Origin of the sequence: Aeromonas sp. ASNIH2, from assembly GCF_002934795.1 — a bacterium.
GTDB lineage: Bacteria > Pseudomonadota > Gammaproteobacteria > Enterobacterales > Aeromonadaceae > Aeromonas > Aeromonas caviae.
Map to the genome: position 1 here is coordinate 1655994 of NZ_CP026406.1, position 57671 is coordinate 1713664.

At 61.7% G+C, this 57671-nt stretch carries 47 protein-coding genes (2 of these 47 cut by a window edge); 14 read left to right on the forward strand and 33 right to left on the reverse strand.

Going from position 1 to position 57671, the window contains the following annotated elements; genetic code table 11:
• Positions 1-1058, reverse strand: partial view of a multidrug transporter subunit MdtD gene (gene mdtD, locus C3F36_RS07660; protein WP_104454834.1) — the 5' portion only. The gene continues 331 nt to the left of window position 1, outside the view; 1058 of the gene's 1389 nt are visible here — the first part of the coding sequence; it begins with the start codon at positions 1056-1058; the stop codon falls past the left edge of the window.
• 166 nt (positions 1059-1224) lie between these two features.
• Here mdtD and C3F36_RS07665 point away from each other — a divergent pair, with 166 nt between their 5' ends.
• A complete protein-coding gene (locus C3F36_RS07665) occupies positions 1225-2175 on the forward strand; it encodes an IS1595-like element ISKpn3 family transposase (protein ID WP_043851557.1) in 951 nt (316 codons plus the stop codon).
• 205 nt (positions 2176-2380) lie between these two features.
• Here the strand turns inward: C3F36_RS07665 and C3F36_RS07675 are convergent, their stop codons facing one another.
• The 4 genes from C3F36_RS07675 to C3F36_RS07690 all read right to left on the reverse strand — a co-directional run bounded on the left by C3F36_RS07675 (position 2381) and on the right by C3F36_RS07690 (position 6834).
• Positions 2381-3394: an IS110-like element ISAeca3 family transposase gene (locus tag C3F36_RS07675; RefSeq protein ID WP_104454836.1), complete on the reverse strand. Its 1014-nt coding sequence runs from the start codon at positions 3392-3394 to the stop codon at positions 2381-2383.
• Between the two features lie 101 nt (positions 3395-3495).
• Positions 3496-4623 (reverse strand): CobW family GTP-binding protein, encoded by a 1128-nt coding sequence (locus C3F36_RS07680; RefSeq protein WP_029314837.1) that lies wholly within the window; start codon positions 4621-4623, stop codon positions 3496-3498.
• A gap of 71 nt (positions 4624-4694) precedes the next feature.
• Positions 4695-6101, reverse strand: coding sequence for a D-arabinono-1,4-lactone oxidase (locus tag C3F36_RS07685; RefSeq protein ID WP_104454837.1), 1407 nt, complete (start codon positions 6099-6101; stop codon positions 4695-4697).
• Between the two features lie 115 nt (positions 6102-6216).
• The gene (locus tag C3F36_RS07690) at positions 6217-6834 is read right to left on the reverse strand and encodes a LysE family transporter (protein ID WP_103255174.1); all 618 of its coding nucleotides are present in this window, start codon (positions 6832-6834) and stop codon (positions 6217-6219) included.
• A gap of 76 nt (positions 6835-6910) precedes the next feature.
• Between C3F36_RS07690 and C3F36_RS07695 the strand changes: the two genes are divergently transcribed.
• The gene (locus C3F36_RS07695; RefSeq protein WP_104454838.1) at positions 6911-7828 is read left to right on the forward strand and encodes a LysR family transcriptional regulator; all 918 of its coding nucleotides are present in this window, start codon (positions 6911-6913) and stop codon (positions 7826-7828) included.
• Here the strand turns inward: C3F36_RS07695 and C3F36_RS07700 are convergent.
• The 3 genes from C3F36_RS07700 to C3F36_RS07710 form a co-directional block, all read right to left on the reverse strand.
• Positions 7825-9396, reverse strand: coding sequence for an EAL domain-containing protein (locus C3F36_RS07700; protein ID WP_104454839.1), 1572 nt, complete (start codon positions 9394-9396; stop codon positions 7825-7827). The genes C3F36_RS07695 and C3F36_RS07700 overlap by 4 nt on opposite strands.
• A gap of 231 nt (positions 9397-9627) precedes the next feature.
• Positions 9628-12225: a bifunctional aconitate hydratase 2/2-methylisocitrate dehydratase gene (acnB, locus tag C3F36_RS07705; protein WP_104454840.1), complete on the reverse strand. Its 2598-nt coding sequence runs from the start codon at positions 12223-12225 to the stop codon at positions 9628-9630.
• A 229-nt stretch (positions 12226-12454) separates the two neighbouring features.
• On the reverse strand, positions 12455-14758 hold the full coding sequence (locus C3F36_RS07710; protein WP_104454841.1) for a patatin-like phospholipase family protein: 2304 nt from the start codon (positions 14756-14758) through the stop codon (positions 12455-12457).
• Positions 14759-15031: 273 nt separating this feature from the next.
• Here C3F36_RS07710 and C3F36_RS07715 point away from each other — a divergent pair, with 273 nt between their 5' ends.
• The 3 genes from C3F36_RS07715 to C3F36_RS07725 all read left to right on the forward strand — a co-directional run bounded on the left by C3F36_RS07715 (position 15032) and on the right by C3F36_RS07725 (position 19038).
• A complete protein-coding gene (locus C3F36_RS07715; RefSeq protein ID WP_104454842.1) occupies positions 15032-16942 on the forward strand; it encodes a methyl-accepting chemotaxis protein in 1911 nt (636 codons plus the stop codon).
• A 122-nt stretch (positions 16943-17064) separates the two neighbouring features.
• The gene (locus C3F36_RS07720) at positions 17065-18711 is read left to right on the forward strand and encodes a methyl-accepting chemotaxis protein (protein WP_104454843.1); all 1647 of its coding nucleotides are present in this window, start codon (positions 17065-17067) and stop codon (positions 18709-18711) included.
• A gap of 144 nt (positions 18712-18855) precedes the next feature.
• Positions 18856-19038 carry a hypothetical protein gene (locus C3F36_RS07725; protein WP_017779057.1) on the forward strand — a complete coding sequence of 61 codons (183 nt, stop codon included), beginning with the start codon at positions 18856-18858 and terminating at the stop codon, positions 19036-19038.
• Positions 19039-19111: 73 nt separating this feature from the next.
• Here the strand turns inward: C3F36_RS07725 and lpdA are convergent, their stop codons facing one another.
• From lpdA to ampD, 5 genes are all read right to left on the reverse strand, one after another.
• The gene (gene lpdA, locus C3F36_RS07730) at positions 19112-20539 is read right to left on the reverse strand and encodes a dihydrolipoyl dehydrogenase (RefSeq protein ID WP_010675812.1); all 1428 of its coding nucleotides are present in this window, start codon (positions 20537-20539) and stop codon (positions 19112-19114) included.
• Between the two features lie 148 nt (positions 20540-20687).
• Positions 20688-22595, reverse strand: coding sequence for a pyruvate dehydrogenase complex dihydrolipoyllysine-residue acetyltransferase (gene aceF, locus C3F36_RS07735; RefSeq protein WP_104454844.1), 1908 nt, complete (start codon positions 22593-22595; stop codon positions 20688-20690).
• 120 nt (positions 22596-22715) lie between these two features.
• Positions 22716-25376, reverse strand: coding sequence for a pyruvate dehydrogenase (acetyl-transferring), homodimeric type (gene aceE, locus C3F36_RS07740; RefSeq protein WP_039040509.1), 2661 nt, complete (start codon positions 25374-25376; stop codon positions 22716-22718).
• An 83-nt stretch (positions 25377-25459) separates the two neighbouring features.
• On the reverse strand, positions 25460-26224 hold the full coding sequence (pdhR, locus tag C3F36_RS07745; RefSeq protein WP_010675815.1) for a pyruvate dehydrogenase complex transcriptional repressor PdhR: 765 nt from the start codon (positions 26222-26224) through the stop codon (positions 25460-25462).
• 276 nt (positions 26225-26500) lie between these two features.
• A complete protein-coding gene (gene ampD / locus C3F36_RS07755) occupies positions 26501-27073 on the reverse strand; it encodes a 1,6-anhydro-N-acetylmuramyl-L-alanine amidase AmpD (protein WP_104454845.1) in 573 nt (190 codons plus the stop codon).
• A gap of 128 nt (positions 27074-27201) precedes the next feature.
• Between ampD and C3F36_RS07760 the strand changes: the two genes are divergently transcribed.
• The 9 genes from C3F36_RS07760 to yacG all read left to right on the forward strand — a co-directional run bounded on the left by C3F36_RS07760 (position 27202) and on the right by yacG (position 34929).
• The gene (locus tag C3F36_RS07760) at positions 27202-27672 is read left to right on the forward strand and encodes a retropepsin-like aspartic protease family protein (RefSeq protein ID WP_104454846.1); all 471 of its coding nucleotides are present in this window, start codon (positions 27202-27204) and stop codon (positions 27670-27672) included.
• Positions 27673-27675: 3 nt separating this feature from the next.
• Positions 27676-28539, forward strand: a complete 864-nt coding sequence (nadC, locus tag C3F36_RS07765) for a carboxylating nicotinate-nucleotide diphosphorylase (RefSeq protein ID WP_041213995.1) — start codon at positions 27676-27678, stop codon at positions 28537-28539.
• 322 nt (positions 28540-28861) lie between these two features.
• Positions 28862-29299 (forward strand): type IVa pilus major pilin TapA, encoded by a 438-nt coding sequence (gene tapA / locus C3F36_RS07770; protein WP_104456018.1) that lies wholly within the window; start codon positions 28862-28864, stop codon positions 29297-29299.
• A 3-nt stretch (positions 29300-29302) separates the two neighbouring features.
• Positions 29303-31009, forward strand: coding sequence for a PilB family type IVa pilus assembly ATPase TapB (tapB, locus tag C3F36_RS07775; RefSeq protein WP_104454847.1), 1707 nt, complete (start codon positions 29303-29305; stop codon positions 31007-31009).
• A 127-nt stretch (positions 31010-31136) separates the two neighbouring features.
• Complete coding sequence (locus tag C3F36_RS07780; protein ID WP_010675822.1) at positions 31137-32378, forward strand: type II secretion system F family protein; 1242 nt, start codon at positions 31137-31139, stop codon at positions 32376-32378.
• 77 nt (positions 32379-32455) lie between these two features.
• Entirely contained in the window at positions 32456-33331 is an 876-nt protein-coding gene (locus tag C3F36_RS07785; RefSeq protein WP_104454848.1) for a prepilin peptidase, read from the forward strand.
• 18 nt (positions 33332-33349) lie between these two features.
• The gene (coaE, locus tag C3F36_RS07790; protein ID WP_104454849.1) at positions 33350-33964 is read left to right on the forward strand and encodes a dephospho-CoA kinase; all 615 of its coding nucleotides are present in this window, start codon (positions 33350-33352) and stop codon (positions 33962-33964) included.
• Positions 33965-34001: 37 nt separating this feature from the next.
• Entirely contained in the window at positions 34002-34724 is a 723-nt protein-coding gene (gene zapD / locus C3F36_RS07795; RefSeq protein ID WP_010675825.1) for a cell division protein ZapD, read from the forward strand.
• Positions 34725-34734: 10 nt separating this feature from the next.
• On the forward strand, positions 34735-34929 hold the full coding sequence (gene yacG, locus C3F36_RS07800) for a DNA gyrase inhibitor YacG (protein ID WP_039040499.1): 195 nt from the start codon (positions 34735-34737) through the stop codon (positions 34927-34929).
• A 57-nt stretch (positions 34930-34986) separates the two neighbouring features.
• Here yacG and mutT read toward each other — a convergent pair whose 3' ends face one another.
• From mutT to C3F36_RS07900, 20 genes are all read right to left on the reverse strand, one after another.
• Positions 34987-35391, reverse strand: coding sequence for an 8-oxo-dGTP diphosphatase MutT (gene mutT / locus C3F36_RS07805; RefSeq protein ID WP_174213873.1), 405 nt, complete (start codon positions 35389-35391; stop codon positions 34987-34989).
• Positions 35392-35399: 8 nt separating this feature from the next.
• Positions 35400-36584, reverse strand: a complete 1185-nt coding sequence (locus tag C3F36_RS07810) for a tetratricopeptide repeat protein (RefSeq protein ID WP_104454850.1) — start codon at positions 36582-36584, stop codon at positions 35400-35402.
• 65 nt (positions 36585-36649) lie between these two features.
• On the reverse strand, positions 36650-39370 hold the full coding sequence (gene secA / locus C3F36_RS07815; protein ID WP_039040496.1) for a preprotein translocase subunit SecA: 2721 nt from the start codon (positions 39368-39370) through the stop codon (positions 36650-36652).
• 57 nt (positions 39371-39427) lie between these two features.
• Positions 39428-40333 carry a M23 family metallopeptidase gene (locus C3F36_RS07820; RefSeq protein ID WP_039040495.1) on the reverse strand — a complete coding sequence of 302 codons (906 nt, stop codon included), beginning with the start codon at positions 40331-40333 and terminating at the stop codon, positions 39428-39430.
• Positions 40334-40473: 140 nt separating this feature from the next.
• Positions 40474-41397 (reverse strand): UDP-3-O-acyl-N-acetylglucosamine deacetylase, encoded by a 924-nt coding sequence (lpxC, locus tag C3F36_RS07825; RefSeq protein ID WP_010675831.1) that lies wholly within the window; start codon positions 41395-41397, stop codon positions 40474-40476.
• A gap of 102 nt (positions 41398-41499) precedes the next feature.
• Positions 41500-42651 (reverse strand): cell division protein FtsZ, encoded by a 1152-nt coding sequence (gene ftsZ, locus C3F36_RS07830; protein ID WP_005305686.1) that lies wholly within the window; start codon positions 42649-42651, stop codon positions 41500-41502.
• A 39-nt stretch (positions 42652-42690) separates the two neighbouring features.
• Positions 42691-43950 carry a cell division protein FtsA gene (ftsA, locus tag C3F36_RS07835; protein WP_010675832.1) on the reverse strand — a complete coding sequence of 420 codons (1260 nt, stop codon included), beginning with the start codon at positions 43948-43950 and terminating at the stop codon, positions 42691-42693.
• Complete coding sequence (locus tag C3F36_RS07840) at positions 43931-44683, reverse strand: cell division protein FtsQ/DivIB (protein WP_199769710.1); 753 nt, start codon at positions 44681-44683, stop codon at positions 43931-43933. The genes ftsA and C3F36_RS07840 overlap by 20 nt, the downstream gene beginning before the upstream one ends.
• A 97-nt stretch (positions 44684-44780) precedes the next feature.
• On the reverse strand, positions 44781-46235 hold the full coding sequence (murC, locus tag C3F36_RS07845) for a UDP-N-acetylmuramate--L-alanine ligase (protein ID WP_041211792.1): 1455 nt from the start codon (positions 46233-46235) through the stop codon (positions 44781-44783).
• Positions 46236-46345: 110 nt separating this feature from the next.
• A complete protein-coding gene (gene murG / locus C3F36_RS07850) occupies positions 46346-47413 on the reverse strand; it encodes an undecaprenyldiphospho-muramoylpentapeptide beta-N-acetylglucosaminyltransferase (RefSeq protein ID WP_010675835.1) in 1068 nt (355 codons plus the stop codon).
• Positions 47410-48594 (reverse strand): cell division protein FtsW, encoded by a 1185-nt coding sequence (gene ftsW, locus C3F36_RS07855; RefSeq protein ID WP_042015093.1) that lies wholly within the window; start codon positions 48592-48594, stop codon positions 47410-47412. The genes murG and ftsW overlap by 4 nt, the downstream gene beginning before the upstream one ends.
• Positions 48591-49874, reverse strand: coding sequence for a UDP-N-acetylmuramoyl-L-alanine--D-glutamate ligase (gene murD, locus C3F36_RS07860; protein ID WP_042015091.1), 1284 nt, complete (start codon positions 49872-49874; stop codon positions 48591-48593). The genes ftsW and murD overlap by 4 nt, the downstream gene beginning before the upstream one ends.
• A gap of 3 nt (positions 49875-49877) precedes the next feature.
• Positions 49878-50960: a phospho-N-acetylmuramoyl-pentapeptide-transferase gene (gene mraY / locus C3F36_RS07865; protein ID WP_010675838.1), complete on the reverse strand. Its 1083-nt coding sequence runs from the start codon at positions 50958-50960 to the stop codon at positions 49878-49880.
• Positions 50954-52309, reverse strand: a complete 1356-nt coding sequence (gene murF, locus C3F36_RS07870) for a UDP-N-acetylmuramoyl-tripeptide--D-alanyl-D-alanine ligase (RefSeq protein ID WP_104454851.1) — start codon at positions 52307-52309, stop codon at positions 50954-50956. Before murF ends, mraY begins: the two co-directional genes overlap by 7 nt.
• Positions 52306-53790 (reverse strand): UDP-N-acetylmuramoyl-L-alanyl-D-glutamate--2,6-diaminopimelate ligase, encoded by a 1485-nt coding sequence (gene murE, locus C3F36_RS07875; RefSeq protein ID WP_104454852.1) that lies wholly within the window; start codon positions 53788-53790, stop codon positions 52306-52308. Before murE ends, murF begins: the two co-directional genes overlap by 4 nt.
• Positions 53791-53885: 95 nt before the next feature.
• Positions 53886-55652: a peptidoglycan glycosyltransferase FtsI gene (locus C3F36_RS07880; RefSeq protein WP_010675841.1), complete on the reverse strand. Its 1767-nt coding sequence runs from the start codon at positions 55650-55652 to the stop codon at positions 53886-53888.
• Entirely contained in the window at positions 55649-55963 is a 315-nt protein-coding gene (gene ftsL, locus C3F36_RS07885; protein ID WP_010675842.1) for a cell division protein FtsL, read from the reverse strand. The genes C3F36_RS07880 and ftsL overlap by 4 nt, the downstream gene beginning before the upstream one ends.
• Before the next feature lie 3 nt (positions 55964-55966).
• Positions 55967-56905 (reverse strand): 16S rRNA (cytosine(1402)-N(4))-methyltransferase RsmH, encoded by a 939-nt coding sequence (gene rsmH / locus C3F36_RS07890; protein WP_104454853.1) that lies wholly within the window; start codon positions 56903-56905, stop codon positions 55967-55969.
• Positions 56906-57364: a division/cell wall cluster transcriptional repressor MraZ gene (gene mraZ / locus C3F36_RS07895; protein ID WP_039040489.1), complete on the reverse strand. Its 459-nt coding sequence runs from the start codon at positions 57362-57364 to the stop codon at positions 56906-56908. It abuts the gene before it with no gap.
• Positions 57365-57603: 239 nt separating this feature from the next.
• Positions 57604-57671 carry the final stretch of a hypothetical protein gene (locus C3F36_RS07900; RefSeq protein ID WP_041211797.1) on the reverse strand. The gene runs 229 nt beyond the window's last position, so the window shows 68 of its 297 coding nt (coding positions 230-297); its start codon lies beyond the right edge, outside the window; the stop codon is at positions 57604-57606.

A 57671-nucleotide genomic window follows, 5' to 3' on the forward strand; every position in this document is an offset into this window, starting at 1 on the left:
TCGATGAAATAGAAGCTCGCGATCATGGCCCCGAGCGCCAGGGTGTTGCCGATCAGGATGCGGCGATAACCGATGCGCGGAATGAGCTTGTTCACCAGCGTCTTGGTCAGCATGGCGCCGATCACCGTGGGGATCATGGTCATCCCCGCCTTGCTCGGGGAGAAGCCGAGCCCCAGTTGCAGGAAGAGCGGGGTGAGAAACGGCATGGCGCCGCTGCCGAGGCGGGCAAACAGATTGCCCCAGATACCGATGGAGAAGGTGGACGTCTTGAACAGCGCCAGACTGAACAGGGGCTGCTCCGCCGTGGCGGCATAGAGCCAGTAGCTCGCCATGGCGGCCAGACCGAACAATACCGCAAACAGGGCCCAGCCGGTTGAGATGCTGTGCTCCCCCAGGCCTTGCAGACCGACGGATACCAGCACCATGCCGACACTGAACAGCACAAACCCCTGCCAGTCAAACCTGGCGGTGTGCTGGCGAAGGTCGGGCATGAAGTGCCAGCTCGCCACGAAGCCGAGCAGGCCCACCGGCAGGTTGATGAGGAAGACCCAGTGCCAGCTCGCCACCTCCACCAGCCAGCCCCCCAGAGCCGGGCCGATGAGGGGGCCGAGCAGACCGGGGATGGTGACGAACGACATCACCCTCAGCAGCTCATGCTTGCTGTAGACCCGCAGCACCGCCAGACGCCCGATGGGCATCAGCAAGGCCCCCCCGACCCCTTGCAACACCCGGGCGATCACCAGCATGGGCAGGGTGTTGGCGATGGCACAGGCCAGGGAACCCAGGGTAAACAGCAGGATGGCGACCAGATAGACCCGGCGGGTGCCGAATCTGTCCGCCAGCCAGCCGGAGGCGGGAATGAGCAGGGCCACCGTCAGCATGTAGGCGATGATGACGGACTGCATCTGCAGCGGACTCTCGCCCAGGGCCTCGGCCATGCTGGGCAGGGCAGTGTTGAGGATGGTGCCATCCAGGGTCTGCATGAAAAAACCGACCGCTGTCAGCCAGGGCAGCCATTTGCGCTGGGCGGGCGTCACCATCGGGGAGCTGTCAGGCATGGTTCTGTCTCTCCTCATCACATAAGAATCTATGGTCACCCCTTTTTTGCAACCTTGATTTCGGGTGTTGTGGTTGGCTTGCTTAAATCTACCTGATTACCCATGATTAGCAGTCAGTTACCACGAACTATACTGATCTTACGTACAGTTATCGAGGTGCGAGATCATGGCCAAAAGCAAAATCCAATTCCAGAAAGGCTACAGCCTGTTTGAGTTTCTCAAGGACTATGGCACTGAGGCTCAGTGCGAAAACGCGCTGTTCACTTGGCGTTTTCCTAACGGCTTTGTCTGCCCTGAATGTGCCAACAAGACCTGTTGTCGCCTGAGAAGGCGGCCACGTGTGTGGCAATGCAATCACTGCCGTCACCAGATGTCATTGACTGGAAACACGATTTTCGCAAACACCAAGCTCCCACTGACCAAGTGGTTTCTGGCAATGCACCTGTTGTCACAAACCAAAACAGGCTTGTCAGCGATGGAGCTAAAGCGCCAGTTGGGCGTCAAATATGACACCGCCTGGATGCTCAAGCACAAGCTGCTGCAAGCCATGAAAGAGTCCGATGACAAGCAGCCCATCAGCGGCATCATTCAGCTCGATGATGTCTACTGGGGTGGCGAGCGCCGTGGTGGCAAACGGGGTCGGGGCGCGGCAGGCAAGACGCCGTTTGTGGCAGCAGTGGCCCTGAACAAGGAAGGACATCCAATCAAGATGCGGATGACGGTGGTCGATGGTTTCAAAACCAAGTCCGTTGCTGATTGGGCAAAACGGCATATTGCCAGTGGTAGCGCGGTGATATCCGATGGATTGGCCTGTTTCAAAGCGGTCAAGGAGGCCAATTGTGAGCACCTGGGAGTTGTCACCGGGGGCAACCTGGACTGGCTGGATCATCCGGCATTCAACTGGGTAAACACGATGATAGGAAATGTGAAAAACTCGCTGCGGGGCAGTTGCCATACGCTCGGAGCGAAGCATTTACCAAGGCATCTTGCGGAATACTGCTTCCGGTTTAATCATCGTTTTGACCTCAATAGCATGTTGGTAGAATTGGGGCATGCAGTCGTGGCAAGCCCTCCGATGCCATATCGGCTCTTGAAGCTGGCTGAGGGTCATGGGTAATCAGGTAAATCTATCCGGCGTCTTGATGGAGAATGTTCTCCGCGCCACGATGAGAATCGCGCCTGACTGTCCTAAAAAGACCCTCGGCCTAGAAAGCCTATTCTTTTGCCAGGTTATCAGTCAGGCCGGTATGCCGTTCACGTCATCCAATATCACAGTCGCAAAACCAGGTGGGTGTGTCAGTACAAAAGTAAATAGGGGCGCGTCAGGTTGGCATTGCCCGAAATTCGGTATGCCGTGCCGCCAGCGCCCAAGCCGTGCGGGCCAACTTGTTGGCTAGTGCACAAGCCACAACATTCGAATGTCGCCGAGTCAACATAGACCTGACCCAATCAGCCAATCGTCCCGTTTGCCGCTCTAGCCGTTGCATATAGGCTCGTGCATATTGCACCAACAATCGTCTAAGATTTTTGTCGCCACGCTTGCTGATACCCTTCAGGTTTGCCCGGCCCCCAGTACTGTACTGGCGTGGCACCAATCCGACTGACGCCGCGAAATCACGACTACATCGATAGTGTTTTCCGTCACCGAGCTCGGCGGCCAACACGCTGGCAGTGATCGGGCCGACACCAGGGATTGTCATCAGATGCTGACCAAGATCGTCATCGCCAAGCTGGCTGGCCAGTTCCTTGTCGATCTCGGCAATTTGCTGCTCCAGATACTTGAAATGGGCATGCAGCCTCTCCAACATGGTAATCAGTCGCGCTGGTAACTCGTGTTCAGCCATCACAGAAGGCAGGCGCTTGATGGCGGCATGACCGACGGGCAGACTGATGCCAAATTCGAGTAAAAAGCCGTGTATCTGGTTCGATGCCTTAACCCGATCGCGCACAAACGATTCGCGCACACGATGCAGTGCTCCCAACGTTTGCTGGCTTTCGGTCTTGGGCGTTACAAACCGCATGGAGGGACGGCAGGCGGCCTCGCAAATAGCTTCAGCATCGATGAAGTCGTTCTTGTTGCTCTTGACGAATGGGCGCACGAATTGAGGCGAAATGAGCTTACTCTCATGCCCAAATTCAGCCAGCCGACGAGCCATGTAATGGGCTCCGGCACATGCCTCCATGACGATGGTGCATACAGGAAAAGTTGCGAGGGATTCGATGAGCTTTGTCCGGTTGAACTTCTTGCGAAGAAGAGCCTTGCCGAACCGGTCTTGACAGTGAATGTGAAAAGAGTGTTTACCGAGATCAATACCAATAAGCGCAACGTTTTCCATGATGGTCTCTCCTGAAAGAAAAACACCCTGTCAGCGTACCGCTCACAGGGTGGGGGTGACCATCTCATTAGACCCGCACGAGCGCGGGTCATATCAGCATATCAGGCATCCGGCTGGCCGAGCATGGCCTTGAGGTGCTCTTCCAGGCTGGGTTCGGGGGCCTTGAGGGTTGAGAGGAACAACTGCTCTATGCCTACCCTGTCCTGGCTCTTCACGATGAACACCAGCCGGGACTGGGCCTTGCCTTCGGGCCACTCCCCCAGCGCCTGCAACGGATAGAGCTGGCCGTGCACGCCGTGGATCACCACGGGCTGGCTCTCCCCTTCCAGTTGCAATATCCCCTTGAGACGCAGCAGGGCATCACCGTATTGCGCCTGCACCGCATCGATGGCGGCCAGCAGGCGGGAGGGCTTGAGCGGCTCGCCGATGCGCAGGGAGAAACTTTCGATATTGCCGTGCTCGAAGCGGGTGGGCGCGGCCGTCCCCACCTTGGCGGCAAACGGCGTCATCTTCGGCTGCATGGGCGAAGCCAGCCCCTGTTTCGGGGATTCGGTACGCAGCCAGGCCAGCAACTGGCGCACGTCGCGCCCCGCTGCCTCGTTGTAGGCGCCGAGTTTCTCCAGCACCGCAGGTGAGAGCACCCCATTGCTGACCCGCTGGATGGGGGCTGCCGGATTGAGGGCCGCCAGTTGGGCTTCCACCCGAGCAAGGGTCTCTTCATCCACCAGATCGCCCTTGCTCACCACCAGCAGATCCGCCAGCGCCACCTGTTTGACCGCCTCATATTGAGCGGCCAGCTGCTGCTCGATATGACCGGCATCCACCACGGTGACGGTGCCGTCGAAGCGGTAGCGCTGGGCGATAAAGCCCTCTTCCCTCAACGTGAACAGCACGGGGGCCGGATCGGCCAGACCAGTGGTTTCGATGATCAGCCGTTTGAAGGGTTTGATTTTGCGCTGGATGGCCTTCATGAAAAGCCCCTGCAGCGCCTCCACCAGGGAGCCCTGCACCGAGCAGCAGATGCAGCCGGAATCGAGCAGCACCACCTGCTCGTCCACCTGCTGTACCAGATGGTGATCCAGCCCCACGGAGCCGAACTCGTTGATGAGCACGGCGCACTCCCCGAGCTCGGGCTGCTTGACCCAGTGGTTGAGCAAGGTGGTCTTGCCGCTGCCGAGAAAACCGGTCAGCAGGGTCACGGGGATGCGGGTGTCTTGCATGTCTGTCATCGGGTTGCCCCCCCTCTGATCGGCAGGAGGATGAGTAAGCGAGTGTCTTGCATATCGGTCATGTCAGATCCTTACCGGTTGGCGAACAGGTCGCCGAGCCAGCTGTTTTCGAAACGGCCATGGGGGTCAAGCTCCCGCTTCAGGGCCAGGAAGTCGTGCCAGCGCGGCAACAGGGCCGGGAAGTCGTAGAGGTCCATCGCCAGGTGCTTGCCGAAATGGGGAATACCGCCGAGCGGCACCAGCAGTTGCTGCAACTCGCGCATCTGCTCCATGGAGCCCCCGACGAAGGTCCCGTCTGCCGCCAGATAGACCAGAAAACCTATCCAGCACACCGACTTGTCATGGGCGGCACTGAGCCAGGCCACGGAGGGACCGGTGCAGCGCAGGATGAAGGGGTAGTGCAGCACGCCGGGGTTCGCCTCCTGCCATGCCTGCAGGACTGCAAGGGCCTCCCCCATGCGTTCGAGGGGCACGGCCACCTCGCAGTTGATCTGGGGCGCCGGGATCCCCTTGCAGAGGATCTGGTAGACGTTGCCCACCAGATCCGAGGCGTCCTTGAAGCGGCGCACCGTCTCGAAGTGCTCGCCTGCCCTGGCCTCGTCCTTGGTGTCTCTGGCCATCTTCTGCAGGGTCGCGTCTATGGTGGCATTGAGCGCCAGGTTCATGCGCTCGTCCATGTCTCCCTCCAGCACCAGCGGCTCGCTGCCCCCGGCCCGGTAGCGGGCCACCTCGTCATCGGAGGCGGGATCCACCAGCCAGATGTGGCTCTCGCCGGTCCAGGCGAACCACCAGCTCTTCACGAAGGCGTGCTCCCGGTTGAGGCGCTCGTTGTGTTCCAGCAGGAAGGGGTAGTCGGTGGTGAACTTGGTGCAGCGCATGATGCGGTTGGGCACAGTGTTGAGGGTCACATCCAGCAGGATGCCGAGCATCCCCATGCCCATCACGAAGGCGCCGAAGCGCGGATCGGTGCGATCCACACGGATGATGTCGCCGCTCGCCAGCATCACGGTCAGGGCAGCCACCGCATCGCACAGGGCGGACTGGTGCAATCCCTGCCCATGGGTGCCGGTGCTGAGCGCACCGCCCAGGGTCTGGATGCCGATGACGCCGGGGGACGCCGGCAGCATGCGATCCATGGCGATGAGGTCGGCATAGACGGTATCAAGCGGCGTCCCCGCCAGGTAGGTCACCGTATCGGTAGTCTTGTCCAGCTGGCCGCGCAGGTGGTGCAGGTCCACCAGCAGCGCCTGGCTGCCTTCGGCGTAGACGCTGTGGATGGGTTCGAAAGAGAGGCCGGAGCCGATGAGCCGCAGCTTGCGCTCGGGATATTCCCGCAGCAGTTGCTGCAGCTCGTCACGGGTCGTCGGGCGCCATACCTGATCAAGGGCGCCGAGGGGGTTGGTTCTGGACCAGTTGAACAGCACCTCCCGATTGCCAATCGCCTTGATGCTGTGAAATGCCTGGAACCTGACCGTCATACCGCGCCTCATCTGACTTCAAAATGAGCGCCAATTCTACCGAAAAGTGGCTGCCAAGGCATGAAAAACAAGACCCTACAGTCGGGGGTGGATAGGGGGAGCGCCCCTCCCCGCCTCAGCGCGTCTGCTGGGTCAATGCCAGCAACATGCCGAATCCCACCAGCAGGCCCCCGAATACCCGATCGATCCAGTGGCGTACCGCCAGCAGTCGGTCGCGCACCGCAGGGGTAGAGAAGAAGAGCGCCACCGCACCAAACCAGAGGGCGTGCGCCAGCGCGATGAAGGCGCCATAGCCGATCTGGACCGCCAGCGGCGTCTGCGGCTGCACCACCTGCATGAAGAGGCTGACGATGAAGATGGTCGTCTTGGGATTGAGCACATTGGTCAGAAATCCGGTGCGCAGCGCACCCAGACTGGAGAGGGCAGGCTGACAGATGCTCTCTTCATCGGCAGCCGGTCTGGCCCGCAGCATCTTGATGCCGAGGAAGATGAGATAGGCGGCCCCTGCCAGCTTGATGAGGTTGAACAGCCAGAGGGATTGCTGGATCAGCAGGCCCACCCCCAGCAGGGTGTAGGTCACGTGCACGCAGACCCCGGCCGCGATGCCGATCGCCGTCAGCACGCCGGTGCGGCGCGAGAGCAGCAGGCTGTTGCGCGACACCATGGCAAAGTCGGGCCCGGGGCTGATGACGGCAAAGAGAGTAATGGCGACAACGGCTAACAGTTCAGTCATGAAAAGAGTCCTGATTAGAGGGGATATCGGCTATTTTATTTGCCAATAACACCAATAACGAACGATGATTTCTGACATGAATGGTGAAAAAAACTCACAAAAAGCCCTCTCACTTCCCTCCCTTACCGCCCTGCGCTGTTTCGAGGTGGCTGCCCGCACCGAGCATTTCGGCCGCGCCGCCGACGAACTGCATCTCACCCATGGCGCCATCAGCCGGGCGGTACGTCTGCTCGAGGAGGATCTGGGGGTCATGCTGTTCGAGCGGCGCCAGCGCCGGGTCTTTCTGACCGACGCGGGTGAACGGTTCTATCAGGCGGTCAGAGAGGGGCTAGGCAGCATCCGCCAGACGGCGCAGGCCCTGCGCCAGCAGAGCCGCCCCCAATCACTGGTGCTCTCCTGCGAACCCACCCTCCTGATGCGCTGGCTGATCCCGCGCTGGCCCGCCTTCCAGGCTCTGCACCCGGAGCTGGACGTACACCTGATGGCGGGCGGCGGCGCCCTCAGCTTTGGCAGCGGCATCGATCTCGCCATCCGGCGCAACGACTTTCACTGGCCTGCCGAGCTCTACAACCAGTTGCTGTTCGAAGAGCGGACCGGCCCTGTCTGCCCGCCGGGCAAGGTGGCGCACTTCTTTGAATCCAGGGGGGATGTGCAGGCCCTCAGGCCAACGGCACCCCGTCTGCACACCAAGACCCGTCCGGGCGCCTGGCTGGAGTGGCAGCAGCACGCAGGCATGTCCGCCGACGAGGAGGTGCCGGGTCAGACCTTCGAACACTTCTATTTCAGCCTGCAGGCGGCAGTCGCCGGGCTGGGAGTCGCCATCGGCCCTTACCGGCAGGTGTGCGACGATATCGAGGCCGGTCTGCTGGTGGCACCGCTCGGCTTCGTCCCCGACGGCACCGGCTATCACCTGCTCGCCCCCGCCCCTCCCGAACCCGGCAGCCCCCACGACATCCTGGTGAACTGGCTGCACAGCCTGGTGGGCCCGGCCTAGCCCTGGGCGGTGCGCCCGGCAGCGACCTGTATCTCTCCCGCCGTCAGCTCCCGGCAGAACTGGCGTATCGGCATGGGGCGGGCAAACAGGTATCCCTGCAGATACTGGACCCCCTTGCCCCTCAGATAGGCGGCCTGCTGCTCCGTCTCCACCCCTTCGGCCACCAGGGACAACCCCAGCCGTCCCCCAAGGTCGATGACGTTGTCCACGATGTGCTCGGAGAGGGACTCCGTCCCGATACGGCCGATGAAGGAGCGGTCGATCTTGAGATAGTCCACGTGGAATTGCTGCAGATAGATGAGGCTGGAGTGGCCGGTGCCAAAATCATCGATGGCGAGCTGCACTCCCATCTCGTCGAGCTGGCGAAACAGGGAGAGGGTCTGCGGGCTGGTCACCAGCAGCTCCCGCTCCGTGAGCTCCAGCACCAGCACCACCCGTCCCGGCACGAAGTGGCCGAGGAAGTCGCGGCACTCCGCCACCAGGGAGAGGTCCCGGCAGTGGATGGCACTGATGTTGAAGCTGATGTGAAATGCCTCGGGCAACTGCTCCTGCACCGGGTGGAGTGTCTTGGCCACCGTTTTCATCAGGTTGACCGTCATGGGCACGATCAGGCCAGACTCTTCCGCCTGGGGGATGAAGAGATCGGGGCGGATCAGCCCCTCGGTGGCATGTTGCCAGCGCATCAGTACCTCGGCTCCCACCATCTTGCCGCCCTTGCTGGCGATCAGCGGTTGCAGATAGGGGACAAATTCCCTGGCTCGCAGCCCGCGTCTCAGCTCGTCCGTCAGGGCCCCAGGCCGCCCAAGCAGCCACCACACCAGCAGTGAGAGCACCAGCGAACTGGCTCCCAGCCAGATCAGTTGCAGATGGCGAGCCTCCCACAGGGCACGCCAGTAGATCGGCATGGCATAACCGGCGTGGATGGTGAAGGGGTAACGCTGGGAGGCGAGTATCAGGGCAAACTTGCTGTGCAGTTTCGGCGGATCGCTTTGGAAGTGGCCGGACTCATCGAGCCAGGCGGACCCCACCTGCAAGAACAGCTCGCTGGGATCGCTGCTCAGGGTGAGCATGAAACTGAGCTGGCTGCTGTCAATGGCGCTCAGTGCCGCATCACGCCCCCGCTCCTGACGCACCACCAGCAAGGGGTGATTCTTGCGCACCAGGTTGCCGCTCATCAGCAGCAACTTGCGATCCGTGTAGCGGGAGCCGTCATCCACTTCCCTGGCAGGCCCGAACAGCGAGGTGCAGTTGATGATCCCCTGTCGCACCAGATTGATGGAGCGCAGGAACGGCTCCAGCGCCACTCGCTTGCGCAGCAGCAGCAGGTTGTCGCTGCAAGGTCGACCGGCCAGCGGCAATACCTCGAGGTTGGCCCGTTCGGCCTGATCCAGCATGCGCTCCAGCAAGGTTCTGGCCTTGCTGGCTGACGCGCTGGCATCGTTCTTCAGCTCCTGCTCGTAGCTGTCGTGCACTATCCACCCTCCCACCACCAGGGGCAGGGCCAACATCAGCAGGGCACAACCAAGGCGCCACTTCATGCGGGCCAGATCAATCCGGAACAGAAACATAGCAACCACGCCGCAATGCGCGGGCCCGCTTCGCAGGTACCGCGGTATAAAAATGCCCACCAGGAAACGGTGGGGCCATCATGGCCAGACAACGAAAGCGCAACGCGCGTACCAGGCAAATCGACGACGCCGTTGCTGGGCATGGCGGGTCATTATCGCGCAGCCCCCTGAAATGGAAAATGCCGCGTCGAGACGCGGCATTGTTATTTTCAGTGGTCAGACCGGCGAGTCTCAGACCGCTTGCTGCAGGATCACCGCATCGGCCTTCTTGGTGTAGGAGGCGATCTCGTTGAAGTTGAGGTAGCGATAGGTGTCGGCAGCAGTGGCGTCCAGGGTCTTGGCATACTGCAGATACTCTTCCACGGTCGGGATCTTGCCGATGATGGCGGCAACCGCAGCCAGCTCGGCAGAGGCCAGATAGACGTTGGCACCCTTGCCCAGGCGGTTCGGGAAGTTGCGGGTGGAGGTGGAGACCACGGAGGCCCCTTCCGCTACCCGCGCCTGGTTGCCCATGCACAGGGAGCAGCCCGGAATCTCGATGCGGGCACCGACGCGACCAAAGATGCCGTAGTAGCCCTCTTCGGTCAGCTGATCCTTGTCCATCTTGGTGGGCGGCGCGATCCACATGCGGGTCGGCAGCTCGCCCTGGTACTTCTCGAGCAGTTTGCCGGCGGCGCGGAAGTGGCCGATGTTGGTCATGCAGGAACCGATGAACACCTCGTCGATCTTGTCACCAGCCACGTCGCTCAGCAGACGGGCATCGTCCGGATCGTTCGGCGCGCACAGGATCGGCTCCTTGATGGTGGCCAGATCGATCTCGATGATTTCGGCGTACTCGGCGTCCTTGTCCGCTTCCATCAGTACCGGGTTGGCCAGCCACTCTTCCATCCCCTTGATGCGGCGGGTGATGGTGCGCACGTCGCCGTAGCCTTCGGAGAGCATCCACTTCAGCATCACGATGTTGGACTTCAGATACTCGATGATCGGCTCTTTATCCAGCTTGATGGTGCAACCAGCGGCAGAGCGCTCGGCGCTGGCGTCCGCCAGTTCGAACGCCTGCTCCACTTTCAGGGTCGGCAGACCTTCGATCTCGAGGATGCGGCCGGAGAAGATGTTCTTCTTGCCCGCTTTCTCGACGGTCAGCAGCCCTTTCTGGATGGCGGCGTAGGGGATGGCATGGACCAGGTCACGCAGGGTGATGCCCGGCTGCAGCTCGCCCTTGAAGCGCACCAGCACGGATTCCGGCATGTCCAGCGGCATCACGCCGGTGGCGGCGGCGAAGGCCACCAGACCAGAGCCAGCCGGGAAGGAGATACCGATGGGGAAACGGGTGTGGGAGTCACCACCGGTACCCACGGTATCCGGCAGCAGCATGCGGTTCAGCCAGGAGTGGATGACGCCGTCGCCCGGACGCAGAGAAACACCGCCGCGGTTCATGATGAAGTCCGGCAGGGTGTGGTGGGTCTGCACGTCGATGGGCTTGGGATAAGCGGCGGTGTGGCAGAAGGACTGCATGGTCAGATCGGCAGAGAAACCGAGGCAGGCCAGGTCTTTCAGCTCGTCGCGGGTCATGGGGCCCGTGGTGTCCTGGGAGCCGACCGTGGTCATCTTGGGTTCGCAGTAGGTGCCCGGGCGAATGCCCTTCACGCCACATGCCTTGCCCACCATCTTCTGGGCCAGGGTGAAGCCCTTGCCGGTGTCGGCGACAGGCTGCGGACGACGGAACACGGTGGAGAACGGCAGACCCAGCGCTTCGCGGGCCTTGTCGGTCAGGCCGCGGCCGATGATCAGCGGAATGCGGCCACCGGCGCGCACTTCGTCGATCAGCACCTCGGTCTTCAGTTCGAACCGGGCCAGCACCTCGTCGGTGCCGTGGCGGGTGATCTTGCCCTCATAGGGGAAGATGTCGATGACATCGCCCATCTCCAGTTTGGAGACGTCCACTTCGATGGGCAGGGCGCCGGCATCTTCCATGGTGTTGAAGAAGATGGGGGCAATCTTGCCGCCGAGGCAGACGCCGCCGGCACGCTTGTTCGGCACGAACGGAATGTCGTCGCCCATGAACCAGAGCACGGAGTTGGTGGCGGATTTACGGGAAGAGCCGGTACCGACCACGTCACCCACGTAAGCCAGCGGGAAACCTTTCTCTTTCAGGGCATCGATGGTCTTGATGGGGCCGATGACGCCATCCTTGTCCGGGGTGATGCCGGGACGGGCGTTCTTCAGCATCGCCAGGGCGTGCAGCGGAATGTCCGGGCGGGACCAGGCGTCCGGCGCCGGCGACAGATCGTCGGTGTTGGTTTCGCCGGTCACCTTGAACACGGTGACGGTGATCTTCTCGGCCAGGGCCGGGCGGTTCAGGAACCACTCGGCGTCGGCCCAGGATTGCAGCACCTGCTTGGCGTGAGCATTGCCCGCCTTGGCCTTCTCTTCCACGTCGTGGAAGGAGTCGAACATCAGCAGGGTGTGGGAGAGGCCCTTGGCGGCAAGAGGAGCCAGGGTCGCATCGTCCAGCAGGTCGATCAGCGGCTGGATGTTGTAACCACCCTGCATGGTACCGAGCAGCTCGACGGCTTCGGCGGCAGTCAGGATGGGGGAATGGGCCTCGCCCTTGGCGACGGCGGTGAGGAAGCCGGCTTTCACATAGGCCGCTTCATCAACACCCGGGGGAATGCGGGAGGACAACAGTTCTTTCAGAAAGTCCTGTTCGCCGGCGGGCGGATTCTTGATCAGCTCAACCAGGGCGGCGACCTGCTCTGCGTCCAGAGGTTTGGCAACCACGCCTTCGGCGGCACGTTCTGCGACGTGTTTACGGTATGTTTCAAGCACGACTAATTCCTCTTTGGTCTTTTTTTTGGGGTTCGCCCAAGCTCGCGGCGATCGTCCTTGCGGGACACCCGTAGGGTGCCCCCCACTATATAAGTTTTAACGACTAATTAAAATCCAAACCCTGTGCAGTTATTCATCAAACCAGCATAACCATATAAACCCATTAGGTTTTTTTAGAGTGACAAGCCGCCCACCCAAGGTGAGTTAACAAAAAGGCAGCATTTCGCCCTTATTGGAACGTAGTGCCCAATTGCAGATAGAACATGTCGTGCCCCCCCTCCGCCACGCCATAGCCGAGGAAGATGGGACCGAGGAAACTCTCCACCCCCATATAGAGGGAACCCGAGGTATAGGAGGATTCGATGCTGATGTCCTCCCCCTTGTCCCAGACCCCCCCTTGCTCGAGGGAACCCCCGAGGAACAGGGGCGCCTTGAAGGCACCGAAATCGTTGTCCGCCACCCGGTAGATGTAGCGCAATCCGCCGAACAGGCTGTAGCGACCGCTCAACTGGTAATGCTGGAAGCCGGACATGCGGAACAGCCCGCCCAGATCCTGCACGAACAGTGGTACCGTCTCCTGGGAGCTTGAGCCGCCCCCTTCCAGCATCAGGTTGAGGCTGTGTCTGTCCCAGGACCAGGGCTTGATCATCACCAGCCGGTAATTCACCCCCTCGGCCTGCTCGGAGGGCGCGTCCGCGGGGTCGAGATCGACGTAGGAGTAGCCACCCTTGATGTCCCAGTAGACCCCCTGATAGGGGAAGTAGCGGCTGTCGAGGGTGTCGTGCTCGAAGCGGATGTAGGGTCCCCAGGCGGAGGCATCGGCATCCGCGTTGGTGAGGTTCTGGATCTCCACGCTGCCGATCTTGCCCTCCAGCCCAAGGGAGAAGCGGCTCCAGGGCTGGCGATTCCAGCCGACGGCGAGATCCACGCTGGTGAAGCTGTACTCGGAGTCCAGATAGCTGACCCCGGACGAGGACCTGCTCTCTTCCGGGAAGAAGACGCGTCGCTGGGTCTTGTCGTAGGCCAGGCTCGTCTCGCCGAAGTAGGTCTGGGAGGGCTCCAGCGGGGTGTAGAAGTCGGTCTTGAGGTGCTTGGCGGTCCCGAGGGACGCCTCGGTCAGCCACTCGCCTCCCCAGTCGTTCACGTTGGTCAGGGTGTAGGACATGCCGACGTTGTAGTTGGAGCTGCTCTCGAAGTCATCGGAGAAACCGAGCTGGAAGTTGAGATAACCCGGCCCCCAGTTCTTCTCGCTGGCGTCCACCACCAGCACGTTCTCCCCGTCCCGCTCCTCCACCTCGTAGGTGATCCGATCGAACGACTCCAGGGCGTAGAGGCGACGGATCCCCGCCTCCAGGCTCTCGTAGGTCTGCACCTTGTCCGGACGCACGTTCAGCATGGCCCGCACCGTGTCGTCGGAGAGGCGCGACTTGTTGATGATCTCCACCTTGTCGATATAGTAGGCGGGCTGGCCGCTGCGCTCGGCGCGCCGGCTCAGCTTGCCGTTGCGATAGTCGGCGTAGGCGGCGGGCGAGAGAGAGAGCGCATCGAGCCGGGCCGCAGCACTGTTGGCGACCGCCTCCCCGATCTTGATCCCCTCCGGCATCAGGGCGAAGTCGGCGATCCCCATGTTGCCGAACTCGGGGGTCAGCAGGATGTCCCTGGGGCCGAGCAGCGCCTTCTGCTTTTCGGTCCCCACCTGGGTCATGTAGGTGGTGAGCTGATCGATCATGGCCAATCCCGACTTCAAGGACTCGCGGGTACGCAGCTTGGCGCTGATGTCCACCGCGATCACCACGTCGGCCCCCATGGCCTTGGCCACGTCCACCGGCATGTTGTTGACCGTGCCACCATCGGCCAGGATGCGGCCGTCCCAGTCCACCGGCTTGAGGGCACCGGGAATGGACATGGAGGCCTGCATCGCCTTGGCGAGGCTGCCGTGATCCAGCACGAAGGGGGTCACCGTCTCCATGTCGGTCGCCACCGCGCGATAGGGGATAGGCAGGTTGTCGAAGCTCTTTTGCGCCGGCAGGTTGGAGGTGGCGTGGCGCAGCAGGCTGGCCATGGACTGTCCCTGGAAGAAACCGTCCGGCAACTGGGTCTGGTCACCGTTGACCCCGATGTCGGTGCGCAGCTGGTATTTCTCGGTCTGCTGCTTCTTGCGCAGGGAGAGCTCGTCGCGCCCCACCTTGTCCTGATAGCCCTTGTTCCAGTCGATGGCCAGCGTCGTGCGCTCCACCTCCTCGGCGCTGAGCCCCATGGCATACATGCCCGCCACATAGGAGCCCATGCTGGTCCCGACGATGATGTCCACCGGGATGTGCTTTGCCTCCAGCACCTTGAGCACCCCGATATGGGCCGACCCCTTGGCCCCGCCGCCGCTCAGTACCAGGGCGATCCTCGGACGATCCATCTTGGTTGCCCCCGGGTTTCTGGCCGAAGGCGCGGGATCATTGGCTCCGGCCGCCGCCATGAACGGCAGGGTCGCCAGCAGGAGCACGAGCAGGTGGGTCCATCCCCGATGAAAGATGCGCATATGAGAGTCCATAAATCCGGTGCGAGTCGAGCGGGCAGGCCGCCAGTCAGGTGCAGCCTACTATAAGTGCAAGCACTTTAACCGCAAGCCGGGGTGCTGGCGAGGGATCGCCCCGCTTGCAACGATGTCTCGGCAAAATCGGGCGCCAATCCAGTCCAATCCGGGTGTGAGCGCAAACGTTAATCGACAATAAACGCCCCCGCCGCCTCAAGAGCGCGCCAAATCAGCCGCTATTATGAGTTCAACCCTGGTTCACACTTCCGAGTCACCCTTATGTTCGCAAGCCTGACACTGAAACAGAAAATTCTGGCCACCGTCATCCTCGCCGTGGCCCTCTCCTGCCTGCTGGTGGGCTATTTCAGCCAGCGTTCTGCCCAGCAGCTGATCGAGAACCGCATGTTCGAGCAAGAGCTGCCCAACCTGACCCAGCGCATCGGCAAGGAGATCGAGAAGGATCTCACCTCGGTCGCCAATGCCGCCAGACAGCTTGCCAACGACCGCTTCGTGCTGGACTGGGTCGAGCGCGGCATGCCCAAGGAGCAGGAGTCCATCCTCATCAACCAGCTCAAGGACATGACGAGCCAGTATGGTCTGGTCACCGCCTCCTTCGCCGATCGTCAGAGTGCCGCCTACTACAACCAGGACGGTTTTCTGCGCATCCTGAACCACGAGCAGGACAACTGGTTCTATGACTACACCAAGAGCCGCCAGGATCTGATGCTTAGCATCTTTCGGGAGAGCAACGGCGAGGTGAAACTGTTCGTCAACTTCCAGCAACTCGACGGACGCGGCCTCGCCGGCCTCGCCAAATCCCTCGACAGCATGGTCAGCATGCTCGCCAACTTCCGCATCGGCGACAGCGGCTTCGTCTTCATGACAGACGGCAGCGGCAAGGTGAAGCTGCACTCCGACGCCGCCCGCATCGATCGGGACAACCTGACCCAGCTGGCCAGCGGCAGTAGCACCAACCTGCTCAACAAGCAGCCCTTTGCCGCCACCCATGCCGAGGTCGACGGCCAGCCAGTAATCCTGGCCAGCAGCTACATCCCCCTGCTCGACTGGTATCTGGTGGCCCAGGTGCCGGAGGCCGAGATTTATGCCGAACTGGACAGAGCGCGCCTACACATGGTGCTGGTCAGCCTGGCCATCGCCGTCGGCATGGGGCTGCTCGGCGTTCTCCTGGCGGGCTCCGTGAGCCGCCCCCTCAACGAACTGGCCCGCCTGTTCCGCGAACTCGGCAGCGATGATGGCGACCTCACCCATCGCCTCAAGGTCGATGGCCGTGACGAACTGGCCCAGGTGGCGACCGGCTTCAACAACTTTGTCGCCAAGATCCACGGCTCCATCGAACAGGTGGCGAGCAACTCCCGCCAGCTCGCCGCCACCGCCAACGAGGTGGCCGCCAAGGCCCAGCTCACCCAGCACAACTGCACCGCCCAGCGGGATCGCACCGTCCAGGTCGCCACCGCCATCCATGAGATGGGAGCCACCGTCAGCGAGATCGCCGGCAATGCATCCCTGGCAGCCGACGTCGCCAAGCAGGCCAACGAGCAGGCCGATGCGGGGGCCCAGGTCGTCGCCCAGGCCCGTCACGGCATCGTCGGCCTCTCCGGTGAAATCGAACAGGTCGCCGGGGTCATCGAGTCCCTGGCGAGCCAGACCGACTCCATCGGCAGCATCCTCGACACCATCCGCAGCATCTCGGAGCAGACCAACCTGCTGGCCCTCAACGCCGCCATCGAGGCCGCCCGTGCCGGCGAGCAGGGCCGTGGCTTCGCCGTGGTGGCCGACGAGGTGCGCAACCTCGCCAGCCGCTCCGCCGCCTCCACCGCCGAGATCCAGGGCATGATCAACAGCCTCCAGGAGCAGAGCGCCCGCGCCGTCAGTGCCATGGCCCAGGGACGCAACCAGAGCCTGCGGGTGGTGACCCAGGCCGACGAGGCCAACGGCGCCCTCGACCAGATCACCGGGCACATCACCCAGATCAGCGACATGAACATCCAGGTCGCCACCGCCACCGAAGAGCAGTCCAGCGTGGTCGGGGAGATCAACCGCAACGTGGAGGACATCAACCAGCTCACCATGGAGACCGCCGATATCGCCCACCAGTTGACCGAGTCCAGCCGCAGCCTGCAACAGCTCTCCGGCGAGCTCGACAAGCTGGTCGGCAACTTCCGGTTATAAGATGAAAGGGCGCTGCGGCGCCCTTTTTTCACCGGGTCGACAGGGAATACCGACCCCCATGACGGCGAACCGTCATGACAAGCCGCTACAGTAGCGACACAGCAACACACCAAGGAGTCAACATGCTGGCAGGCAACCTCACCATCAAAACCCAACTGATCCTGGCCGTCACCGTGCCCTGTCTCGCCCTGCTGCTGGTTGGCGCCGCCAGTCTGCGCAGCATGGACAACATCAGGCAGCAGGCCGAAGAGCTGTTCCAGAATACCGCCACCCCCATGCGGGCCATGGCGGAAGTGGCCTCCCGCATCCCGCGCATGCGCGTCGGCATCGACATGATGCTGCTGCAGGACACCTCCCTGCGCGACGAAAAGGGGGTGCTGACCCGGGTCAAGGAGACCCGCGAGGAAGACATTCCCGAGATGCGCCAGGCCATGGAGCAGGCCGTCAAGGCCCAGGTCGATCCCGACGCCCGGGCCAAGGCCCAGACCCTGCTCGATCAATTCACCCGGGTGGAGCGGGAGGAGCTGACCCCAATGTTGCAGGCGCTCTCTGACAACAAGATGGACGAGGCACGCGCCATCTACCGGGATCGCTACAGCCAGAGCTACGGGGTCATGCGCAAGGGCGCCAATGAGCTGCTCGACGGGTTGATAGGTCAGGCCCAGCATCGCAACGACCTGAGCGAAAACAGCTATGACAGCGGTCGTACCCAGATGATCGCCATCATCGTCATCGCCATCGCCATCTCGCTGCTCGTCTCGACCCTCATCCTCATCGGGCTGCGCCGCCGGGTCTCCTTCCTGCAATCCCATATTGGCGAGGTGGCACGCCACCTCGCCCTCGACAGCCGCGCCAGTCTCACCGGCAAGGACGAGCTGGCCGAGATTGCCCACAGCTTCAACCAGTTCGTAACCCGGATCCACGGGGCCATCGTGCAGGTGGCGAGCAACTCCCGCCAGCTCGCCGCCACTGCCAACGAGGTGGCCGCCAAGGCCCAGCTCACCCAGCACAACTGCACCGCCCAGCGGGATCGCACCGTCCAGGTCGCCACCGCCATCCACGAGATGGGAGCCACCGTCAGCGAGATCGCCGGCAATGCGTCTCTCGCCGCCGACGTCGCCAAGCAGGCCAACGAGCAGGCCGATGCAGGGGCCCAGGTCGTCGCCCAGGCCCGCCACGGCATCGTCGGCCTCTCCGGTGAAATCGAACAGGTCGCCGGGGTCATCGAGTCCCTGGCGAGCCAGACCGACTCCATCGGCAGCATCCTCGACACCATCCGCAGCATCTCGGAGCAGACCAACCTGCTTGCCCTCAACGCCGCCATCGAGGCCGCCCGCGCCGGCGAGCAGGGCCGTGGCTTCGCCGTGGTGGCCGACGAGGTGCGCAACCTCGCCAGCCGCTCCGCCGCTTCCACCGCCGAGATCCAGGGCATGATCAACAGCCTCCAGGAGCAGAGCGCCCGCGCCGTCAGCGCCATGGCCCAGGGGCGCAACCAGAGCCTGCGGGTGGTGACCCAGGCCGACGAGGCCAACGGCGCCCTCGACCAGATCACCGGGCACATCACCCAGATCAGCGACATGAACATCCAGGTCGCCACCGCCACCGAAGAGCAGTCGAGCGTGGTGGGCGAACTCAACCGCAACGTGGAAGACATCAACCAGCTCACCATGGAGACCGCCGATATCGCCCATCACCTGACCGAGTCGAGCCGCAACCTGCAGCACCTCTCCGGCGAGCTCGACAAGCTGGTCGGCAACTTCCGGCTGTAACTTTTGACTCCCATTTCATCACCCGACAGAGGGCGCAGCGGCGCCCTCTGTCGCCACCACGGCAAGCCGTGACGCAGGCGCTTTTGCACCGCCTCCACCGGCTTCTGAAAATGCCCCATAATCAGGAAAACGCGAGGAGGTATGATGGGCAAGCTGGTCGTGATGATAGTGCTGGGGGGGCTGCTCAGTGCCTGCAGCAGCGGGCCCGTGCGGGTGCACGGTGCCGACGTGAGCGTGGACGATACCCGGATCCGGGTCAGCGACGGGGATCGCGGAGGCTACGGTACCTTCTGCCCACCGGGACAGGCCAAGAAGGGGCGCTGCTGACCGCTGGGTGCCGAAAGACAGACAACAAAAAGCCGCTCCATGGAGCGGCTTTTCTTATGAAACGGGCAGAAGATTATTTTTTCTTCTTGGCCTTGGCGTTCGGCAGGTCGGTGATGGAGCCTTCGAACACTTCGGCAGCCAGACCCACGGACTCGTGCAGAGTCGGGTGAGCATGGATGGTCAGCGCGATGTCTTCAGCGTCGGCACCCATCTCGATGGCCAGACCGATTTCACCCAGCAGTTCACCGCCGTTGGTACCCACGATGGCACCACCGATGACGCGGCCGCTCTCCTTGTCGAAGATCAGCTTGGTCATGCCGTCGGAGCAGTCGGACGCGATGGCGCGACCGGAAGCAGCCCACGGGAAGGTGGCGACTTCGAAGTTCAGACCCTGTTGCTTGGCTTCCTTCTCGGTCAGACCCACCCAGGCCATCTCTGGCTCGGTATAGGCGATGGACGGGATCACTTTCGGGTCGAAGTAGTGCTTCTTGCCGGCGATGACTTCGGCCGCCACGTGGCCTTCGTGTACACCCTTGTGGGCCAGCATGGGCTGACCGACGATGTCGCCGATGGCGTGGATGTGGGCCACGTTGGTACGCAGCTGCTTGTCGACTTCGATGAAACCGCGCTCGTTGACGGCAACACCGGCCTTCTCGGCATCCAGCATTTTGCCGTTCGGCACACGGCCTACGGCAACCAGCACGTTGTCGTAGCGAACCGGCTCGGCCGGGGCGTGCTTGCCTTCGTAGGAGACGTACAGGCCGTCTTCACGGGCTTCAACAGCGGTGACCTTGGTCTCCAGCATGATGTTGAATTTCTTGGCAACGCGCTTGGTGTAGATCTTGACGATGTCTTTGTCGGCAGCCGGTACCAGCTGGTCGGCAAATTCCACCACGTCGATCTCGGAACCCAGGGAGGAGTACACGGTACCCATCTCCAGACCGATGATGCCGCCACCGATGACCAGCAGCTTGCCAGGAACGGTCGTCAGCTCCAGCGCATCGGTAGAGTCCCATACGCGGGGGTCGTCATGGGGGATGAACGGCAGCTTCACCGGACGGGAACCGGCGGCGATGATGGCGTTGTCGAAGGTGACGGTGGTCTTGCCGTCGGCGCCTTCCACTTCCAGCGTGTTCGGACCGGTGAACTTGCCGAAACCGTTAACAACCTGGACTTTACGCATCTTGGCCATGCCAGCCAGACCGCCGGTCAGCTGGTTGATGACCTTCTCTTTCCACAGACGCACCTTGTCGATGTCGGTCTGCGGGGCACCGAAGACGATGCCGTGCTCGGCCAGCGCCTTGGCTTCTTCAATGACTTTGGCGACGTGCAGCAGTGCCTTGGACGGGATGCAACCCACGTTCAGGCAGACGCCACCCAGGGTGGAGTAACGCTCGACGATAATGGTATCCAGACCCAAGTCAGCCGCACGAAAGGCAGCGGAATAACCGGCAGGGCCAGCACCCAGTACTACGACCTGGGTTTTGATTTCTTTACTCATCATGACCTCTTTGTCGTTCTTATATCCCCGGACAGCACAGTCTTATGCCAAACAAGGCCGCTGCAGCCGTGAAAAAAACGGGGCAAGTTTACAATCCTGTTAACGAAATGAGAAGCAAAAAGGGCGGGCTCTGGGCCCGCCCTCTCACTTACAGGACCAGTAGACGAATGTCGGACAACACACCACTCAGGGTGGTGATGAAGCGGGCACCGTCGGCGCCATCGATGACGCGGTGGTCGTAGCTCAGAGCCAGCGGCAGCATCAGGCGCGGCACGAACTCTTTACCGTTCCACTTCGGCTTCATCTCGGACTTGGAGACGCCCAGGATGGCCACTTCCGGCGCGTTGACGATCGGGGTAAAGCTGGTACCGCCGATGCCACCCAGGCTGGAGATGGTGAAGCAACCGCCCTGCATGTCGGCAGCGGTCAGCTTGCCGGCACGGGCCTTCTTGGAGATCTCGGCCAGATCGCGGGACAGCTCGTGGATGCCCTTCTTGTTGACGTCGCGAACCACCGGAACCACCAGACCGTTGGGGGTATCCACCGCCACACCGATGTGGATGTACTTCTTCATGATCAGCTTGCTGCCGTCTTCGGACAGGGCGCTGCAGAAGCGCGGATGGGCTTCCAGGGCCTTGGCGGCCGCCTTCAGGATGAACACCAGCGGGGTGATCTTCACGTCCAGCTTCTGCTTCTCGGCCAGGATGTTCTGCTCTTTGCGGAACGCTTCCAGATCCGTGGTATCGGCTTCGTCGAACTGGGTGACGTGGGGGATCATGGCCCAGTTGCGGTGCAGGGCAGGACCGGAGATTTTCTGGATACGGGTCAGTTCCAGCTCTTCGACAGGGCCGAACTTGCTGAAATCAACCTTCGGCCAGGCCACGACGCTCATGCCGTTGCCAGTGCCGGTGCCGGCAGCCGGAGCGGACTCGGCGCGCTTGACCGCATCCTTCACGTAAGCCTGCACGTCTTCTTTGACGATGCGACCCTTGCGACCGGAGGCTTTCACCTTGGCCAGGTTGACACCGAACTCGCGCGCCAGACGGCGTACAGCCGGGGAGGCGTGGACATAGGCGTCGTTGGCGACGAAATCGGAGGCGGCAGCAGCCTGGGCAACCGGCGCAGGAGCGGCGGCAGCCGGAGCGGCAGCCGGCGCGGCAGCAACGGGCGCTGCGGCAGGAGCCGGAGCAGCCACGGCAGCCGGAGCGGCACCCGCCACTTCGAATACCATGATCAGGGAACCGGTGGAGACCTTGTCACCCGCCTTCACCTTGATCTCCTTGACCACGCCAGCGAACGGCGCAGGCACTTCCATGGAGGCCTTGTCGCCTTCCACGGTGATCAGGGACTGGTCGGCTTCAACCTTGTCACCCACGGCGACCATGATTTCGGTCACTTCCACTTCGTCACCGCCGATGTCCGGCACGTTGACGTCTTTGGCACCGGCGGCAACCGGAGCAGCGGCAGCCACGGGGGCAGCAGCAGGAGCCGGCGCGGCAACAGCGGCCGGGGCAGCGCCCGCCACTTCAAAGACCATCACCAGGGAGCCGGTGGAAACCTTGGCGCCGGCGGCGACCTTGATCTCGACCACGCGGCCGGCGAACGGTGCCGGTACTTCCATGGAGGCCTTGTCACCTTCCACGGCGATGATGGACTGGTCGGCTTCAACCATGTCGCCCACGGCAACCATGATCTCAGTCACTTCCACTTCGTCACCACCGATGTCCGGCACGTTGACGTCCTGGCGAGCGGCAGCAGCAGGAGCGGCGGCCGGCGCGGCAGCAACCGGGGCAGCAGCCTGGACCGGAGCCGGTGCGGCAGCACCCTCGGCTTCGAAGACCATGATCTGGGAACCGGTGGCAACCTTGTCGCCCACCTTGATCAGGATCTCTTTGACGATACCGGCGGCGGGGGCCGGGACTTCCATGGAGGCCTTGTCACCTTCCACGGCGATCAGGGACTGGTCCAGTTCGACCTTGTCACCCACAGCCACCATGATCTCGGTGACTTCAACTTCATCGGCACCGATATCCGGCACCATAATCTGTTTGGACATTGCGCTTTATCCTCTTGCGTGCATTCGCGTGGCTGCCTGAGCATCACCACGCGCATCCCGCGTTATCCGTTTAAACCCAGGCAAGGTCGCGCCGGATACCCGGCGCGACACTCAATCCTCTTACGCGTACAGCGGGTTGACCTTGTCGGCATCGATGCCGTACTTGGCGATGGCTTCGGCCACAACCTGCTTGTCTACCTCGCCGCGCTTGGCCAGTTCGGTCAGGGCAGCAACCACTACGTAGAACTCGTTCACTTCGAAGTGACGACGTAGGTTGGCACGGCTGTCGGAGCGGCCGTAACCGTCGGTACCCAGTACACGGTAGTTCTCGGTCGGAACGAAGGCACGCACCTGATCGGCGAAGGACTTCATGTAGTCAGTCGCAGCGATGGTGGCTTCGCTGCCCAGTACCTGAGCGATGTAGGGCACACGCGCTTCGGCGGTCGGGTGCAGCATGTTCCAGCGATCCGCGTCCTGACCGTCACGAGCCAGTTCGTTGAAGGAGGTGACGCTGAACACGTCGGAACCCACGCCGTACTCGCTGGCCAGGATCTGGGCGGCAGTACGCACGTGACCCAGGATGGAACCACAACCCAGCAGCTGTACCTTGGCCTTGGTGCCGGCCACGGTTTCCAGCTTGTAGATACCCTTGCGGATGCCTTCCTCGGCGCCTTCCGGCATAGCCGGCATGGCATAGTTCTCGTTCAGGGTGGTGATGTAGTAGAACACGTTTTCCGGGTTCTCACCGTACATGCGGCGCAGGCCGTCCTGTACGATCACCGCCACTTCATAGGCGTAGGACGGGTCGTAGGAGATGCAGTTCGGGATGGTGTTGGCCAGGATGTGGCTGTGGCCATCTTCGTGCTGCAAGCCCTCTCCGTTAAGAGTGGTACGACCGGAGGTCGCGCCCAGCAGGAAGCCACGGGCTTGCTGGTCACCGGCTGCCCACGCCATGTCGCCGATCCGCTGGAAGCCGAACATGGAGTAGTAGATGTAGAACGGGATCATCGGGCAGTCGTTGGTGCTGTAAGAGGTGGCAGCAGCCAGCCAGGAGGACATGGCGCCCAGCTCGTTGATACCGTCTTGCAGAACCTGACCCTGCTTGTCTTCCTTGTAGTAGGAAACGATGTCGCGGTCTTGCGGGGTGTACTGCTGACCGTGCGGGCTGTAGATACCGATCTGGCGGAACAGGCCTTCCATACCGAAGGTACGGGCTTCGTCAGCCAGGATCGGGACGATGCGCTTGCCGATGGACTTGTCTTTCAGCATCACGTTCAGGGAACGCACGAACGCCATGGTGGTGGAGATTTCGCGCGCCTGTTCACCCAGCAGCGGACCGAAGGCATCCAGCGCCGGGATTTCCAGCTTGGTGGTGCTCTCGCGCAGACGGGTCGGTACATAGCCCTTCAGTGCGGCACGGCGGGCGTGCAGGTACTTGTGCTCTTCGGTACCCTCTTCGATCTTCAGGTACGGCAGGTTTTCCAGCTGCTCGTCGGTGACCGGCAGGTTGAAACGATCGCGCAGGTGGCGCACGGAGCCCAGATCCATCTTCTTGACCTGGTGAGCGATGTTCTTGCCTTCGGCCGCTTCGCCCATGCCATAGCCCTTGATGGTCTTGGCCAGGATCACGGTCGGCTTGCCCTTGGTCTGTGCAGCCTTGGAGAAGGCGGCGAACAGTTTGCGGGGGTCGTGACCACCACGGTTCAGGGCGAAGATCTCCTCGTCGGTCATGTCTTTGACCAGCGCGGCGGTTTCCGGGTAACGGTTGAAGAAGTGCTCGCGCACGTAGGCACCGTCGCGGGACTTCATGGTCTGGTAGTCACCATCCACGGTCTCGTTCATCAGCTGGATCAGCTTGCCGGAAGTATCTTTCTTCAGCAGCTCATCCCACTTGCGACCCCAGATGACCTTGGTCACGTCCCAGCCAGCGCCGGCGAACAGACCTTCCAGCTCGTTGATGACCTTGCCGTTGCCGACAACCGGACCATCCAGACGCTGCAGGTTGCAGTTGACCACGAACACCAGGTTGTCGAGCTTTTCACGCACGGCAACGGTCAGGGCACCCTTGGCTTCCGGCTCGTCCATCTCGCCGTCACCCAGGAAGGCGTAAACGGTCTGCTCGGAGCAATCCTTGATGCCACGGTCGGTCAGGTACTTCAGGAAACGCGCCTGATAGATGGCGGCGATGGGGCCCAGACCCATGGAAACGGTCGGGAACTGCCAGAATTCCGGCATCAGTTTCGGGTGCGGGTAGGAAGGGATACCCTTGCCATCCACTTCCTGACGGAAGTTGTCCAGCTGCTCTTCGGTCAGACGACCTTCGGCGAATGCACGGGCGTAGATGCCCGGGGAGATGTGACCCTGGAAGTAGACCAGATCGCCACCGTCCTTCTCGTTGCGGGCACGGAAGAAGTGGTTGTAGCAGACTTCATAGATGGTCGCGGAAGAAGCGAAGGAAGACATGTGACCACCCAGGTCCAGGTCTTTCTTGGAGGCGCGCAGCACGATCATCATGGCGTTCCAGCGGATGATGGCGCGAATGCGGCGTTCCATTTCCAGGTCGCCCGGGTAGGCCGGCTCGTCGCTGGACGGGATGGTGTTGATGTAGTCGCGGTTTGCCTTGGCAGCCACGTCCACACCGCTTGCGCGGGCTTTCTCGGCCAACTGTTCAAGGATGAACTGAGCGCGTTGCGGACCCTCTTCACGCAGCAGGGATTCCAGAGAGGCAAGCCACTCCAGCGTTTCTATCGGGTCCACATCGTTCTTCAGGATATCAGACATGGCTGGTTCCTATGTTGTTGTGATTGCACGGCATTGCACGGCGAAGGGCGCAAGCATTCGACAATTAAGAAAGCCTTGTGGGATTAGTTTTCCTGCTGACGGATCCGACGCATGGATCGCTGGATCCGGCTGTCTTCCCTCTGCATATCCAACAAGGTGTCCTCGATAAAGGCCAGGTGCTCATGACAAGCAGCCCTGGCCCGCTCCGGAGCCCCCGACAGGATAGCCTCGATCAGGCTCGCACGATGGCGACGGATCTTGGCGACCACTCCCGGACGGCGATTCAAAATTTCGTTATTGCGTAAAATGTTCTGCTCGAGCATGGGGCCCATGGCCCGCAACAGGTGCAGCAGCACCACGTTGTGGGAGGCCTCGGCCACGGCCAGATAGAACTGGGTCACGGCGGCCGATTCGACCACCAGCGACCCTTGCTGACCGGCTTCTTCGATGGCGGCTTGCGCCAGGCGAATCCGTTCGAAATCAGCCTCGGTGCCCCGCAGCGCCGCATAGTAGGCACAGATGCCTTCCAGCGCGTGACGAAACTCCAGCAGGTCGTACTGGGCTTCCGGGTGAGTGCTGAGCAGTTCGAACAGGGGGTCGGCGATCCCCTTGCTCAGGGCATTTTGTACGTAAGTGCCACCGCCCTGACGACGATACAAGAGTCCTCTCGCTTCCAGGCGCTGGATGGCTTCGCGCAAGGAAGGGCGCGACACCTGAAACTGGATGGCGAGTTCCCGCTCGGGCGGCAACTTCTGGCCCGGCTGCAGGCTGCCTTCCAGAATCATGCTTTCCAGCTCGGCGACGATGGCGTCGGCCAGCTTGGGCTGAGTTATCTTGATATAGGGCATGAGGCTACTTTGTTAAATTGGTATTACCAATTTTATGGTTGGGGCGAAAATTAGCAGAGGGCTTGAAAAAAGTCCACCCAAAAGATGATCTGAATCAAGAAGCTCGGTTGCCACTTTGGGGGTAAAAGCGCGGAATCATGATATAGCTCATAGAAAATGGTCTGACCAATATTTGTGAGCTTGCTCACCGATAACATTTGGCCAACAGCATGAAAAATGGCTTGCCAGACAAGGCAAGCCATTGATTCTAAAAACACAAAATAATTTTTAGATTTTTCACTCAAAGTGAAGCTTTTCCCGATAGCGAGGCCATTCGAAACTGTCACCCGGATCCGTCTTGCGGCCCGGCGCGATGTCGCAGTGGCCGACAATACGGTCCGCCGTGATGGCGGGATAACGGTGAACAATCGCCCGGCTGAGGTCCGACAGTACCTCGTATTGCTTGTCGCTGTAGGGAAGCTCGTCGGTCCCTTCCAGTTCGATCCCGATGGAAAAATCGTTGCACGCCTCCCTCCCCTCCCAGCTCGAGACTCCCGCATGCCATGCCCTGGCGCCAAAAGGCACGTACTGTACCAGTCCCCCATCGCGGCGGATCAGGCAGTGGGCCGAGACCCTCAGTTGATGAATACCGGCGAAATAGGGGTGAGCACCGGGATCGAGCCGCCCCAGAAACAGATCGTCGATAAAGGGGCCACCAAACTGCCCGGGGGGCAGGCTGATGCCGTGTATCACCAGCAAGGAGACATCCTCCGGGCTGAGCCTCTCATTGTGATGGGGGGAAGGCACCTTGCGGGCCTGCTCGCACCATCCTTCTCGATCGATGGAAAACAGGGTTGTGGGTTGTGTCATCGTCTGCTCGACTCACAAATGAAAGCGATGTGCCTCTGGCGGGATGGGAAAACTGGGAACAAGTCTCTGAATTCATGGATAACGCTATGTTAGGCTAAGCCATTCACTCGCGCGATATGGGACACACTATGCACCCGATGGCACGCCGTCTCTGGCTGCTCGCCTGGCTCTCGCTGCTGGGTCTGCTGACCTTCTACTTTCATGGTCGTGAACAACCGTCGGTGACCGCCAGCGGCGATCTATTGCTCAGGGCCGATGCCAGCGGCCATTATCGTCTGGAGGGTGCCATCAACGACCAACCGGTGCAACTGCTGCTGGACACAGGAGCAACCCGGGTGACCATACCGAGCCAGGTGGCCGCCCGGCTCGGCCTCGTCGCCACGGGCCGCAGCCGTGTCAACACGGCGGCCGGAGAGATCCAGGTCGAAACCAGCCGGATCGAAAGTCTGGCGATGGGTCCGCTGACCCTGTACGATTTGTCCGTCTTTATCAATCCGGCTGCCGACGGGGAGGAGATCCTGGTGGGCATGAATGCCCTGGGCAGGCTGGAATTGCGCCAGAAAGACAGGCAATTGCTTCTCAGACCCTTGCAGGAATAAGGCATGTTACAACAGGACATCCGCCGCGCCGTGCGCGCCGCACTTCTCGAAGACTTGGGCGATGCCCTCACCGCGCTGGATCAACCGGATGCCAGCGCCGACATCACGGCCCAGCTGATCCCGGCCGATCGCATCTCGACCGCGCGAGTCATCACCCGCGAGGCGGGCGTCTTCTGCGGCCAGCCCTGGGTCGACGAGGTGTTTGCCCAGCTCGGTGGCGAAGTGAAGGTCGAGTGGAAAGTGCAAGATGGTGAACGCCTTGCCCCCAATCAGGAGCTGTTCCGCCTCCATGGCCCCGCCCGCGTGCTGCTGACCGGCGAGCGCAATGCGCTGAACTTCGTGCAGACCCTTTCCGGGGTCGCCACCCTGACCGCCCGTTATGTAGCCGAGCTGGAAGGCACTGACTGCCGCCTGCTCGATACCCGCAAGACCCTGCCAGGCCTTCGCAGCGCCCAGAAGTATGCGGTCACCTGCGGCGGCGGCAAAAACCACCGCATCGGTCTGTTTGATGCCTACCTCATCAAGGAGAACCACATTCTCGCCTGCGGCGGCATCGCTGAAGCAATCAGCGAAGCGCGCCGTCTCAATCCGGACAAACCGGTGGAAGTCGAGGTCGAATCCCTGGCCGAGCTGGAGCAGGCCCTGGCCGCACGGGCCGACATCGTGATGCTGGACAACTTCGACATCCCCATGATGCAGGAGGCCGTTCGCCTCAATCAGGGCAGAGCCAAGCTGGAGGTCTCCGGCAACGTCACCCTCGATACCCTTGCCGGATACGCCGCGACCGGGATCGACTTCATCTCGGTGGGAGCGCTGACCAAGCATGTGCGGGCACTGGATCTCTCCATGCGCTTTGTCGCGGCTTGAGCAAGCCCCATCCGTTGCTCGTGCCCAAAAATATTACAGGGCTCGAAACTTGCAAAAGGCGCCATCGGCGCCTTTTCTTTATGCAGGATCCCACGACATAAGGAGTGTGAAGATGGGCCCTCCCGCCTCATGACAAGTGCCAATGGAAGCCATTTAATCTTTGATTTTTCTACACATTTCACTAAATGACATAAAAGCGGCGAACAAGGTCCCCGCCTCTGTTGCCAACCCGAAGCGCTCGGATAAGATACCAGCGTGGATAGCATTCCACCGGTGCTTATCAGGAAACATGGAAAAAAGGATATTTGACATGAAAAGCGTCATGAACAAACAGTCGGGCTTTACCCTTATTGAATTGATGATAGTGGTCGCTATCGTCGCCATACTGGCCGCTATCGCCCTGCCGGCGTATCAGACCTACACCAAGAAAGCGAAGTTCTCGGAGGTTGTCGCTTCAACTGGCTCATTTAAATCAGCTATTGAAGTGTGTGCTCAAACCACAGCGGCCGCTAACGGAACCTTATCCACTTGTGATGCAGGTACAAATGGTGTTCCTGCCAATATTTCAGCCGCGAATGGAAATGTCGCATCAGTCACAGTTGATGCAGCTAACAACCGGATTACGGCAACAGCCGTCAACACCAACGGACTGAGTGGTGAAACATATATTCTGCTCCCAACAGTTCAGAGTGGGAAAGTTAATTGGGCTGCCAACCCATCTGGTGCAGTGGGTTCTTGTGTAGCGGCCGGTATCTGCTAACGCATGACCTCAAGTCCCAATAGCGGCCTGGCCACCAGCCTGGCCGCTTCTTCCCTCCTCAGTGAGCCGGACTCACAGCGCTATCTGAGCCAGGCCAAGGCGCAGCGCAAGCCCTTTGTCACCTTCCTGATTGAAAACGACATCCTCGACAGCAAAGCCCTCGCCGATTTCTGCGAGCTGGAATATGGGGTACCTCTGCTGGATCTGGCGGCCTTTGATCTCGCCGAGATCCCGCAGAAATACCTCAATCAAAAGCTGATTGAAAAGCACCATGTCCTGCCCATCTACACCCAGGGGCATACTCTCTATATCGCCATGTCCGATCCGACCAATGTGTCGGCTCTGGAGGATTTTGGCTTCAGCTTCGGCCTGCATACGGAAGCCCTGCTGGTCGAAGAGAGCAAGCTGACCGCCGCCATCGGCAAGCTGATGGAGAGCGAGCAGGATACCCTGGGCATGGATCATATCGACGAGGCCGAGATCTCCGAACTCGAGGTCTCCGACGAGAGTTCCCGCCTCGACGAGAGCGTCAACACCGCGGACGATGACGCCCCCATCGTCAAATACATCCACAAGATCATGATGGATGCCATCAAGCGCGGGGCCTCCGACCTGCATTTCGAACCCTACGAGACCAAGTACCGAATCCGCTTTCGGGTAGACGGCATACTGCACGAAGTCGCCACGCCGCCGGTCAACCTGGCCAACCGCTTCGCGGCTCGCCTCAAGGTGATGGCGCGGCTCGACATTGCCGAACGGCGCCTGCCCCAGGATGGCCGCATCAAGCTCAAGATCTCGCGCAACAGATCCATGGACATGCGGGTCAACACCCTGCCCACCATGTGGGGCGAAAAGATCGTGATCCGGCTGCTGGACTCCTCGGCCGCCCGACTCAATATCGATCAGCTCGGCTTTGACGACCGGCAGAAGACGCAATACCTGCACGCCCTCTCCAAACCTCAGGGCATGATCCTGGTCACCGGTCCCACGGGGTCTGGCAAGACGGTCTCACTCTATACCGGCCTCAACATTCTCAACACCAGCGAGGTCAATATCTCCACCGCCGAAGATCCGGTTGAGATAAACCTGCCCGGCGTCAACCAGGTGCAGATCAATCCCAAAGCAGGGCTCACCTTCGCCAGCGCCCTGCGCTCCTTCCTGCGCCAGGATCCCGACATCGTCATGGTGGGGGAGATACGGGATCTGGAAACCGCCGAGATCGCCATCAAGGCCGCCCAGACCGGTCACCTGGTGCTCTCCACCCTGCACACCAACTCGGCGGCAGAAACGCTCACCCGGATGATGAACATGGGGGTGCCGGCCTTCAACATCGCCTCTTCGGTCACCCTCATCATGGCCCAGCGCCTTGCCCGCAAACTCTGCGATCACTGCAAGGCGCCGGAAGTGGTGCCGGAAGCCGAGTTGCTGGAGCTGGGCTTCACCCAGCAGCAACTGGCCGCCGGGTTGCGGCTGTTCAAGCCCGTGGGATGCAAGGAGTGCTCGGGAGGCTACAGAGGCCGGGTCGGCATCTATGAGATCATGCTGATGTCCGACAACATCGCCAAACTCATCATGCAGGGCGCCAACTCGCTGCAAATCGCGGCCATCGCCCAGAAGGAAGGGATGCGCACCCTGCGCACCTCCGGCCTTGAAAAAGCCCGCCTGGGAGTCACCAGCCTGGCCGAAATCAACAGGATCACCACCAACTAAGTTCGCAGTGCCCGAGTCATCTCGCCGGGTGAAGCCGCTGTAATCACCCCGATGACCTTCTTCAAGCCAAGATGAGCCGGACAGGCAGCAGCATCCGGCCACCGTCGCCCAATTGCAGGATGCAGTGATGGCCACATTAGCTCAAAAACGCAACGCACCGAAAAAAGTCTTCTCCTACCGCTGGCACGGCGTCAACCGCAAGGGACAGAAGGTCTCCGGCGAGCTGCAAGCCGACAGCATCACCACCGTCAAGGCCGAGCTGCGCAAGCAGGGCGTCAACGTCACCAGGGTCAGCAAGCAGAGCCAGGGGCTCTTCTCCAAGGGCGGCGCCAAGATCAAGCCGATGGACATCGCCGTCATCTCCCGCCAGATCACCACCATGCTCTCCGCCGGCGTGCCTCTGGTGCAGAGTCTTCAGATCATTGCTCGCGGCCACGAGAAAGCGGCGGTGCGCGAACTCATCGGCCAGATCGCCGCCGATGTGGAAACGGGCACCCCGCTCTCGGAGGCGTTGCGCCGCCATCCCCGCCACTTCGACGACCTCTATTGCGACCTGGTCGAGGCCGGGGAGCAATCCGGTGCCCTGGAGACCATCTACGACCGTATCGCCATCTACCGCGAGAAGAACGAAGCCCTCAAATCCAAGATCAAGAAGGCCATGTTCTATCCGTCCATGGTCATTCTGGTGGCCATCGTCGTCACCTCCATCCTGCTGCTCTTCGTCATTCCCCAGTTCGAGGATATCTTCAAGAGCTTCGGTGCCGAGCTGCCCGCCTTTACCCGGTTCGTCATCGCCATCTCCCGCTTCATGCAGGAGTGGTGGTACGCCATCTTTGGCGGCGCGGCTCTCGCCGTCTTCCTCTATGTGCGGGCCTGGCGAAAATCCCAGAAGGTCAGGGACAACACGGACAAGTTCATCCTCACCATTCCCGTGGTGGGCAACATACTGCACAAGGCGGCCATGGCCCGTTTTGCACGCACCCTCTCCACCACCTTCTCCGCCGGTATCCCACTGGTGGATGCCCTGGTCTCGGCGGCCGGAGCATCGGGCAACTATGTCTATCGCACTGCGACCATGGCCATTCGCAACGAGGTGGTGGCCGGCATGCAGATCAACGTCGCCATGCGCACCGTGGATCTTTTCCCCGACATGGTGACCCAGATGGTGATGATCGGTGAGGAATCCGGCGCCATCGACGACATGCTCTCCAAGGTCGCCGCCATTTTCGAACAGGAGGTGGACGACATGGTCGACGGCCTCACCAGCCTGCTCGAACCCATCATCATGGTGGTGCTCGGGGTGCTGGTCGGCGGCATGGTAGTAGCCATGTACCTCCCCATTTTCAAGCTGGGCTCTGTGATACACTGACCCCCTCGACAGAGGGCCGGGCGGTGCATTTCCCCCGGCCATCTGTCATCCCCGTTCCCGACACAAGCGATTGATCTATGGTGCCTTTGATCGAACTGGCCCAGGGCTTGCCCTGGCTCTATCTCTCCTTGATTTTCCTTTTCTCCCTGATGGTGGGCAGCTTCCTGAACGTGGTGATCCATCGCCTGCCCATCATGATGGAGCGGGCCTGGCATGCCGAATACAGCGACTATTTCGGTGACGGTGAAGAGACTCCTCCTGCAACCGGACGATACAACCTCATGATGCCTCGCTCCCGCTGCCCCCACTGCGACCACCCCATAGGGGCGCTGGAGAACATTCCCCTGCTGAGCTGGCTATGGCTCAGGGGGCGCTGCCGCAACTGCCACACCCCCATTTCGGCTCGCTATCCCCTGGTCGAGCTGCTCACCGCCCTGCTATCGGTCTCGGTAGCAGCCGCGCTTGCCCCCGGCTGGGGCACCCTTGCCGCTCTGCTGCTCACCTGGACATTGGTCGCACTGACCTTCATCGACCTGGACAAGATGCTCTTGCCGGATCAGCTCACCCTGCCCCTGCTCTGGGGTGGCCTGCTGTTCAATCTGGCAGGCGGTTTCGTGCCCCTGGCCGATGGGGTGGTCGGCGCCATGGCGGGTTATCTGGTGCTCTGGAGCCTCTACTGGGCCTTCAAGCTGCTGACCGGCAAGGAAGGGATGGGCTATGGCGACTTCAAACTGCTGGCGGCGCTGGGCGCCTGGCTGGGATGGCAAGCATTGCCCATCGTGCTGCTGCTCTCTTCGCTGGCGGGCGCCATCATCGGCATCGGTCTCATCCTGCTGCGCAACCACCACCAGGGCAAACCCATTCCCTTTGGCCCCTATCTCGCCATCGCGGGCTGGATAACGCTGCTGTGGGGCGATAGCATCACCCGCTGGTATCTTGATGTCGTGCTCTAGCAAAAGGATCTCTGACCCATGTATGTAGTCGCAATCACTGGGGGAATCGGCAGCGGCAAGACCACGGTTGCCAACCGCTTTGCCGAGCTGGGCATCGAGGTGGTGGATGCGGACATCATCGCCCGTGAGGTGGTGGAGCCCGGCACCCCTGCTCTGGCTGCCATCGCAGCCCATTTTGGCCCGGATGTCGTTGCCCCCGATGGCCAGCTCGATCGCCGCCGGCTGCGAGAGCGGATCTTCACCGACTCACAGGCCAAGGAGTGGCTCAATGCCCTGCTCCATCCCCTCATCCGCAGCGAGATGCTGCGCCAGTGTGCGGCAACCCGCTCCCCCTACTGCCTGCTGGTCGTCCCCTTGCTGGTGGAAAACAGACTCACTTCCCTCGCCGATCGGGTACTGGTGATCGATGTGGACGAAGCGACGCAAATCGAGCGTACCTGCCGCCGCGATGGCGTCACTCGGGAACAGGCCCAGGCGATACTGGCGTCCCAGGCGAGCCGCAGCGAACGCCTGGCGATGGCCGACGACGTCCTGGACAACCAGAGTGGTACGAGTGAGACCATCGGGCAGCGAATTTTCGCCCTGCACCAGACATATCTGGCATTTGCCTCTCAACAAGCCCACCAACTGTGAGTACACTAGGCCGGTTTATGGCTGGCCAGGATTAGGCATGATTTACGATTTTCCCCTCAATGAAAAAAGCCGGACCTATCTTCGTCTGGAGTCCCTGTTTTCCCAGATCCGCGACAATCTGGAGAGTGACCAGTCCTGGGCACATATCGCCTTCTTCAAGGGGTTGTTCGATTTGCAGGAGTTGCTGGAGCGTGGTGACCTGCGTGCCGATCTCATCAAGGATCTGGAGCGCCTCGGCCAACGCCTGAGCCACTGGGCCAGTCTGCCTGACGTCGATCTCGAGCAGATCCAGCGGATGCAGCAGGAGAGTACCCAGCTCTCCCGCAACCTGCTGAACTCCCCGCGCCCCGGCGCCCGTCTGAAAGAGGATCGCCTGCTCGGCTCCATTCGTCAGCGCTTCTCCATTCCGGGTGGTCTGTGCGCCTTCGATGTGCCGCAACTGCACCACTGGCTGGCGACCCCGGCCGTCACCCGCCACCAGCAGATGCAGCAATGGCTGAGTGACATCACCCTGCTGATGAACGCCATCTCCCTGTTGCTGCGCCTGTGGCGCGAGTCGGGCAACTTCAGCGACCAGGTGGCCACCAACGGCTTCTTCCAGGATACCGCCGAAGGGGCTGAACTGATCCGCATCCGTCTGGCGGGCACCCAGCCCTGCTATCCGACCCTGAGCGGCCACAAGAACCGCTTCGCCCTGCGCTTCCTGCCGACGACGGAACAGCAGATAGGCGACGTCTCCTTCCAGCTTGCCTGTTGTTGAGGGGCGCCCCATGGTGACCAAGGTAAAGTGCCCGACCTGTCAGAGCGAGATCGAATGGGGTCCGCAGAGCCCGTTTCGCCCCTTCTGCAGCAAGCGCTGCCAGCTGATCGACCTCGGCGAGTGGGCGGATGAACAGAAGCGCATCCCGGGCGAGATCAACCCGGATCTGCTGCCCGATCCGGAACAGGGCGATCCCTGGCAATAAACACTTCACGATCAAAAAAGGGCCCTCAGGCCCTTTTTCGCTGGTATTGATTCCCTTTCAGGCAAGCGAGGCCTGCAACCGCGCGACGATGGGGCCGTTGGCATCCGGGAAGTGGTATTCGTGCAGCGAGGCCAGTGGTACCCAGCGGCACTCCTGTCCCTCCTTGCCAAAGGGCTCGCCGTGGAAACGGGTCACCTTCCAGATATCCAGCAAGACCTGCTTGTCGGGATAATCGTGGTGCAGCTCCATGAAGGGGGCACAATCTTGCACCCGGATCCCGATCTCTTCCCACAATTCCCTGTCCAGCGCGGTGAGCAGATCCTCCCCCGACTCCACCTTGCCACCGGGAAACTCCCAGCGATCCCCCTGATGGCGATCGGCTGAGCGTTTGGCGATGAAGATATCGCCCCGTTCGTTCTCGATGACGCCCACCGCCACCCAGATCCGTTTCTTCTGTTCCATCATTGTCCTCAGCGTAAACACGGCAAACGGGCGATCCAGGGGGCAAGCCGAATGGCCTGCTGATCCCCCCGGGCCCTGAAGAGATCCTGCCCGACATGCTCATTGCCCGGCGGCGCAACCTGCGGCCAGGGCACCGCACCGGGCGGAGTGAAACAACGATCGTGTACCCGCGCGCTCTGGCGCAGATAGCGCCATAAACAGTCCCGCAAGAACCACTGGTCGATGTTCGGTGTTTCCATGGTACTGGGCTGATAGCTCGCCATCAGCGGCGCAAGGGGAGGCAGCACACCGGCCACACCGCCCCACATGCCGGCCAGCACCAGATCGGTGTGGCTCCACCAGTCACGCATGATATGGAACCAGCGCCCCGATGCAAGCCAGTCATCGACGGCCAGCCGCTCCCGCAGATTCAGCACGGAGTCCGCATCGCGCACAAGAAAGCGCCCCACGCCGGGATCATTGGCGACCTGGAAGCGCCAGCAGAGGCGCTGACGCTGGGATTGGCCATCGGGCTGCACCTTTATCTCGGCGCCATGTTCCTGCAGGCAGGCCAGAAACCCCTGAGGGACACTGCCATCCACATAGAAGCGCACCCGCCAGCCAGGATAGAGGTAAGCTGCGGCCAGCACATTGTCGAGTGCTCCCCGCAAATAGCGGGGCTGTGCTCCCCACAAGGAGAAGGCGATGACTGCCTGCTTCTCCCCCTGCTCCGCGAGCCAGTCATCCGGCCCCTCTGCCGGCAGTACCCACCCCGCGACAGGCTGCGAGACGGCCTCATCCTTGAGAGTCAGGGCACGGGTTCCCGCTTGTGCCGCTTCTTCATGGCGTCCTAGCTTGGCAAGGGAAGTGCAAAGCCCGTCATGGACCAGATAATCACCCGGCTCGCGCCGCACCAGTTCGACCAGGTGCGTCACGGCCCGCTCATGCTGATCGGAGCGCGAGAGGCAGACACAGAGATTGCGCAGCACCTCAGTGTTATCGGGCGCAGACCGGTACGCCAGCGTCAGCACCTGTGCCGCCGAGGCGGGATCGCCGGACAAAAAGAGGTAATAGGCAAACTGCAGTTGCAGGGGAACGGATTTGTTCGTCTCTGCGTTCAGCCTGTTCAGCACACAACGGATCGCCTCCTGGCGCTTCTCCTGCAGCCAGTGCCCATGTGCCTCCCCATCCCATCCCGCCGGCAATCTGCTCATCGTCCCCTCCTTGGTCCGAAAATGAATACACCGCCCGGAGGCGGTGTATTCATCATGGCAGGGTGTCACGTCAGCTGACCGTGACAGTGCTTGTATTTTTTACCCGAACCACAGGGGCAGGGATCATTGCGCCCGATCTTCTGTTCGTCGCGCACGAAGGTGGTATGGCCCTCGGCCCCACCCGTTTCCTCGTCAGCCAGCTGGTTTTCGGCCGTGGCATGGGTGTAGGTACGGGGAGCGGCTTCGGCCTGCTGGCGCTGCTGCTCTTCCATCGCCTCCACATCCCGCTCCTGCACCTGTACTCGGCTCAGGATGCTGACCACGTCGCGCTTGAGGGTCTCCAGCATCTGGGTGAACAGATCGAAGGATTCGCGCTTGTACTCCTGCTTGGGGTTCTTCTGGGCGTAGCCGCGCAGATGGATGCCCTGGCGCAGGTGATCCATGGCCGCCAGGTGCTCCTTCCACAGACCATCCAGCGTTTGCAGCATCACCGCCTTCTCGAAGTTGCGCAGCACCTCCTTGCCGACCAGCTCTTCCTTGTGGGCATAGAGCTTGGTGGCTTCATCCAGGATGCGTTCGCGCAGCTTCTCTTCATACAGCTTGTCGTCTTCCGCCAGCCACTGCTGCAACGGCAGATCCAGGGCGAAATCGGACTTCAGACGCGCTTCCAGACCCGGTACGTCCCACATCTCTTCCAAGGACTGGGGCGGGATGTACTCATCGATGATGGCGCCGTAGACGTCGTCACGGATGACGTGAATGGTCTCGGAGATGTCGTTGGTGTCCAGCAGTTCGTTGCGCTGCTCGTAGACCACCTTGCGCTGATCGTTGGCCACGTCGTCAAACTCGAGCAGGTTTTTACGGATGTCGAAGTTGCGACCTTCCACCTTGCGCTGGGCATTCTCGATGGCCTTGGTCACCCAGGGATGCTCGATGGCTTCGCCCTCTTCCATGCCCAGCTTCTTCATCATGCCGGTCACGCGGTCGGAGGCGAAGATCCGCATCAGGGTATCTTCCATGGAGAGGTAGAAGCGGGAGGAACCCGGATCACCCTGACGACCGGAACGGCCGCGCAGCTGGTTGTCGATACGACGGGATTCGTGACGCTCGGTACCGATGATGTGCAGGCCACCGGCCGCCAGCACTTCGTCATGACGCACCTGCCAGGCCGCTTTCAGCTCGGCAATCTGCTCGCTTGACGGGTTTTCCAGCTGGGCGATCTCCGCCTGCCAGTTGCCGCCCAGCACGATGTCGGTACCACGACCGGCCATGTTGGTGGCGATGGTGACGGCGCCGGTCTGGCCGGCCTGAGCGACGATCTCCGCTTCCATGGCATGGAACTTGGCGTTCAGTACCTTGTGCGGGATATTTTCCTTGGTCAGGATGCCGGAGAGCAGCTCGGAGTTCTCGATGGAGACGGTACCGACCAGCACAGGCTGGCCGCGCTTCACGCACTCGCGAATGTCCTGCACGATGGCCGCGTATTTCTCCTGGGCGGTCAGGTAGACGAGATCGCCCATGTCCTTGCGCACCATCGGCTTGTTGGTCGGGATGACCACGGTATCCAGGCCATAGATCTGCTGGAATTCAAAGGCTTCGGTATCCGCAGTACCGGTCATGCCCGCCAGCTTGTCGTACAGACGGAAGTAGTTCTGGAAGGTGATGGAGGCCAGGGTCTGGTTCTCGTTCTGGATCTTGACCCCTTCCTTCGCCTCGACCGCCTGGTGCAGACCGTCTGACCAGCGACGACCCGGCATGGTGCGGCCGGTGTGCTCGTCGACGATGACGATCTCGTCCTTCTGGACGATGTAGTCGACGTTGCGCTCGAACAGGGTGTGCGCGCGCAGGCCGGCATTGACGTGATGCAGCAGGCTGATGTTGGTGGCGGAGAACAGGGAGTCATCCTCGGCCAGCAGTCCCTCTTTCTTGAGCAGCTCTTCCACGAAGATCTGGCCGTTTTCGGTCAGCAGCGCCTGGCGGTTCTTCTCGTCCACCGTGTAGTGGCCGTCGCCGGTGTACTCCTCGGAGTCTTCCTTGTCCTGCTTGACCAGCAGGGGGATCAACTTGTTGATCTGGGTGTACATGGCGGAGCTGTCTTCCGCCGGACCGGAGATGATGAGCGGGGTGCGGGCTTCATCGATGAGCACCGAGTCCACCTCATCCACCAGCGCGTAGTTGAGCGGACGCTGTACGCGCTGCTCCGGCGAGAATGCCATGTTGTCGCGCAGGTAGTCGAAACCGAATTCGTTGTTGGTACCGTAGGTGATGTCGGCAGCGTAGGCATCGCGCTTCTGGGATGCATCCATGCCGGGCACGTTGCAGTCCACCGTCATGCCGAGGAAGGCGAACAGCGGGCGGTTGGCTTCCGCATCACGCTTGGCCAGATAGTCGTTCACCGTCACGACATGCACACCGCGGCCGGTCAGGGCGTTCAGGTAGGCCGGCAGCGTGGCCGTCAGGGTTTTACCTTCACCTGTCTTCATTTCGGCGATGCGGTTGGAGTTCAGCACCATGCCGCCGATCAGCTGGACGTCGAAGTGACGCATGCCGAACACACGGCGGGAGGCTTCACGGACGGTGGCGAACGCTTCCGGCAGCAACTGCTCCAGTGTTTCGCCCTGCTCCAGACGCTGACGGTACTCGGCGGTCTTCGCCTGCAGTTCCTGATCGGACAGTGCCTCGAACTGAGGCTCCATCGCATTGATTTGTTTTACAATTTTGCGCAAAGCCTTGAGCGTTCTGTCGTTCCGGCTGCCGATAATCTTGGTGAGCAGTGTGCTAATCATGGGTACCAACTGTTTTGGTTATATAAGCGTTCCGTCACTGGAACCTGAAGAAAAAACCTAACCCCGTCTGGCATTCAGAAAGCGCGCGGGGTTGACCTGACGACCATCTTTCAACACTTCGTAATGCAAATGAACTCCGGTTGCACGACCGGTTCGCCCCATCAGGGCAATCTTCTGGCCCTCATCGACCAGGGTGCCCACATCCACCAGCAACTTGGAATTGTGGGCATAGCGGGTGACCAGACCATTGCCATGGTCAATCTCCACCATGTTGCCAAACTCCGGATGGCGCCCCGCCCAGCTGACAATCCCCTTGCCTGTCGCCAGGATGGGGGTGCCGGGCCTACCGCGGAAATCCACCCCTTTGTGCATTTTGGCGCGACCGTTGAACGGATCGACCCGCCCACCGAAACCGGAGGAGATCCAGACACGCTCCTGCTTGACTGGTGAGCCGGGGATGAAACCCGCATCGGTGATATGGTGGTTCATGATGAAGGATTCAAGTACCGACAGCTGTTCTTCGCGGCTGCTGAGCTGACGGCTGAGGTGTTCCATGGAATCTTGCAGTTCACCCAGGCTGACTTCCAGGTCTGCATCGTAGGAAGGGCCGCCCATCGGGGGCAGCTCCTTGAAGTTGAACTCCTCGGGATCGAGGTCCGCCTTCTCGGTCAGGCGCTCGCCGAGGGCGTTGAGGCGACCAAGTTGTCCCTGCATGGTGCCCACCTGGGCGGCCAGCATGGCAAGCTGTTCGCGGGCTTCATCGGCCCCTTGCGTGGATTTTTGCTGCTGCGCCAGGGTCAGCGCCACTTCCAGCGCCTCCATTTTCTGCTGCCAGCTCTGCCAGAGCCAGCCGCCCCCCAAGGCCAATACAGTGAAGAGAATACCGCCGACCCAGGCCAGACGTTGTTTGGGTAAGTGCAACCTGCGGCGCTGCTTACCGTGGAGGATCAGGGTAATACTCATAGAAATCTGTCTTCTCGGTCAGGTGAGGCCAAAGGCCTGCACGGGCAATAAAACCGGGAGATAATCGGTATTAAAGGATGGAATAAACAAATGACAGGACGTCGGTGCGGAGAGATGACCGACGTCCTGTTACACAGCTATCAGGCCAGAACCAGACCGTTGTCGTAGTAAGCGATAGGCGCTTTGTCGCCCTCACCCTCGAAGGTCACCAGTTCCCAGGCCTCCTGCTGGGCCAGCAGGGCACGCAGCAGCTTGTTGTTCAGGGCATGGCCCGTCTTGTAGGCACGGAATTCACCGATGATACTGCGATTGCACATGTACAGATCGCCGATGGCATCCAGCATCTTGTGCTTCACGAACTCGTCTTCGTAGCGCAGACCATCTTCGTTCAGCACCCGGTAGTCATCCAGCACCACGGCGTTTTCCAGGCTGCCGCCCAGTGCCAGGTTCTGGGAACGCAGGTACTCGATATCACGCATGAAGCCGAAGGTACGGGCACGGCTGATCTCTTTCACGAAGGAGCTGCCGGAGAAGTCCAGCACGCAACGCTGGTTGCGGCCTTCAAACACCGGATGCTGGAAATCGATCTCGAGATCCATCTTGAAGCCGTTGCGATAGGGGTGGAATTCCGCCCACTTGTCGCCGTCTTCAACCCGGATGCTCTGCTTGATCCGCACGAACTGCTTGGGCGCGTTCTGTTCACGAATACCCACTTCCTGCAGCAGATAGATGAACGGATGCGCACTGCCGTCCATTACCGGGATCTCGGGGGCATCAACCTCGACATAGAGGTTGTCGATGCCCATCCCGGCCAGAGCGGCAGACAGATGTTCGATGGTCGACACGCGAACACCGGCTTCGTTCACCAGAGCGGTACAAAGCACAGTATCACGCACCTGATCGGCGTTGGCTGGCAGCGCGACCACAGGATTCAGATCGGTACGCAAGTAAACGATCCCTGTGTTAACAGGCGCCGGACGGAACGTCATAGTGACTTTCCGGCCCGAATGCAGGCCCACACCGGTGGCCTGGACACTCGTTTTCAAGGTTCTTTGTCTAATCATGGGCGTATCCGCTTTAACAGCTCAAATTCCTGACCAGATGGTCGTTGCCGGGCCATCTTAGCACAATCCTTAAGCAACAAACAAACCAGAGCCATCAGAGGCTTAGTCTGCCTGCTTGCGCAGGAACGCAGGAATATCGAGATAATCCGGTTCGCGACGAGCTTGCGGCTCGGCGTTCACCACCTTGGCCGGGGCCTCTTCCATCACGCGAGACTGCAGGGCTTCGCTGATCAGGGGCTGACGGGCCGGACGCTCTTGAACCATGTTGTTCTTGACCAGAGTAATGTCGGGCTTGCGCTCGGCACCGATACCGGTCGCCACTACGGTAACGCGCAGTTCGTCGTGCATTTCCGGGTCGATTACGGTACCCACCACCACGGTGGCGTTCTCGGACGCGAAGGCCTTGACCGCGTTACCCACGGTCTCGAACTCTTCGATGGTCATGTCCATGCCGGCAGTGATGTTGACCAGGATGCCGCGGGCACCGGCCAGATCCACGTCTTCCAGCAGCGGGCTGGAGATGGCCTTCTCGGCCGCTTCTTCGGCACGGTCGTCACCGGAGGCTGAGCCGGTACCCATCATGGCTGTACCCATCTCGCGCATCACGGTCCGCACGTCCGCGAAGTCGACGTTGATGAGGCCCGGGCGGGTGATCAGTTCGGCGATGCCTTGCACCGCACCCAGCAGCACGTCGTTGGCCGCCTTGAAGGCGTCCAGCAAGGAGATGCCGCGACCCAGTACCTTCAGCAACTTGTCGTTGGGGATGGTGATCAGGGAGTCGACGTTCTTGGAGAGCTCTTCGATGCCGTGAGCGGCGAAGCCCATCCGCTTCTTCCCTTCGAAGGAGAACGGCTTGGTCACGACGGCAACGGTCAGGATACCCATCTCGCGGGCCACTTCGGCCACGATCGGTGCAGCACCTGTACCAGTACCACCACCCATGCCGGCAGCGATGAACACCATGTCGGAACCGGTCAGCAGCTCGCGCAGCGCTTCCCTGTCTTCCATGGCGGCGTCACGACCCACTTCCGGGTTGGCCCCGGCACCCAAACCCTTGGTGATGCCACCGCCGATCTGCAAGGTGGTATTGGCACTGGAGTTGCGCAGTGCCTGGGCGTCGGTGTTCACGGTGATGAACTCGACACCTTCGATGTTTTGACGAACCATGTGCTCGACTGCGTTGCCGCCGCCGCCACCCACACCTATCACCTTGATGACGGCTTCGTCAGTGTGGCTATCCATAAATTCAAACATGTTGTCTCTCCGCTTTATTTGCCTGACTCAGCAAAATCTTTAGAACTCGCCACGCAACCAGTTGCTGACCCGTTTGACCAGCCCACCTACGCTTGCCTTGGCGGCATATTCCTTGTTACTGCCGGTGGATTGGTTGGTGCGGCCGTACTGCAACAACCCGACCGCAGTCGAGTACACCGGTGCCTGTACGTAGTCACTCAATCCCCGGATATTCATGGGCTCGCCCACCCGGACCTGGCTCTGGAAGATCTGCTCTGCGCACTCCACAATGCCTTCGATCTGGGCCGCGCCACCGGTCAAGACCACACCGGCGGCCAGCTGATGCTTGACCCCCTGTGCCTTCAGTTCGCTCTGCACCCGCACCAGCTCGTCATTCACCATGGAGAGCAACTCGGTGTAACGGGGTTCAATCACTTCCGCCAGTGTCTGCCGTTGCAGGCTGCGCGCCGGGCGACCGCCGACACTGGGCACTTCGATATTGTCTTCCTTGCTGACCAGGCGGCCGAGGGCACAGCCATAGCGCACCTTGATCGCCTCCGCATCCAGCGGCGGCGTGCCGAAGGCATAGGCGATGTCGCTGGTCACCGTGCTGCCGGCATAGGGAATCACCTTGGTGTGGCGCAGGGCGCCGCCGGTAAAGAGCGACATGTCCATGGTGCCACCACCGATGTCCACCACGCAGACACCCAGCTCCTTCTCGTCTTCGGTCAGCACGGCGTAGCTGGAGGCCAGGGCGGAGAAGATCAGCTGATCCACCCGCAGACCCACCTTCTCCACACACTTCTCGATGTTGCGCGCCATGTCGTTGTGGCAGGTGATGAGATGCACCTTGGCTGCCATCCGCACGCCGGAGAGACCGACCGGGTTCTTGATCCCTTCCTGATAGTCGATGGCGAACTCCTGGGGCAGCACGTGCAGCACCCGGAGCTCGTCAGACAACCGCACCGACTTGGCGGTGTGGATGACGTTGTCCACATCCTCCTGGGTCACCTCTTCGTCGGAGATGGGCACCATGCCGGTCTCGTTGCGGCAATCGATGTGCTTGCCGGACAGCCCCAGATAGACGGAACTGATCTGGCAGTCTGCCATCATCTCGGCCTCTTCCACCGCGCGGCGCAGGGACTTGACCACGGAGTCGAGGTCATTGACCCCGCCCTTCTCCATCCCGCGAGAAGCGTGGCTGCCCATGCCGATGACATTGAGTTCGCCATCAGGCAATACTTCGCCAACCAGTACCGCCACCTTGGTCGTGCCGATATCCAGTCCGACAATCAAATTTCTATCTGCGGTGTTGGTCATTCACTTTCTCTTCGCTTTTCTTCCAGCCAACTGCCATCCCGGTGTCGTATCGAAGATCCACGTAAGCAACCCGCTCACGGGGCTCGATGACCGGAAAGGCATCGATAAACCGCTGCAGACGAAGCGCGATATCCGAGCGCCCCACAAACAGCTGAATGTTGCCATCCAGGGTTAGTTCCCAGGCATGGCGGGGGGTCAAATTCACCCCCAGCAACTTGTATCCCTTGCCCGCCAGCAGCGTTTCGTACTGATGGCTGGCTTCCAGCACCTTGGCGGCCTGATCATCGGGCCCGGACAACTGCATCAGGGGCTTCTTCACCCTGTCCGGGGCACTGAATACCTCACCCTTGGTGTTGACGAAGCGGTTACCGTTCCAGCGAGCCGCCACATCCTGTTCCGTGAGATAGACCTTGATCTTGTTCGGCCACTTCTTTCGTACCGAGACCTGGGCCACCCAGGGCAGAGCGTTCAGACGCGCCTGCAATTCGTTCACATCCAGCTCGAAGAAGTTGCGAAGTTCGGCACCATCCAGCACGGCAGCACGCAACTCATCGGCCTTCAAATATTCGTGTTGCCCCTGCAGCAACAGCTCGCTCATGGGCAACCGACTGGCATCCGTCAGCCAGTCTTTAACATCCAGCGCAGTCTGGTAGAGCCCCCACATGACCAGGATGAAAAATGCCACCCCGGCGATGAAGCCCCCCTTGGTGCGCCCTTGTGCCCTTGCCTCCACCCGATCGATCCCCGTAAAACGCGCCATGCCGGCCACTTGCAGACCGGTTCGCCATTATATAGGCCTCGGCTTGGCGGTCAAAATACTCATTGGGCCCTCAGGCACCGGATTTCATGCTATCCACGCTCAATTTCATCTCGCCGAGACGACGGGCCAGCGCACCGACGTTACCCGCCCCCTGGGTCAATACCAGATCCCCCTCGCCAATCAGGTCGGCCAGCACCGCGGGCACATCGTCCGGCGTTGCGACAAAGATGGGCTCCAGGGTGCCGCGGGAGCGGATGGAACGGCACAAGGCACGACCATCGGCACCGGGGATGGGCTCCTCACCGGCGGCATAGACCTCCAGCATCACCAGCACGTCCACCTTGGAGAGCACGTCTGCGAAATCTTCGTAGAGATCCCGGGTCCGGCTGTAGCGGTGCGGCTGGAACACCATCACCAGCCGCTTCTCGGGCCAGCCGGCACGAGCGGCGTTGATGGTTACCTTCACTTCGCTCGGGTGATGACCGTAATCGTCCACCAGCATGGCCTTGCCACGGCCGGTTTCGAACTCGCCATATTGCTGGAAGCGGCGCCCCACCCCTTCAAACTTGGAAAGTGCCTGGATGATGGCCTCGTCGCCGATGCCGTCTTCGGTTGCCACCGCGATGGCGGCGGCGGCGTTGAGGGCGTTGTGGATGCCCGGCAGATTCAGGGTCACCTCCAGCTCACCCGCCCCTGCACGGCGCACCCGGAAGCGGCTGCGATTGCTGGTCTGCACGAAGTCCAGCACCTGCACATCGGCATCATCGCTCAGACCGTAGGTGAGGGTAGGACGGGCGATCTCCGGCAGCATGCCGCGGATCACGGGGTCATCCACGCACACCACGGCCAGGCCGTAGAACGGCAGGTTGTGCAGGAAATCGATGAAGGTGGCCTTCAACCTGGAGAAATCGCCACCATAGGTGTCCATGTGATCCGCTTCGATGTTGGTCACGATGGAAACCATGGGTTGCAGATGCAGGAAGGAGGCGTCGCTCTCGTCCGCCTCGGCAATCAGATAACGGCTGCTGCCCAGGCGGGCATTGGTGCCGGCGCTGTTGAGCAGACCGCCGATGACGAAGGTGGGGTCGCGATCCGCCTCGGCATAGATGCTCGCCACCAGACTGGTGGTGGTGGTCTTGCCGTGGGTCCCGGCGATGGCGATGCCGTGACGGAAGCGCATCAGTTCCGCCAGCATTTCGGCGCGGCGCACCACGGGAATACGCAGCTCGCGTGCAGCCAGCAGCTCGGGGTTGTCCTGCTTGATGGCGGTGGAAACCACCACCACGCTGGCACCGTCCACATGCTCGGCACTGTGACCGACAAAGATGTGTGCGCCCAAAGAGGCCAGGCGTTCGGTCACCCCGTTGCGGGCCAGATCCGAGCCGGTCACCTGATACCCTTCATTGGCAAGCACTTCCGCAATACCGCCCATACCGGCGCCACCGATGCCGATGAAGTGGATGCGACGCACGCGGCGCATTTCGGGGATAACGGTACGCAGTTTTGCCAGTTCAACCTTGGTCATAGTTCTTTCTCAATTCGCGGCCACAGGCCATTTTCATTCGGCGACATTCATCAGTTCGAAGACAGAAGCGGGGCCTTGGCGGCACATCTTGGCCTTCCATCTCGTTTGGCTCAGCCGGTGGCGAGCCGTTTGCACTCATCGGCAACCCGTTCGGCGGCATCGATGATGGCGACCCGGCGCGCGGCCTGGGCCATGTTCAACAGGGTTTCCCTGCGCCCGGCGAGCCAGGAGAGGCGCGACGCCAGCGCCGCCGGCGTCAGCTCGGACTGGGGCAGGAACTCGGCCGCACCGCCGTCGACCAGGGTCAGGGCGTTGCGGGTCTGGTGATCGTCCACCGCATGGGGCAGGGGCACGAAGATGGCGGCCACACCGGCAGCGGCCACTTCGGAGACGGTCAATGCGCCGGCGCGGCACACCACCAGGTCAGCCCAGGCATAGGCATCCGCCATGTCCTTGATAAATTCACTCACCTCGGCCTCGACCCCCAGCCCGGCATAGGAGGCAGCCACGGCCTCCCCGTTGCCCTTGCCGCACTGGTGACGCACCTCGATGGGCACACCGGCAGCTGCAACCGCAGGAGGCACCTGCTCGTTGAGGACCCGGGCCCCCAGGCTGCCACCGACCACAAGCAGGCGCAGAGGATCGCTGCTGCTACGCAGTTGGGGATCCGGCAGCGCCACCACCTCGGGGCGCACCGGGTTGCCCACCACGGCGGTGCGGGCATTGGGGGCGAAGGCACCGGGGAAGGCCATCAGTACCCGCCTGGCAATACGGGCCAGCAGCTTGTTGGTCAGGCCGGCGGCGGCATTCTGCTCGTGAAGCAGTAGCGGAATGCCGGACAGCCAGGCGGCCACGCCACCCGGGCCGGAGGCGAAGCCCCCCATGCCCAGCACCACATCGGGCTGGATGGTCTTGAGCACCTGGCGGGCCTGCAGCACGGATTTGATGACACGGTAGGGCGCCGCGAGCAGACGCTTGATGCCGTTGCCACGCACCCCCTGGATGTCGATGAAGGAGATGGGATAACCATGGGCAGGCACCAGCTCCGCCTCCATCCGGTCGGCAGTGCCGAGCCAGTGGATGGTCCAGCCCTGGGCCTTGAGGCGATCGGCGACGGCCAGGCCGGGGAACACATGGCCCCCGGTACCACCCGCCATCACCAGTAACGTCTTGCTCACACAACCTCCCGCACGCGCGCCTGGGCACTCGCCTGGCGTAACTCGAAATCGATACGAATCAACATGCTCACCGCCACCATCATGATGATGAGACTGGAGCCGCCATAACTGACCAGCGGCAGGGTCAGCCCCTTGGTAGGCATCATGCCGCTGGCGGCACCGACGTTGACGAAAGTCTGGAAGCTGAACCAGATGCCGATGCCGATGGCCAGATAACCTTCATAGAGCCGCTCGGCCACCAGCGCCTGGTGACCCAGCTTGAGCGCCTTCACCGCCAGCGCAAAAATCAGGAAGAGTGCGCCAAGCACCCCCACGTAGCCCAGCTCTTCGCCCAGAATGGCGAACACGAAGTCGGTGTGGGCCTCCGGCAGGTACTCCATCTTCTGGATGGAGTTGCCGAGCCCCTCGCCAAACCAGCTCCCCCGACCAAAGGCCATCAGGGACTGGGTCAGCTGATAGCCGCTACCAAAGGGATCGGCCCAGGGGTCGAGGAAGGAGGTCACCCGCCGCATCCGGTAGGGCTCCGCGATGATCAGGGTCACAACGGCGCTCACACCCACCAGGATGAGACCGATGAACTGCACCAGCCGGGCACCGGCCAGGAACAGCATCCCGAGGGAGGTGACGAACATCACCACCACTGACCCGAGATCCGGCTGGGCCAGCAGCAGGATGGCCACCACGAACAGCACCGCCATGGGTTTCATGAAACCGATGAAGCGTTCGCGCACCTCGCTCTGGCGGCGCACCAGATAGCCTGCCAGATAGACGAACAGCGCCAGCTTGCCGAACTCGGCCGGCTGCAGGTTGAAGGGGCCCAGCGGCAGCCAGCGTACCGAGCCGTTGACGCTGCGCCCCACCAGCAACACCATCACCAGCAGCACGATGGCCAGCAGCAACATGGGGCCGTTGTAGTGCTGCCAGCGTGCCATGGGTACCTGCAACACGAACCAGGAGATACCCAGCGCCATCACCAGGAACATGCCGTGGCGCTTCACGAACATGAAGGGATCGTTGTTGATGGCGATCCCCTCAGGAATGGAAGCGGACGCCACTATTACCAGCCCGACGCCCATCAGGGCGAGTGCCAGCACCACCAGCTGCCGATCGTAGAGACCGGCGGGGCGCGCCGGTAGCAACCAGCGCTGCAAGAATCCCGCAACCACGCGCAGGGCGTTCATAAGCCCATCACCAGTTCGGTGAAGCGATCGCCGCGCGCTTCGAAGGATTTGAACTGATCCAGGCTCGCGCAGGCCGGGGCCAGCAGCACCCAGTCTCCGGGCCTGGCGTCGGCCGCCGCCTTGGCGACAGCAGCGTCAAGATCGGCAACCCGCTCGGTCTGTTCGCCCAGGGCCAGCAGCACCTCGGCATCCTGACCAAAGCAGTACATGTGATCGATCTGGCTGCCGAGCAGGGCCTGCACCGGGCCGAAGTCCTGCCCCTTGCCCTGGCCACCGGCCAGCAGCAGCAGGCGGCCCTTGACCGCTTCACGCACCCCGGCCACGGCGGCCAGGGTCGCCCCCACGTTGGTGGCCTTGGAGTCGTTGATCCAGCGCACCCCATTTACCTCCCGCACGAAGCGGGCACGGTGAGGCAGGCCTTCAAAGCGGCGCAGCACGGCAAGTTGTGCCTCGCGGGGAATGCCCACCGCATCACACAGGGCCATGGCCGCCAGGGCATTGGCCTGGTTGTGGGCACCCACTATCTTCATCTCGTCCACCGCCAGGAGCGGCTCGCCGTGCAAGGTCAGCCAGTGACGGCCCTCCAGCTCGCAGCGACCGTAGCCGTTGCAGTCGAGGCCGAAACTCTGCCACACCTGCCCCACATCGGGCAGGGTCTGGGGATCGTCGCGATTGATCAGGATGTGCTGGGAGTGCTGATGGATCTCCATCTTGGCGGCGCGGTAATCCGCCATGCCGGCATAGCGATCCATATGATCTTCACTGAGGTTCAAGACCACGGAGGCGGCGGCCCGCAGGCTGTAGGTGGTCTCGAGCTGGAAGCTGGAGAGTTCCAGCACGCAGAGATCCATGGGCTGCTTGAGGAGCGACAGCGCCGGGGTGCCGATATTGCCCCCCACACCGACCTTGAGTCCCGCCTCGGCGATCATCTCACCCACTAGCGTGGTGACCGTGCTCTTGCCGTTGGAGCCGGTGATGGCGATGACGGGCGTCTGGGTTTCACGCACGAACAGTTCGATGTCACCGACGATGCGCACTCCGAACTCGGCGGCGGCCTTCAACTCCGGAGTCGCCAGGGCGATGCCCGGGCTCGCCACTATCATGTGCGCCTGCTTGAGCCGCTCAGCGTCCAACCCGTGGATGAGCTCCACCTCGGGGGGAAGCTCGTCCTTGCCCGGCGGATTGGCACGGGTGTCCATCACCAGCGGCGTGACGCCGCGGTCGAGGAAGTAATCGACGCAGGAGAGTCCGGTTTTGCCGAGTCCGATGATGATGACCATGGCTTACCTCACCTTCAGGGTGGCGAGGCCAAGCAGCACCAGCATGAGGGTGATGATCCAGAAGCGCACGATGACGCGCGGCTCCGGCCAGCCCTTCTTCTCATAGTGGTGATGGATGGGGGCCATGCGGAAGATCCGCACGCCGCGCAGTTTGTAGGATCCGACCTGCAGGATCACCGAGACGGTCTCCATCACGAAGACGCCCCCCATGATCACCAGCAGGAACTCCTGGCGCACCAGCACCGCGATGGTACCGAGCGCGCCGCCCAGGGCCAGGGAACCCACGTCCCCCATGAAGACCTGGGCCGGGTAGGTGTTGAACCAGAGGAAGCCCAGGCCCGCGCCCACGATGGCGGTACAGACGATCACCAGTTCGGAGGTGTAGGGCACGTAGGGAATGTGCAGGTAGTTCGCGAAGTTGACGTTGCCGGTCGCCCAGGCGATCAGGGCGAAGCCCCCCGCCACCATCACGGTGGGCATGATGGCGAGGCCATCCAGGCCATCGGTCAGGTTGACCGCGTTGGAGGTACCGACGATGACGAAGTAGGTCAGCAGGATGAACATCAGGCCGAGCTGGGGCATCACATCCTTGAGGAAGGGGACCACCAGCTGGGTCTGGCCATCGTGGGTGGCCGTGGCGTAGAGGAAGACCGCCACACCCAGCGCGACCGCGGACTGCCAGAAGTACTTCCAGCGGGCGATGAGGCCGTCGGTGTTCTTGCGCACCACCTTGAGATAGTCATCGGCAAAACCGATGGCGCCATAGGCCCCCAGCACGAACAGCACCAGCCAGACATAGGGGTTGTCGAGGCGGCACCAGAGCAGCACAGAAGTGAAGATGGCGGCAATGATCATCAGGCCGCCCATGGTCGGGGTGCCCTTCTTGCTGAGGTGGGATTCGGGACCGTCGTTGCGGATCACCTGGCCGAACTTCATGATCTGCAGGCGACGGATGAGGCGCGGCCCCATCCAGAGCGCCACCACCAGACCGGTGATGATCGACAGGATGGCGCGAAACGTCAGGTAGGAGAAGACGTTGAAGAAGGTGAAGTGCGGGGTGAGCAGTTCCGCCAGCCAGACTAGCATGTGGCTGACTCCTGATGGCCCTTGACCATCTCGACGATATCTTCCATGCGGGAGCCACGGGCGCCCTTGACCAGAATCGAAATTTCCTGATGTGTCTTTATCATTTGCGCAAGCACTTCAAACAACGACGCCTTGTTATCGAAATGTCGGCCAGCCGCGGCATCTGCGGTGTGGCGACTCTGTTCCCCTACGGTCAGCACGGCATCGAGGCCCTGCTCACGGGCGTGGTGTCCGACCCGGGCATGCTGCGCGGCGGACTCCTCACCCAACTCTTTCATGTCACCGAATACCAGCACCTTGTAGCCGTTCATGGCGGTCAGGGCATCGATACCCGCCAGCACGGACTCCACGCTGGCGTTGTAGGTGTCATCCACCAGGGTGAGGCCACCCCAGCGTTGTACGCAGAAACGGCCCTTGACCGGCGCCATCTGCTCCAGCCCCGCCTTGACGGACGCAAGCGATGCGCCCAGGGCCAGGGTCCCGGCGGCAGCAGCCAGGGCGTTGGCCACGTTGTGGCGACCCGGAATGGCCAGGGTCAGGTTCACCTCTCCCTGGGGCGTCACCATCACGAACCCGGCACAACCCTGCTCGTTGAGCACGATGTCGCGGGCGTGGAATGGCTGACGCCGATCCTCGAGGGAGAAGACGCAGTGGATGCCCTTTTCACGCCACTTCGGCCAGAACTCGTTGTCGGCATTGACGATGGCGGTGCCGCCCTCGCCTAACCCTTCGAAGATTTCGCTCTTGGCATGGAACACCCCTTCCAGGGAGCCAAAGCCTTCCAGGTGCGCGGCAGCGACATTGTTGATGATGGCGGCGTCGGGTCTGGCGAGCGACGTGGTCCAGGCGATCTCGCCCAGGTGGTTGGCTCCCAGCTCCATCACCGCGAACTGGTGTTGCGGCTCGAGGCGCAGCAGGGTCAGCGGCACCCCCACCTCGTTGTTGAAGTTGCCGGCGGTGGCCAGCACCTCCCCTTCACAGCGCAGGATGGCCGTCGCCATCTCCTTCACCGTGGTTTTGCCACAGCTGCCGGTGATGGCGAGCACTTTCGGATTGATGCGCTCGCGCACCAGCCTGCCCAGACGCCCAAGCGCCTTGAGGGTGTCGCCCACCACCAGTTGTGGAATGGCCAGCGGCAATTCGCGCTCCACCAGCAGGGCACTGGCGCCGGCGGCAACCGCCTGGTCGCAGAAATCGTGGGCGTCGAAACGCTCGCCGCGCAGGGCCACGAACAGCGCGCCTGCGCCCAGGGTACGGGTGTCGGTGCTGACCGCCGTGATCTCATGGTCGCCCCCGATCAGACGGGCATCGAGCACCTGCGCCAGGTCGGCAAGCCTGAGGGTCATCATTTGAATGACTCCATTAATGTGTGCAAGGCGGCTGCGACGGTTTCCCGATCGCTGTAGTGCCGCTTGTCGGTTCCAATGATCTGATAATCCTCGTGGCCTTTGCCGGCCACCAGGATGATGTCCTCTTTGCTCGCTTGACTCAGTGCCAGCTGGATTGCCTTGGTCCTGTCGTGCTCAATCTGCACGGCGCCGGGATCGCGAAGACCCGCCACCATGTCGGCCATGATCCGGGCCGGCTCCTCGGTACGGGGATTGTCGTCGGTCAGGATCACGCAGTCCGCATGCAGCTCCGCCATGGCAGCCATCATGGGACGCTTGCCGCGATCCCTGTCGCCGCCGCATCCCACCAGGCACCAGAGCCGGCCGTGACAGTGCACCCGCAGGGCCTGCAATGCCTTCTCCAGCGCATCCGGGGTGTGGGCGTAATCGACCACGGCGAGCGGCGCATCGCCACCGCCGAAGCACTCCATGCGACCGGTCACCGGTTGCAGTCTGGGGGCCGTCGCCAGCAGGTCATCGAAGTCGTAGCCGAGCACCAGCATGGCGCCCATGGCGCCCAGCACGTTGCTGACGTTGAAGCGGCCGAGCAAGGGGGCGGATAATACACCATTCCCCCAGCTGGAGTTAATGCGCGTATCAAAACCTTGTTGGTGGAAATGGGGATCCTGCGCCGTCAGTTGTCGTCCAGCATGGTTTTCAATCGGACCATGAACCCCGAAGGCCACCGCACCGGGATAGGTCGCCAGCCATTGCCGTCCCAGATGGTCATCGGCGTTGATGACGGCGCAAGGCTCATCCACCAGCTTCAGCAGCTCCTCCTTGGCGGCGGCATAGGCCTCCATGGTGCCGTGATAGTCCAGATGATCCCGGCTCAGGTTGGTGAAGACTGCCGCGGCAAACGGCAGGGCCGCCACGCGATGCTGCACCAGACCGTGGCTGGAGACCTCCATCGCCACCAGATCGGCCCCCTGCTGCTGCAAGGCGGCCAGATTGGCCTGCACCTGGACCGCGCTGCCCGTGGTGTTCTCTGCTTCGATGAGCTCGCCGAACAGACCGTTGCCTATGGTGCCCATGACCCCGGCCTTGCCCCCCAGCAGGGTGCGCCAGTTGGCCACCAGCAGGGCCGTGGTGCTTTTGCCGTTGGTGCCCGTGATGCCCACCAGTTGCAGCTTTTGCGCAGGGTGACCGTAGAAATGACCGGCCAGCTCGGAGAGACGAGCGGGAAGATCCCTCATGCCGATGCAGGGGATCTGGGTCGCCGGAGGGACGAATTCTCCGTCCTTCTCAAACAGCACGGCGGTCGCTCCCTGAGCCACCGCCTGTTCGATGAAGCGCCTGCCATCCACCTGATGGCCACGAATCGCCACGAAGAGCGAGCCGGGACCGACCCGCCGGCTGTCGAGCTGGAGATCGGTGAGGGAAAGCGCCGGTGCATCGATGCCGAAGCGGCTCATCAGTTGATCAAGTGTGCGGGGCGGCATGGGAAGCCTCCGAAAATGCGGGAATGCGGGCGCTCGTACACGCCATGGAAAACGCCCCGACAGCAGCGGGGCCGATGGAAAAAACCGGATGCCCGTCAAGTACGCGGTGCGCCATTGTTGGCCTCCGTGCGGGCAAGCTTGGCGGGTACCTCGGGCGGGATCGCATCGGGACGGATGTTGAAGAGCTGCAACACGCCTCCCATGGCCTCCGCAAAGGGCGGGGTCGCCACGGCACCGCCGTAGTAGGCATCCCCCTTGGGCTCGTTGATCACCACCACCATGACGAAACGGGGATTGCTGGCCGGCGCGAAACCGGCAAACCAGGCCATGTAGTCCTTGCCATAGCCCCCAGCCACGGCCACCTTGGCGGTACCACTCTTGCCACCGACCCGATAACCGGGGATCTGGGCCTTGGGAATGGCATTGCTGACCACGTACTCCAGCGCCTGCAACATGGCGGCGGCGTTGTTGTGATCGATGACCTGCTCACCCTTGGGCGGCTTGGTCACCTTGATGATGGAGAGCGGTACCCGCTTGCCCTTGTTGGCCAAGGTGGCGTAGGCGGAGGCCAGCTGCAGCGGGGTCACTCGCAGACCATAACCGAACGACAGGGTGGCTCGCTCGATGTCGGACCAGCGGCGACGCTGGGGCAGCATGCCGCTGCTCTCCCCCATCAGGCCGCTGCCGGTGTCCATGCCAAAGCCTACCATGCTCAGGGTGTTGATCATCTCCTGGGCCGGCATCCGCAGCGCGATGCGCGACATGCCGATGTTGGAGGAGTAACGCAGGATGTCATACAGGTTGGTCGCCTTGTGGATACTCACGTCACGGATCTGCTTGGCCCCGATGAAGAGTGGGCCGCCCGGGATGAAGTCCTTCCAGCTCGTGACACCGGCTTGCAAGGCACTAAGCAAAATCAATGGCTTGACCGTGGAACCCGGCTCATAGGTATCGGTCACCACCCGGTTTCGCACCCGGAAACTCTGGTACTGGCCGCGGTTGTTCGGGTTGTAGGAGGGGGTGTTCACCATGGCGAGAACCTCGCCGGTCTTCACATCCAGCATCACCATGGAGCCGGAGGTGGCCTTGTTCTCGTCGGTAGCCCGTTTGAGGGCGCGATAGGCCAGCGCCTGCACCCGCTGATCGATGCTCAGTTGCAGATCGTTGGCGTGCTTGCCCTCTTTCACCAGGCCCAGGCGCTCGATGACGCGGCCCTGCCTGTCCTTGCGCACCCGCATCTCGCCAGGGGTTGCGGTCAGCCACTCGTTGTAGCTGCGCTCAATCCCCTCGATGCCGCTGCCATCGATGTTGGTCACCCCCACCAGGTGGGAGCTTATCTCGCCGGTCGGGTAGAAACGGCGCGCCTCGGGGCGCAGATAGATGCCCCCCAGCTTCAACCCCTTGATGTACTCGGCCACCGCAGGCGTCACCTGCCGCTGCAGATAGACGAAGCGCTTGCTCGGGTTGGCGATGCGATGCTTGAGGGTGTTGATGTCGAGCTTGAGCACGGCGGAGAGTGCCAGCCAGGCACGCTCGTTGTGGATGGCACCGGACTCGTGCACCGTCTTGGGATCAGCCCAGACCGCTTCGACCGGCACGGATACCGCCAACTGTTCGCCATTGCGGTCCGTGATCATGCCGCGCACCGCCTGGGTGGAGGTGGTGCGCAGGGAGCGCATGTCCCCCTCCTGGCGCAGTCTGTCCGGATCGATCACCTGGATCCAGGCCAGCCGCAGGATCAGCCCCGCAAACGCGATGCCGATGAAGAAAACCAGGGTACGAAAGCGCCACGGGTAGAGTGAGGGTGCTTTCGCCTTGGCTTTGTCCTTTGCCGGAGCCTTGGTGGCGGCCTTGCGTGTCATGGTTGTGTAATTACCTTTTCAGTGGTCACCAGGGGACGAGCCATCTGCAACTTGTCCATGGCCAGACTCGCCACCCGGGAGTGCTCAGCCAGTGTGCCCTGTTCCAGCAAGAGGTGGCGCCACTCGATGTTGAGCCTGTCCTCCTCCGCCATCAGATCGTTCTGCTTGGCCGTCAGACCCCGGGTCATGTTGGTCACCAGGATCACCGCAAAGGCGGTGACCAGCACGGCGACGGTCAACAGGACCTGCAACTTGTGGCGCCAGAGATCCGCAACGATCTCCCTGGCGAGGTGAACGCGCACGTCGCTCATCGTTTACTCCGCAAGACGCTCTGCGACCCGCAGCACCGAACTGCGGGACCGGGTGTTTTCATTGACCTCGTGGTCGGAAGGCTTGAGCGCCTTGCCGATCGACTTCAGCTTGCGACCACCGGCAAGCTGGGCTTCAGTCAGGGGGATGCCGTGGGGTACTTCAGGACCTTTCTCGTGCTTGCGAATGAAATGTTTCACCAGCCGATCTTCCAGAGAGTGGAAGCTGATGACGGAGAGACGGCCGTGAGGAGCCAGCACGTCCAGCGCGCCGTTGAGGGCGATTTCGATCTCGTCCAGCTCGCTGTTGATATAGATGCGGATGGCCTGGAAGCTGCGGGTCGCCGCGTGCTTGCCCTTCTCCTTGCTCGGGTTGACCCGGGCAATCATCTCCGCCAGATGGCGGGTGCGCACATAGGGCTCTGTCACCCGATCGTGCACGATGGCGCGAGCAATCTTCTTGGCGAAGCGCTCCTCACCGAAGGTTTTCAGCACCCAGGCGATGTCGTCCACATCGGCACGGGCCAGCCACTCGGCGGCGCTCTGACCGGAGGTGGGATCCATCCTCATGTCGAGCGGGCCGTCCTTCATGAAGCTGAAGCCACGTTCGGCATCGTCAAGCTGGGGGGAGGAGACACCGAGATCCAGCAGGAAGCCATCGACCTTGCCCAGCAGGCCGCGCTCGGTCAGATAGCGGGTGATGCCGGAGAAGGGACCGTGCACGATCTCGAAACGGGGATCCTGGATCTTGGCCGCCTCGGCAATGGCCTGGGGATCCCGGTCGATGGCGATCAGACGGCCGTTCGGGCCCAGATGCTGGAGAATGAGACGAGAGTGACCACCCCGGCCAAAGGTACCGTCGACGTAGATACCGTCCGGCTTGATGGCCAGCCCTTCGACGGCTTCGTGCAACAGCACTGTGATATGTTCAGCGGCTTGGGTCATTTATAAAGAAAAATCCTGTAGTCGTGGTGAACTTGCCCAGTCGTCCTCGGGCAGGCCCAGGATGTCGTCGTTGATCTGTTGTTGCCAGCGGGCTTCATCCCACAGCTCGAATTTGTTGAGCTGGCCCACCAGCATGACTTTCTTGTCCAGCCCGGCATGGCTGCGCAGCGGTTGGCTGAGCAGCAGACGGCCATTGCCATCCAGTTCGCATTCGGCCGCGTGGCCGAGCAGCAGACGCTGCAGGCGGCGTTCCGCCGGGTTGGTGCTGGAAAGGGTCTTCAGCTTGCGCTCCACCTCTTCCCATTCATTCAGGGGATAAAGCAGCAGACAGGGATGGGCGATGTCGATGGTGCAGACCAGCTGGCCGTCGCATTCGTCGCGCAGCCAATCACGAAATTTGGTCGGAATCGCCAACCGCCCCTTGCTGTCCAGGCTGATGGCGTGAGCGCCACGCAACAAATTGCAGTCCCCGAAAGGTGAGTTATAGGGGCTAGATGCCCAATAAAACCACTTTGATCCACTTTTCTCCACCATGAAGTTTAAGGACGAGCAAGGGGCTTTTCAAGCAAGGATCTCGGGCATGGGGAACATATTGACGCAGCGTGATGGGACTACCGATTAAATGAATTGATTTTCCACAAGTTATTCATGGGAGAATTAAATCATACCGGCGAAGTGTGCCTCGTAATTAATCGATTTCACGGGGAAATGATGAAACGGAACAGCACGACGGCGCACAGGATAATGCTGACGCCCACCACGGGAT

Excerpts from the sequence above, each read along its gene's own strand:
- C3F36_RS07665 (WP_043851557.1), top strand. The coding sequence starts at position 1,225 with ATGGCCAAAAGCAAAATCCAATTCCAGAAAGGCTACAGCCTGTTTGAG.
- C3F36_RS07675 (WP_104454836.1), bottom strand. The coding sequence starts at position 3,394 with ATGGAAAACGTTGCGCTTATTGGTATTGATCTCGGTAAACACTCTTTT.
- C3F36_RS07680 (WP_029314837.1), bottom strand. The coding sequence starts at position 4,623 with ATGACAGACATGCAAGACACCCGCATCCCCGTGACCCTGCTGACCGGT.
- C3F36_RS07685 (WP_104454837.1), bottom strand. The coding sequence starts at position 6,101 with ATGACGGTCAGGTTCCAGGCATTTCACAGCATCAAGGCGATTGGCAAT.
- C3F36_RS07690 (WP_103255174.1), bottom strand. The coding sequence starts at position 6,834 with ATGACTGAACTGTTAGCCGTTGTCGCCATTACTCTCTTTGCCGTCATC.
- C3F36_RS07695 (WP_104454838.1), top strand. The coding sequence starts at position 6,911 with ATGAATGGTGAAAAAAACTCACAAAAAGCCCTCTCACTTCCCTCCCTT.
- C3F36_RS07700 (WP_104454839.1), bottom strand. The coding sequence starts at position 9,396 with ATGTTTCTGTTCCGGATTGATCTGGCCCGCATGAAGTGGCGCCTTGGT.
- C3F36_RS07710 (WP_104454841.1), bottom strand. The coding sequence starts at position 14,758 with ATGCGCATCTTTCATCGGGGATGGACCCACCTGCTCGTGCTCCTGCTG.
- C3F36_RS07715 (WP_104454842.1), top strand. The coding sequence starts at position 15,032 with ATGTTCGCAAGCCTGACACTGAAACAGAAAATTCTGGCCACCGTCATC.
- C3F36_RS07720 (WP_104454843.1), top strand. The coding sequence starts at position 17,065 with ATGCTGGCAGGCAACCTCACCATCAAAACCCAACTGATCCTGGCCGTC.
- C3F36_RS07725 (WP_017779057.1), top strand. The coding sequence starts at position 18,856 with ATGGGCAAGCTGGTCGTGATGATAGTGCTGGGGGGGCTGCTCAGTGCC.
- lpdA (WP_010675812.1), bottom strand. The coding sequence starts at position 20,539 with ATGAGTAAAGAAATCAAAACCCAGGTCGTAGTACTGGGTGCTGGCCCT.
- aceF (WP_104454844.1), bottom strand. The coding sequence starts at position 22,595 with ATGTCCAAACAGATTATGGTGCCGGATATCGGTGCCGATGAAGTTGAA.
- aceE (WP_039040509.1), bottom strand. The coding sequence starts at position 25,376 with ATGTCTGATATCCTGAAGAACGATGTGGACCCGATAGAAACGCTGGAG.
- pdhR (WP_010675815.1), bottom strand. The coding sequence starts at position 26,224 with ATGCCCTATATCAAGATAACTCAGCCCAAGCTGGCCGACGCCATCGTC.
- ampD (WP_104454845.1), bottom strand. The coding sequence starts at position 27,073 with ATGACACAACCCACAACCCTGTTTTCCATCGATCGAGAAGGATGGTGC.
- C3F36_RS07760 (WP_104454846.1), top strand. The coding sequence starts at position 27,202 with ATGCACCCGATGGCACGCCGTCTCTGGCTGCTCGCCTGGCTCTCGCTG.
- nadC (WP_041213995.1), top strand. The coding sequence starts at position 27,676 with ATGTTACAACAGGACATCCGCCGCGCCGTGCGCGCCGCACTTCTCGAA.
- tapA (WP_104456018.1), top strand. The coding sequence starts at position 28,862 with ATGAACAAACAGTCGGGCTTTACCCTTATTGAATTGATGATAGTGGTC.
- tapB (WP_104454847.1), top strand. The coding sequence starts at position 29,303 with ATGACCTCAAGTCCCAATAGCGGCCTGGCCACCAGCCTGGCCGCTTCT.
- C3F36_RS07780 (WP_010675822.1), top strand. The coding sequence starts at position 31,137 with ATGGCCACATTAGCTCAAAAACGCAACGCACCGAAAAAAGTCTTCTCC.
- C3F36_RS07785 (WP_104454848.1), top strand. The coding sequence starts at position 32,456 with ATGGTGCCTTTGATCGAACTGGCCCAGGGCTTGCCCTGGCTCTATCTC.
- coaE (WP_104454849.1), top strand. The coding sequence starts at position 33,350 with ATGTATGTAGTCGCAATCACTGGGGGAATCGGCAGCGGCAAGACCACG.
- zapD (WP_010675825.1), top strand. The coding sequence starts at position 34,002 with ATGATTTACGATTTTCCCCTCAATGAAAAAAGCCGGACCTATCTTCGT.
- yacG (WP_039040499.1), top strand. The coding sequence starts at position 34,735 with ATGGTGACCAAGGTAAAGTGCCCGACCTGTCAGAGCGAGATCGAATGG.
- mutT (WP_174213873.1), bottom strand. The coding sequence starts at position 35,391 with ATGGAACAGAAGAAACGGATCTGGGTGGCGGTGGGCGTCATCGAGAAC.
- C3F36_RS07810 (WP_104454850.1), bottom strand. The coding sequence starts at position 36,584 with ATGAGCAGATTGCCGGCGGGATGGGATGGGGAGGCACATGGGCACTGG.
- secA (WP_039040496.1), bottom strand. The coding sequence starts at position 39,370 with ATGATTAGCACACTGCTCACCAAGATTATCGGCAGCCGGAACGACAGA.
- C3F36_RS07820 (WP_039040495.1), bottom strand. The coding sequence starts at position 40,333 with ATGAGTATTACCCTGATCCTCCACGGTAAGCAGCGCCGCAGGTTGCAC.
- lpxC (WP_010675831.1), bottom strand. The coding sequence starts at position 41,397 with ATGATTAGACAAAGAACCTTGAAAACGAGTGTCCAGGCCACCGGTGTG.
- ftsZ (WP_005305686.1), bottom strand. The coding sequence starts at position 42,651 with ATGTTTGAATTTATGGATAGCCACACTGACGAAGCCGTCATCAAGGTG.
- ftsA (WP_010675832.1), bottom strand. The coding sequence starts at position 43,950 with ATGACCAACACCGCAGATAGAAATTTGATTGTCGGACTGGATATCGGC.
- murC (WP_041211792.1), bottom strand. The coding sequence starts at position 46,235 with ATGACCAAGGTTGAACTGGCAAAACTGCGTACCGTTATCCCCGAAATG.
- ftsW (WP_042015093.1), bottom strand. The coding sequence starts at position 48,594 with ATGAACGCCCTGCGCGTGGTTGCGGGATTCTTGCAGCGCTGGTTGCTA.
- murD (WP_042015091.1), bottom strand. The coding sequence starts at position 49,874 with ATGGTCATCATCATCGGACTCGGCAAAACCGGACTCTCCTGCGTCGAT.
- mraY (WP_010675838.1), bottom strand. The coding sequence starts at position 50,960 with ATGCTAGTCTGGCTGGCGGAACTGCTCACCCCGCACTTCACCTTCTTC.
- murF (WP_104454851.1), bottom strand. The coding sequence starts at position 52,309 with ATGATGACCCTCAGGCTTGCCGACCTGGCGCAGGTGCTCGATGCCCGT.
- murE (WP_104454852.1), bottom strand. The coding sequence starts at position 53,790 with ATGCCGCCCCGCACACTTGATCAACTGATGAGCCGCTTCGGCATCGAT.
- C3F36_RS07880 (WP_010675841.1), bottom strand. The coding sequence starts at position 55,652 with ATGACACGCAAGGCCGCCACCAAGGCTCCGGCAAAGGACAAAGCCAAG.
- ftsL (WP_010675842.1), bottom strand. The coding sequence starts at position 55,963 with ATGAGCGACGTGCGCGTTCACCTCGCCAGGGAGATCGTTGCGGATCTC.
- rsmH (WP_104454853.1), bottom strand. The coding sequence starts at position 56,905 with ATGACCCAAGCCGCTGAACATATCACAGTGCTGTTGCACGAAGCCGTC.